The sequence below is a fragment of the Streptomyces sp. NPDC059740 genome, from assembly GCF_042733155.1.
Lineage (GTDB): Bacteria > Actinomycetota > Actinomycetes > Streptomycetales > Streptomycetaceae > Streptomyces.
In genome coordinates this window covers 102,422-157,766 of record NZ_JBHWGP010000006.1, presented here as the reverse complement: position 1 = coordinate 157,766, position 55,345 = coordinate 102,422, and the positions used below count along the sequence as shown (strand labels likewise).

General features: G+C 70.1%; 58 protein-coding genes (2 of these 58 cut by a window edge). 25 read left to right on the top strand and 33 right to left on the bottom strand.

The features are described 5' to 3' along the window. The 16 genes from ACFV3R_RS10485 to ACFV3R_RS10410 form a co-directional block, all read right to left on the bottom strand. Nucleotides 1–831, bottom strand: partial view of an aminoglycoside phosphotransferase family protein gene (locus ACFV3R_RS10485; protein WP_385578754.1) — the 5' portion only. It extends 60 nt beyond the left edge of the window; 831 of the gene's 891 nt are visible here — the first part of the coding sequence; it begins with the start codon at nt 829–831; its stop codon lies beyond the left edge, outside the window. Between the two features lie 347 nt (nt 832–1,178). Continuing rightward, nucleotides 1,179–2,075: an endonuclease/exonuclease/phosphatase family protein gene (locus ACFV3R_RS10480; protein ID WP_385578751.1), complete on the bottom strand. Its 897-nt coding sequence runs from the start codon at nt 2,073–2,075 to the stop codon at nt 1,179–1,181. Between the two features lie 39 nt (nt 2,076–2,114). Then, complete coding sequence (locus tag ACFV3R_RS10475) at nt 2,115–2,336, bottom strand: helix-turn-helix domain-containing protein (protein ID WP_385578748.1); 222 nt, start codon at nt 2,334–2,336, stop codon at nt 2,115–2,117. A gap of 83 nt (nt 2,337–2,419) precedes the next feature. After that, the gene (locus ACFV3R_RS10470) at nt 2,420–3,421 is read right to left on the bottom strand and encodes an endonuclease/exonuclease/phosphatase family protein (RefSeq protein WP_385578745.1); all 1,002 of its coding nucleotides are present in this window, start codon (nt 3,419–3,421) and stop codon (nt 2,420–2,422) included. 644 nt (nt 3,422–4,065) lie between these two features. Further along, nucleotides 4,066–4,941 carry a Scr1 family TA system antitoxin-like transcriptional regulator gene (locus ACFV3R_RS10465; protein ID WP_385578742.1) on the bottom strand — a complete coding sequence of 292 codons (876 nt, stop codon included), beginning with the start codon at nt 4,939–4,941 and terminating at the stop codon, nt 4,066–4,068. Then, nucleotides 4,938–5,129, bottom strand: a complete 192-nt coding sequence (locus ACFV3R_RS10460) for a DUF5999 family protein (protein ID WP_385578739.1) — start codon at nt 5,127–5,129, stop codon at nt 4,938–4,940. The genes ACFV3R_RS10465 and ACFV3R_RS10460 overlap by 4 nt, the downstream gene beginning before the upstream one ends. A 19-nt stretch (nt 5,130–5,148) precedes the next feature. Beyond that, complete coding sequence (locus tag ACFV3R_RS10455) at nt 5,149–5,598, bottom strand: hypothetical protein (RefSeq protein WP_385578736.1); 450 nt, start codon at nt 5,596–5,598, stop codon at nt 5,149–5,151. Nucleotides 5,599–5,616: 18 nt separating this feature from the next. Beyond that, entirely contained in the window at nt 5,617–6,858 is a 1,242-nt protein-coding gene (locus ACFV3R_RS10450; RefSeq protein ID WP_385578733.1) for a cytochrome P450, read from the bottom strand. Next, the gene (locus ACFV3R_RS10445) at nt 6,855–8,084 is read right to left on the bottom strand and encodes a cytochrome P450 (RefSeq protein WP_385578730.1); all 1,230 of its coding nucleotides are present in this window, start codon (nt 8,082–8,084) and stop codon (nt 6,855–6,857) included. Before ACFV3R_RS10445 ends, ACFV3R_RS10450 begins: the two co-directional genes overlap by 4 nt. Next, nucleotides 8,081–8,680 (bottom strand): ATP/GTP-binding protein, encoded by a 600-nt coding sequence (locus tag ACFV3R_RS10440; RefSeq protein WP_385578727.1) that lies wholly within the window; start codon nt 8,678–8,680, stop codon nt 8,081–8,083. The genes ACFV3R_RS10445 and ACFV3R_RS10440 overlap by 4 nt, the downstream gene beginning before the upstream one ends. After that, the gene (locus tag ACFV3R_RS10435) at nt 8,661–9,020 is read right to left on the bottom strand and encodes a DUF742 domain-containing protein (RefSeq protein ID WP_385578724.1); all 360 of its coding nucleotides are present in this window, start codon (nt 9,018–9,020) and stop codon (nt 8,661–8,663) included. Before ACFV3R_RS10435 ends, ACFV3R_RS10440 begins: the two co-directional genes overlap by 20 nt. Further along, the gene (locus ACFV3R_RS10430; RefSeq protein WP_385578721.1) at nt 9,017–9,460 is read right to left on the bottom strand and encodes a roadblock/LC7 domain-containing protein; all 444 of its coding nucleotides are present in this window, start codon (nt 9,458–9,460) and stop codon (nt 9,017–9,019) included. The genes ACFV3R_RS10435 and ACFV3R_RS10430 overlap by 4 nt, the downstream gene beginning before the upstream one ends. Before the next feature lie 2 nt (nt 9,461–9,462). After that, nucleotides 9,463–10,890: a histidine kinase gene (locus tag ACFV3R_RS10425; protein ID WP_385578718.1), complete on the bottom strand. Its 1,428-nt coding sequence runs from the start codon at nt 10,888–10,890 to the stop codon at nt 9,463–9,465. A 163-nt stretch (nt 10,891–11,053) separates the two neighbouring features. After that, the gene (locus tag ACFV3R_RS10420; protein ID WP_385578715.1) at nt 11,054–11,248 is read right to left on the bottom strand and encodes a hypothetical protein; all 195 of its coding nucleotides are present in this window, start codon (nt 11,246–11,248) and stop codon (nt 11,054–11,056) included. Nucleotides 11,249–11,260: 12 nt separating this feature from the next. Then, nucleotides 11,261–11,674 carry a hypothetical protein gene (locus ACFV3R_RS10415; protein ID WP_385578713.1) on the bottom strand — a complete coding sequence of 138 codons (414 nt, stop codon included), beginning with the start codon at nt 11,672–11,674 and terminating at the stop codon, nt 11,261–11,263. A 355-nt stretch (nt 11,675–12,029) separates the two neighbouring features. Beyond that, a complete protein-coding gene (locus ACFV3R_RS10410; RefSeq protein WP_385579145.1) occupies nt 12,030–13,895 on the bottom strand; it encodes a glycoside hydrolase family 15 protein in 1,866 nt (621 codons plus the stop codon). 1,104 nt (nt 13,896–14,999) lie between these two features. On the opposite strand from ACFV3R_RS10410, the gene ACFV3R_RS10405 reads away from it, so the two are divergent. The 13 genes from ACFV3R_RS10405 to ACFV3R_RS10345 all read left to right on the top strand — a co-directional run bounded on the left by ACFV3R_RS10405 (nt 15,000) and on the right by ACFV3R_RS10345 (nt 25,035). Continuing rightward, entirely contained in the window at nt 15,000–15,458 is a 459-nt protein-coding gene (locus ACFV3R_RS10405; RefSeq protein WP_385578710.1) for an ATP-binding protein, read from the top strand. Continuing rightward, nucleotides 15,455–16,528: an aldo/keto reductase gene (locus ACFV3R_RS10400; protein ID WP_385578707.1), complete on the top strand. Its 1,074-nt coding sequence runs from the start codon at nt 15,455–15,457 to the stop codon at nt 16,526–16,528. The genes ACFV3R_RS10405 and ACFV3R_RS10400 overlap by 4 nt, the downstream gene beginning before the upstream one ends. Before the next feature lie 51 nt (nt 16,529–16,579). Further along, a complete protein-coding gene (locus ACFV3R_RS10395) occupies nt 16,580–17,002 on the top strand; it encodes a 6-pyruvoyl tetrahydropterin synthase family protein (RefSeq protein ID WP_385578704.1) in 423 nt (140 codons plus the stop codon). After that, nucleotides 16,999–17,730 carry a 7-carboxy-7-deazaguanine synthase QueE gene (locus tag ACFV3R_RS10390; RefSeq protein ID WP_385578701.1) on the top strand — a complete coding sequence of 244 codons (732 nt, stop codon included), beginning with the start codon at nt 16,999–17,001 and terminating at the stop codon, nt 17,728–17,730. Before ACFV3R_RS10395 ends, ACFV3R_RS10390 begins: the two co-directional genes overlap by 4 nt. A gap of 35 nt (nt 17,731–17,765) precedes the next feature. Beyond that, nucleotides 17,766–18,341 (top strand): phosphoribosyltransferase, encoded by a 576-nt coding sequence (locus tag ACFV3R_RS10385; RefSeq protein WP_385578698.1) that lies wholly within the window; start codon nt 17,766–17,768, stop codon nt 18,339–18,341. After that, complete coding sequence (locus ACFV3R_RS10380) at nt 18,338–19,450, top strand: glycosyltransferase family 4 protein (RefSeq protein ID WP_385578696.1); 1,113 nt, start codon at nt 18,338–18,340, stop codon at nt 19,448–19,450. Before ACFV3R_RS10385 ends, ACFV3R_RS10380 begins: the two co-directional genes overlap by 4 nt. A gap of 80 nt (nt 19,451–19,530) precedes the next feature. After that, complete coding sequence (locus ACFV3R_RS10375; protein ID WP_385578693.1) at nt 19,531–20,232, top strand: PIG-L deacetylase family protein; 702 nt, start codon at nt 19,531–19,533, stop codon at nt 20,230–20,232. After that, nucleotides 20,232–20,966: a WbqC family protein gene (locus tag ACFV3R_RS10370; protein ID WP_385578690.1), complete on the top strand. Its 735-nt coding sequence runs from the start codon at nt 20,232–20,234 to the stop codon at nt 20,964–20,966. Before ACFV3R_RS10375 ends, ACFV3R_RS10370 begins: the two co-directional genes overlap by 1 nt. Next, nucleotides 20,963–21,565: a GTP cyclohydrolase I gene (gene folE / locus ACFV3R_RS10365; protein WP_385578687.1), complete on the top strand. Its 603-nt coding sequence runs from the start codon at nt 20,963–20,965 to the stop codon at nt 21,563–21,565. The genes ACFV3R_RS10370 and folE overlap by 4 nt, the downstream gene beginning before the upstream one ends. After that, complete coding sequence (locus ACFV3R_RS10360; RefSeq protein WP_385578684.1) at nt 21,562–22,260, top strand: thymidylate kinase; 699 nt, start codon at nt 21,562–21,564, stop codon at nt 22,258–22,260. The genes folE and ACFV3R_RS10360 overlap by 4 nt, the downstream gene beginning before the upstream one ends. Further along, complete coding sequence (locus ACFV3R_RS10355) at nt 22,242–23,285, top strand: radical SAM protein (protein WP_385578681.1); 1,044 nt, start codon at nt 22,242–22,244, stop codon at nt 23,283–23,285. Before ACFV3R_RS10360 ends, ACFV3R_RS10355 begins: the two co-directional genes overlap by 19 nt. A gap of 23 nt (nt 23,286–23,308) precedes the next feature. Then, nucleotides 23,309–24,382, top strand: a complete 1,074-nt coding sequence (locus ACFV3R_RS10350; RefSeq protein WP_385578678.1) for a DegT/DnrJ/EryC1/StrS family aminotransferase — start codon at nt 23,309–23,311, stop codon at nt 24,380–24,382. After that, complete coding sequence (locus ACFV3R_RS10345; protein ID WP_385578675.1) at nt 24,370–25,035, top strand: PolC-type DNA polymerase III; 666 nt, start codon at nt 24,370–24,372, stop codon at nt 25,033–25,035. The genes ACFV3R_RS10350 and ACFV3R_RS10345 overlap by 13 nt, the downstream gene beginning before the upstream one ends. Before the next feature lies 1 nt (nt 25,036). On the opposite strand, the gene ACFV3R_RS10340 is transcribed toward ACFV3R_RS10345, so the two are convergent. Next, nucleotides 25,037–25,534, bottom strand: coding sequence for an NUDIX hydrolase (locus ACFV3R_RS10340; RefSeq protein ID WP_385578672.1), 498 nt, complete (start codon nt 25,532–25,534; stop codon nt 25,037–25,039). 163 nt (nt 25,535–25,697) lie between these two features. On the opposite strand from ACFV3R_RS10340, the gene ACFV3R_RS10335 reads away from it, so the two are divergent. Genes ACFV3R_RS10335 through ACFV3R_RS10325 form a run of 3 tightly spaced genes read left to right on the top strand, consistent with a single transcriptional unit; the run spans nt 25,698 to nt 28,862 of the window. Then, nucleotides 25,698–26,690 carry a hypothetical protein gene (locus ACFV3R_RS10335; RefSeq protein WP_385578670.1) on the top strand — a complete coding sequence of 331 codons (993 nt, stop codon included), beginning with the start codon at nt 25,698–25,700 and terminating at the stop codon, nt 26,688–26,690. Further along, a complete protein-coding gene (locus tag ACFV3R_RS10330) occupies nt 26,687–28,282 on the top strand; it encodes a PEP/pyruvate-binding domain-containing protein (RefSeq protein WP_385578667.1) in 1,596 nt (531 codons plus the stop codon). The genes ACFV3R_RS10335 and ACFV3R_RS10330 overlap by 4 nt, the downstream gene beginning before the upstream one ends. After that, nucleotides 28,275–28,862, top strand: a complete 588-nt coding sequence (locus ACFV3R_RS10325; RefSeq protein ID WP_385578664.1) for an HAD family hydrolase — start codon at nt 28,275–28,277, stop codon at nt 28,860–28,862. Before ACFV3R_RS10330 ends, ACFV3R_RS10325 begins: the two co-directional genes overlap by 8 nt. Before the next feature lie 14 nt (nt 28,863–28,876). Here ACFV3R_RS10325 and ACFV3R_RS10320 read toward each other — a convergent pair whose 3' ends face one another. The 7 genes from ACFV3R_RS10320 to ACFV3R_RS10290 are packed head-to-tail and all read right to left on the bottom strand — an operon-like array spanning nt 28,877 to nt 36,002. After that, nucleotides 28,877–29,632, bottom strand: coding sequence for a 2'-5' RNA ligase family protein (locus ACFV3R_RS10320; protein ID WP_385578661.1), 756 nt, complete (start codon nt 29,630–29,632; stop codon nt 28,877–28,879). A 16-nt stretch (nt 29,633–29,648) separates the two neighbouring features. Further along, a complete protein-coding gene (locus ACFV3R_RS10315) occupies nt 29,649–31,007 on the bottom strand; it encodes a hypothetical protein (RefSeq protein WP_385578658.1) in 1,359 nt (452 codons plus the stop codon). After that, the gene (locus tag ACFV3R_RS10310; RefSeq protein WP_385578655.1) at nt 31,004–31,588 is read right to left on the bottom strand and encodes an NUDIX domain-containing protein; all 585 of its coding nucleotides are present in this window, start codon (nt 31,586–31,588) and stop codon (nt 31,004–31,006) included. Before ACFV3R_RS10310 ends, ACFV3R_RS10315 begins: the two co-directional genes overlap by 4 nt. Next, on the bottom strand, nt 31,585–32,916 hold the full coding sequence (locus tag ACFV3R_RS10305; protein WP_385578652.1) for a hypothetical protein: 1,332 nt from the start codon (nt 32,914–32,916) through the stop codon (nt 31,585–31,587). Before ACFV3R_RS10305 ends, ACFV3R_RS10310 begins: the two co-directional genes overlap by 4 nt. A 15-nt stretch (nt 32,917–32,931) precedes the next feature. Continuing rightward, nucleotides 32,932–33,399, bottom strand: coding sequence for a PPC domain-containing DNA-binding protein (locus ACFV3R_RS10300; RefSeq protein ID WP_385578649.1), 468 nt, complete (start codon nt 33,397–33,399; stop codon nt 32,932–32,934). 39 nt (nt 33,400–33,438) lie between these two features. Next, entirely contained in the window at nt 33,439–34,446 is a 1,008-nt protein-coding gene (locus ACFV3R_RS10295) for an asparaginase (RefSeq protein WP_385578646.1), read from the bottom strand. 53 nt (nt 34,447–34,499) lie between these two features. Beyond that, nucleotides 34,500–36,002, bottom strand: coding sequence for a transcriptional regulator, XRE family protein (locus ACFV3R_RS10290; RefSeq protein WP_385578643.1), 1,503 nt, complete (start codon nt 36,000–36,002; stop codon nt 34,500–34,502). Between the two features lie 205 nt (nt 36,003–36,207). Here ACFV3R_RS10290 and ACFV3R_RS10285 point away from each other — a divergent pair, with 205 nt between their 5' ends. The 4 genes from ACFV3R_RS10285 to ACFV3R_RS10270 all read left to right on the top strand — a co-directional run bounded on the left by ACFV3R_RS10285 (nt 36,208) and on the right by ACFV3R_RS10270 (nt 39,120). Beyond that, nucleotides 36,208–37,077: a helix-turn-helix domain-containing protein gene (locus tag ACFV3R_RS10285; protein WP_385578640.1), complete on the top strand. Its 870-nt coding sequence runs from the start codon at nt 36,208–36,210 to the stop codon at nt 37,075–37,077. Beyond that, nucleotides 37,074–37,304 carry a DUF397 domain-containing protein gene (locus tag ACFV3R_RS10280; protein ID WP_030819486.1) on the top strand — a complete coding sequence of 77 codons (231 nt, stop codon included), beginning with the start codon at nt 37,074–37,076 and terminating at the stop codon, nt 37,302–37,304. Before ACFV3R_RS10285 ends, ACFV3R_RS10280 begins: the two co-directional genes overlap by 4 nt. A 60-nt stretch (nt 37,305–37,364) precedes the next feature. Further along, nucleotides 37,365–38,150, top strand: coding sequence for an SAM-dependent methyltransferase (locus tag ACFV3R_RS10275; protein WP_385578635.1), 786 nt, complete (start codon nt 37,365–37,367; stop codon nt 38,148–38,150). Nucleotides 38,151–38,340: 190 nt separating this feature from the next. Continuing rightward, complete coding sequence (locus ACFV3R_RS10270; RefSeq protein ID WP_385578632.1) at nt 38,341–39,120, top strand: hypothetical protein; 780 nt, start codon at nt 38,341–38,343, stop codon at nt 39,118–39,120. 304 nt (nt 39,121–39,424) lie between these two features. Here ACFV3R_RS10270 and ACFV3R_RS10265 read toward each other — a convergent pair whose 3' ends face one another. The 5 genes from ACFV3R_RS10265 to ACFV3R_RS10245 all read right to left on the bottom strand — a co-directional run bounded on the left by ACFV3R_RS10265 (nt 39,425) and on the right by ACFV3R_RS10245 (nt 43,332). Continuing rightward, nucleotides 39,425–40,039: an N-acetyltransferase gene (locus ACFV3R_RS10265; protein WP_385578628.1), complete on the bottom strand. Its 615-nt coding sequence runs from the start codon at nt 40,037–40,039 to the stop codon at nt 39,425–39,427. 266 nt (nt 40,040–40,305) lie between these two features. After that, complete coding sequence (gene trpA, locus ACFV3R_RS10260; protein ID WP_385578625.1) at nt 40,306–41,136, bottom strand: tryptophan synthase subunit alpha; 831 nt, start codon at nt 41,134–41,136, stop codon at nt 40,306–40,308. Nucleotides 41,137–41,233: 97 nt separating this feature from the next. After that, nucleotides 41,234–41,770: a hypothetical protein gene (locus ACFV3R_RS10255; RefSeq protein WP_385578622.1), complete on the bottom strand. Its 537-nt coding sequence runs from the start codon at nt 41,768–41,770 to the stop codon at nt 41,234–41,236. Nucleotides 41,771–42,008: 238 nt separating this feature from the next. Then, entirely contained in the window at nt 42,009–42,338 is a 330-nt protein-coding gene (locus ACFV3R_RS10250) for an SH3 domain-containing protein (protein ID WP_385578619.1), read from the bottom strand. 277 nt (nt 42,339–42,615) lie between these two features. After that, entirely contained in the window at nt 42,616–43,332 is a 717-nt protein-coding gene (locus ACFV3R_RS10245; protein WP_385578616.1) for a prepilin peptidase, read from the bottom strand. A 332-nt stretch (nt 43,333–43,664) separates the two neighbouring features. Here ACFV3R_RS10245 and ACFV3R_RS10240 point away from each other — a divergent pair, with 332 nt between their 5' ends. Further along, nucleotides 43,665–44,168, top strand: a complete 504-nt coding sequence (locus ACFV3R_RS10240) for a hypothetical protein (RefSeq protein WP_385578613.1) — start codon at nt 43,665–43,667, stop codon at nt 44,166–44,168. Nucleotides 44,169–44,239: 71 nt separating this feature from the next. Here the strand turns inward: ACFV3R_RS10240 and ACFV3R_RS10235 are convergent, their stop codons facing one another. Then, a complete protein-coding gene (locus ACFV3R_RS10235; RefSeq protein ID WP_385578610.1) occupies nt 44,240–45,208 on the bottom strand; it encodes an ATP-dependent DNA ligase in 969 nt (322 codons plus the stop codon). A 213-nt stretch (nt 45,209–45,421) separates the two neighbouring features. On the opposite strand from ACFV3R_RS10235, the gene ACFV3R_RS10230 reads away from it, so the two are divergent. The 4 genes from ACFV3R_RS10230 (at nt 45,422) to ACFV3R_RS10215 (ending at nt 52,987) form a co-directional block, all read left to right on the top strand. After that, nucleotides 45,422–46,102, top strand: coding sequence for a hypothetical protein (locus ACFV3R_RS10230; protein WP_385578607.1), 681 nt, complete (start codon nt 45,422–45,424; stop codon nt 46,100–46,102). 6 nt (nt 46,103–46,108) lie between these two features. Continuing rightward, entirely contained in the window at nt 46,109–47,641 is a 1,533-nt protein-coding gene (locus tag ACFV3R_RS10225) for a DNA polymerase Y family protein (protein WP_385578604.1), read from the top strand. After that, the gene (locus tag ACFV3R_RS10220) at nt 47,634–50,774 is read left to right on the top strand and encodes an error-prone DNA polymerase (protein ID WP_385578602.1); all 3,141 of its coding nucleotides are present in this window, start codon (nt 47,634–47,636) and stop codon (nt 50,772–50,774) included. Before ACFV3R_RS10225 ends, ACFV3R_RS10220 begins: the two co-directional genes overlap by 8 nt. 221 nt (nt 50,775–50,995) lie before the next feature. Then, nucleotides 50,996–52,987 (top strand): hypothetical protein, encoded by a 1,992-nt coding sequence (locus ACFV3R_RS10215; protein WP_385578599.1) that lies wholly within the window; start codon nt 50,996–50,998, stop codon nt 52,985–52,987. Between the two features lie 161 nt (nt 52,988–53,148). On the opposite strand, the gene ACFV3R_RS10210 is transcribed toward ACFV3R_RS10215, so the two are convergent. From ACFV3R_RS10210 to ACFV3R_RS10200, 3 genes are all read right to left on the bottom strand, one after another. Then, nucleotides 53,149–53,499 carry a hypothetical protein gene (locus ACFV3R_RS10210; protein WP_385578597.1) on the bottom strand — a complete coding sequence of 117 codons (351 nt, stop codon included), beginning with the start codon at nt 53,497–53,499 and terminating at the stop codon, nt 53,149–53,151. Between the two features lie 121 nt (nt 53,500–53,620). Further along, the gene (locus ACFV3R_RS10205) at nt 53,621–54,922 is read right to left on the bottom strand and encodes a hypothetical protein (protein WP_385578595.1); all 1,302 of its coding nucleotides are present in this window, start codon (nt 54,920–54,922) and stop codon (nt 53,621–53,623) included. Between the two features lie 112 nt (nt 54,923–55,034). Continuing rightward, nucleotides 55,035–55,345: the 3' end of a DUF2637 domain-containing protein gene (locus tag ACFV3R_RS10200; protein WP_385578592.1), read on the bottom strand. It continues 1,333 nt past the right edge of the window; only the last 311 of its 1,644 coding nucleotides appear in the window; its start codon lies off the right edge, out of view — the gene reads right to left on this strand; the stop codon is at nt 55,035–55,037.

Sequence of the window (55,345 nt, the reverse complement as noted above, 5' to 3'; positions counted from 1 at the left end):
GTCGTTGTTGCGGTGCGCCCACTGCAGGTCGTCGAGGGCGGCCAGCACCGAGTAGGCGTCCAGTGCACGGGCCTCGTCAGCGGAGAGATCGCGGCCGTATCCCGCTTGGCACGCGGTCTGGAGATGAGGTTGCGAGGGCCACGTGTCGGCGGCCAGCCACACGAAGTCCTCGACCGCTATGCCGCTGCCAGACTCCTCGAAGTCGAAGAGCCCGAGGGTCCGCACCGCGCCGTCCCACTGCCAGTTCCTGGCCTGGAAGTCACCGTGGCGAAATCCGAGCGGCAGGTAGGGGGCGAGTAGCCGCAGTACCTGTCCGGCCCGCTCGATCCCGCTCCTGTGCCGGTCGGACAGGAGATGAGCGACCTTCGGCACATGGGCGGCCGCCGCCTCCACCTTTTCGTCGACATCCGCGATCGCGCGGGCGCGGGCCGCGGGATGGGGGTGCTCCAGCTCGTGCCAACGCCGCAGCAGGCCGCCGGCGAGCGAATGCACCGTCCGCTCCTGCCCCGTCCGCAGTTTCAGCCCCAGAACCCGGGAGCCCGGCAGCGCCGACGTCATGATCACGCCCAAGCGAGGATCGGTGTCGAGCAGCCGCGGCGCCCGGCCCGCGCCGAGCGCTGCCGCAGCATGCCGGTAGGCATACACCTCACGCTGGTAGCGGAGCGCGTTCCGGCTCACCTTGACGTAGACGGAGTGCGTCCGCAGGTGCACGCGCCACACCCGCGAACTGGACCGGCGCGGCCAGGGAGCGTCGGCAATGAACTCCACACCAGGCACCTTGCGCTTCACCCAGAGGTCCACCTCGGGCGGCATCACCGTGTTCCCGCTCATCGGCCTGCCTCCAGGTGCACGCCTGCCGGAGGAGCCGGGTTGACGGGGCAACACCGGTCGCGTTCGAATACCTGGCTGCGCATCAGGTGATCGGGTCTGCACTGCATCGCACCCCTTCATGTCGAACGAATGAGTGGAACACCGGGGGAAACGACCCCCTCCGGTGTGGCGTCACGGCCATTTCCGGGCGATCTGTCGCACTGGACTTCGATTCGCTTGATCTGGCCGCGACGGGATAAGGGCGGCCTGTGCCGCAGCCGTCGAACAATCACCCTCGCGGGTGGCCGTGTCACCAGATTCGGCGATGGCGTCCGCAGGCCGCCTCGTGCCCTCTCCCCGCCGAGCCGTCAGGGCGCCGCGGCGAAGGGAGCTCTCAGGGCGTCGATCAGCGCGTCGGCGTCCAGGCACACACGCACGATGTGGTGGTCGGACAGATCGAGGGGGACCTCGATCACATCGACCGACACGACGGCCGGCAGCAGCTCCGGCGTGGCGTACACCCGGTCGATCCGCGAGTCCGGTCCGTGCGTGTCACAGGCGTTCACCGTCCGCGCCACCGCGCCCGCATCCCCGGCGAGGGCACGATGGCGGGCAACGTCCTGCAGACCAGCGGTGCGCAGTGCTTCGTCCGGTCGCGTATCCATCCGCCGGGCGCCGTCCGCGCCGACGTAGGACCGGTGCAGGCGGTGTGGCCGGTCCTGGATTGCTTCCAGTTCCGGAAGCGCCGGATCACCGGGAATTCCGGGGACCGGGTAGGAGTTGTTGTCGCCCCCCATGAGCGCGGGCAAGGTGACGGAGGGCCGGTCAGGAATCTGCCACTTCTTGTCGGCCCATGTGCTGAGCCACTCTGTCTCGGCGAGCCGGTGGGCCGTGCTGGCGTAGTTGAGGTGATAGGACACCGCAACGAGGGGGAGTGCTCGGTCGCCAGCAGGCGTGTACCGCAGGGTCAGTGCGGTCGGTGGCAGCACGTACGGAAAGCTGGTGGACCATTCCCGCACGGGCGTGAAGTCGTTGCTGGCGAAGATGGCCGTGCAACTGGAGGCGCCGAGCCAGCCCCGCATCCCGAGGAGGTTCTCGGCCTCGGACATGACCTGCTTGCCGTCCTGCCCCGCATCCCACATCTCCTGGCGAAACACCAGGTCCGGGCTCAGGCTGGCGAGCGTCTGATAGCCGTCACGGCGTCGCGTCGGGTCCTTTTTCCCGTTGTTCTCGAAATTCCAGCTCAGGACAGTGATGGCGTTCATGATCCCCCCATGTTGAGGTCTCGCTTGGCAGGGCAGAATTCAGTTTTCGCGGAGCTTTGTACGGCGGACTCCTCCGCGCTGGCGGAAGGTCACCCCGGCTTCCTCAAGGAGCTTGTGTATGAATCCGTAGGAGCGCCCGGAGGCGGCCATGAGGGTGCGGATACTGTCGTTGTTGTTGTATTGCTCGGCGAGTTCAGCCGCGTATTTCACGCGCGCTTCTCCGACAAGGGGTGTCTTGGGGGCGAGTGGCGTGAGCGGCATGGTGGATTGCCTTTCGGGGACAAAGGGACGGAGGCTGCGGAATTCTGCATGGCAGGCCGGGCCCAGGACAGCTGTCCGGAGACTCAGGTGACGAGCTCTCCTGCGGCCAGGGGCTCGAAGGCCCGGCGCAGTGCCTCGACGAGCGCCGGCCGGGAGAGGACCACTTCCAGCGCGTGGTGGTCGCTGACGCCGGTCATGTCGATCACGTTGACGTCCTCGACAGCCTGCACGGTCCAGGCGTCCATGTAGCCGCGGTCGATGCGTCGGCCGCCGCCCTGGCCGATGGCACGGTGCCCTGCGGTCGCGTTCAGGGCCTCCGGCTTGTCGTTGCGGCGGGCGGCGAAGCGAGCGGGGTCGTGCATGCCGCAGTCCGTCATCAACTCGTCCAGGAACGTACAGCTTTTCCACGTCCCGTCGGGCTGCCTGCGGGCTCGGTGGCGCCGGTGCACGAGGTCGGTGATGTCCGGGGATTCCCAGTCGATCTCGGGTACGACCTCGCCGGTCGGCACCGGGTACTCGTTGGTGTCGCCGAACAGCCAGCAGCCGGCCCGGGTGCGGTCCGGGTCGCGGCCGTGCTGGGCTTTGACCTTGTCGACGAGGGCTGTCAGTTCCTCGTACTCCCGCTCCCGGCCCTGGGGGGAGCAGAACGAGCCGTGGAAGGAGGCGGTGACGATCGGTGTCTCGGGCACGTCCGGCAGGCCGATGACCACGTTGGTGGGCGGAGTGCGCCAGATGAAGCGGTGTTCGTAGTCGGCGTGGATGGTGAACGTGCTCTCCCGGACGAGCAGACCGGTCGGGTTGCGGCCTTGCCCCATCGGCGCACGGAAGCCCCGCATGCCCAGGGTGCGTTGGGCGGCGTCCCACCGCCGGGTCGCGGCGGCGATCTCGTCGGTGCTCGCGCGGGGCCCGGTCTGGGAGTACGTCAGCTCGGTGACCGCCAGCCAGTCCGGCTTCCTGGGCGCGAGGATTTCCTCGTACGCCTGGCGCCACCGTTCCGGTAACACGCCAGGGGAGGGTTCTGGCCCGCCGTCGTGCTCGAGGTTGACCAGCATCAGACGCAGTTCGTCAGCGTGCGATGTCGTCATCGAAGCCCTTTCGCTGCGTGCGGCGCACGGCTGCGGCTCGCCTCGGCCTGGCAGGCCTGCGGGCGAGCGCGGTGCATGGATGCAAGGTGTGCACGGTCATGAGCGGTGTACCTCCCGCGGGTCGGGGAGGTGCCGCGTGGGACCCGAGTCCGGATGACTCGGGTCCCAGGGGAAGAGGACGGTGGCGCTTGTCCTCCAGACCGACCAGTCCGGCCTGGGGGCACAGGCGCGGTGGGATACGAGAACGGCTGTCTCGACGCGCCCGCCCTGGGTGAGTCCCGCCTCCAACCCGTCGACGGCATGCCGTAATTCGGGAGCGCGGTCGCTGTCGCAGACCACTAGGATCCGATCGGCCCAACTCTGGTCCGGTAGCTCGCCGACCGGATGGAACGGGACCCGATGATGGGCGGCCAGGGTTTCCGCCGGGGTCAGCGCGCCCGAGGGACCGGGCACCCCGATCACGCAGGTGATGGGGCCGCCGGTGCTGGTGGCCGCGGCAAGCAAGTCCAGCGCATCGAGGACCTGCTGCACGGTCAGCCGGTACGGAGGAGAGGGAGCCAAGAGCGCCTGAAGACGCTGCGCGGAGTGCCCTGGGGCGGGCCGGGTGCACCCCGGGGGCTCGGTCAGAAACGTCGGCTCTGCCCTCACCGCGCCACCTCCTTCCGCGCAGCCACGGAGGTGCGCACCGCTGCGGCCGCGGCGGCGAAGGCGTCCCGGGCCTCGCGCAGGCGGGTGAGGCTGACCTTGGGGCTGAGGGCGTTGTCCAACGCGGCCTCCAAGAACCGATGCCCCACTGCGCCGTGGCTGTGCCCGGTGGAGTAGGTCGTGCCTTGGACCTCCTGCACGTACAGGCGCTGTCGGGTCAGGAAGAGCTCGCTCAGGGTGCCGAGGGGAAGAACGAGGGGGGAGGCCAGCGGGATGATGAGCACGCGAATGGAGCCGTCCGTGGCGGACGCGAGGACGTGGGTGAGCTGGTCGCGCATCAGGACGGGGCCGCCGATGGCGCGCATCAGGACGGACTCGTCCAGCAGGACGGTCATGGTCTTGCCGCAGTGGGCCGGAAGGCGGCGGGCCGCGGTTTCGGCCCTGCTCGGCGGGTGTCCGCCGTGCTGGAGGGAGCGCCACAGTGTGGCGTAGGCCGGAATCTGGAGAAGGCCGGGGATGAACCAGGCGCTGAAGGTAACGAGCGCGTGGGCGGCACGTTCGCAGGCGCTCAGCCGCGACAGCCAGCCGGGCCCTGCGTCGTAGCTGACCTCCTGCCCCCGGGCTGCGTCGTCGAGAAGCCGCATCAGAACCTGGGCGTGATGGCGTTCGGTGGCGCCGTAGGCCTTCAGCAGCGCCTGGACCATCACCTCGTCCGGACACAGATTCCCGGTCTCGATCTCGCGCACAGTCGCACTGGGCTCGCTGAGAATGTCGGCGGCGCGGCTCAGCGGCAGGCCCTGCTCCTGGCGCAGCGTGCGCAGGTAGGTCCCCACGACCAGTGCCCCGGCCGGCGCGAGATCCCCGACCGTGCTCACGCCGCGGCCCCGGCGGTGCGGAATGGCGCGACGATCCGTCCGTCAGGCAGGAGTTCGCCGGTGTCGTCGAAACGCACAATGCCGTTGCACAACAGGCTCCAGCCCTGTTCCGGATGGGAGGCCACGATGTGGGCTGTGTCGCGTTCGGCGGTGTCGGCCGCCGGGCAGGGCGGCTGGTGCAGGCACATCTGTCGACGTCCTTGTCGTCTATCGGATAGGCAGGCTGGCGGTGCGCCGAGCCCGTCGGTGGGGAGCGGGCGGCGGAGGTGTACGGCCGTCGAGGGCGGCACGGAGGTCGTCCGGGCGGGTGGTGCCGAAGCCGGGCAGGATGACCCAGCGGACATCGCGGCCGGTGGTGATGAAGGCCGGCGGGACCGAGATGACCGTGCCGGGGCGTAGCAGGCGGCTCCCGCGGACCTTCCAGGAGCCGGGCGCCACGGCGCCGGGCTCCAGGAGGAAGAACCAGGTCCGCGTGTCGCTGTTGGCGAGGACCGGGCCGGAGTGGGGGCCGAGGATCGCGTGGGCACTCGCGGCGGTGTCCGCGTCAGCCCGCACAGCGTCGAAGTACTGCCCGCACGGCAATCCGAGGGTTTGGACCCGGGGCACCCACGCTGGCTCCCGGGTTCCGTCGGCCCAGCCCCACTCGTCGTCGAACATCCTCGTGCTCCCTTTCCGTCAGGCCGCTGCGCCGGTGTTCCCGGCTTGGGCGGTGGTGAGGACGACGGGCAGTTCGCGGTAGTCGTTGCCGATGAACGACGGCTGAGGGAGCAGGCCGTTCTCGTCGGCGGCGAGTCGCAGGCGGGGGAAGCGGGCGAAGAGGGCCGGCAGGGCGACGCGGGCTTCGAGCCGGGCGAGGGGAGCGCCGAGGCAGAAGTGGATGCCGTGGCCGAAGGCGAGGTGCTGCCGGTCGGCGCGGTCGATGTCGAAATGGTCGGGCTGGGGGTTGGTCTTCGGGTCGCGTCCGTGCGCGCCGAACCCGATCAGGATGAGGTCGCCCTGGCGGATCGCGACGTCCTCGCCGAGGTCGATGTCGGCGGTGGCGTAGCGCAGCGGCAGGTGCATGATCGGGGGGTGTTTGCGCAGCGTCTCCTCGGTGACGTCGTCCCAGCGCGCGGGGTCGGCGATTGCGGCGGCGAGCTGCTCGGGGTGAGCGAGCAACTCGACGACCGCGTGGTTGATCAGGGAGACGGCGGTCTCCGAACCCGCCCCGATCATGAGGATGAGGGTGCTGACGAGTTCGTCCTCGCTAAGCCGGTCGCCTTCGGTTTCGCGGGTGGCCAGCAGGATGCTGGTCATGTCGTCGCCCGGGGTGGTCCGCTTGGTGGTGATCAGGGTACGCATCGCGGCGAACATGTCGTCGCGGACCTGGGCAGCTGTCGCGTCGGAGGCGCTCGTGTCCAGGACAGCGTCGATGACCCGCAGCATCTCGGGCCGCTGCTCGTCCGGCACGCCGAAGAGGTCACAGATCACCCGGGTGGGGACCGGGTAGGAGAAGACGGCCCGCAGGTTGACGGGCTGGTCCGGCTCCAGGGCCTCCATGGCGTCCAGGAGGCTGGTGACGATCGCCTCCACGGCGGGGCGCATCGCCTCGATCCGGCGGGCGGTGAACGCACGGCCTACGAGGTCCTTCAGGCGCTTGTGGTCGGCGCCGTCGCTGGTGAACATGCTGACGACGTCGACCCAGGCGGCCAGCCACGGTATGGCGAAGGGCCGGTACCCGGGCCAGCTCTTGCGGGCGTCCTTGGAGACGCGCGGGTCCACCAACAGCATCCGCGCGATGTCGCCGCGAGTGACGGACCAGGCGGTCAGGTTGCTGGGCATGGTGACGCGGACCGCCGGGCCCTGAGCGCGCAGCTGGTCGGCCTGCGTGTACAGGTGTCGTCCGGTGGTGTCGAGGGTGATCGGCGAGCTGGTCACGAGGTACCTCCTGCGGATGTGGTGGCGGTGAGGACATCGGCGGGCTGCTTGCGGAAGCTGACGTTCAGCGAGACGGGGCACTGGTGGAACGGGCCCGGCCGGTTGGGGACGCCGGGGTCGGTGAGGTCGAGGTCCCACAGGCGGTCCAGGACCGTTTCGATGGCGGCCTGGGCGATGACGCTGGCCTGGCCGTCGGCCGGGCAGCGGTGTGGGCCGGCCGACCAGGCCAGGTGCGAGCGGTTGTCGTAGCCGAGGCCGGGCGGCAGAGCGGGGTCGGTGCCAGTGGCGGCGTGGCTGATGAGGACCGGTTCGCCTTCGGGGATGGCGACGCCGTGCAGCATGGTGGCGTGACGGGCGAAGTGGGCGCTGAAGTTCGCCATCGGGCTGCGGGTCCACAGCACTTTTTCCAGGGCACGCCTGACGGTGACGGTGCCGCCGGCGAGGTCGCCGGCGTAGGTGTCGTCCTCCAGGAGCAGGCGCAGGCCGGAGGCGATCCACGCCGCGGTGGGGATGGTGCCGGCGCCGACGAAGCAGAAGAGCTGGTGGACCATCTCCTCATCGGTGAGGCGGGCGGGGTGGGCGAGCATCCAGGACGTGAAGTCGGCACCGGGCTGCCGTTTTCGCGTCTGGATGAGCTCGAAGAGGATCCCCGCGAAGTCCTCTGCCGCCTGTGCGGCCGCGGCTCCGGCGCTGATGATGCCCTGGCAGGCGGTGACCATCCGCCCGGCCAGCTGGGTCGGGCACCCGAGGATGTCGGCGAAGATCAGCAGCGGAAGGGTGTCGGCGAAGTCGACCATTAGGTCGGCGTGCCCGCGGGGGGCGATCCGGTCGATGAGCCAGTTGGCGTGGGTCTGGGTGGTCTCGCGCAGGGTGTGGACGTCGACGCGGGCCAGGCACTGCTCCAGGGCGATGCGCAGCCGTTCGTGGCGCTGCCCGTCGGCGTAGAGCAGGCTGGGGCGGAAGGCCATGAGGGCCAGGACCGGGCTGTCCGGCGGGACCCGGCCGTTGTTGAGCGCGGCCCAGCGGCGGCTGTCCTTGCTGTAGGTGGCCGTGTCGTTGAGCAGGGTGATCGCGGCCCGGTGGCTGGTGACGACCAGGGCGTACACGTTCTCCGCGATCTCGGCCCAGCCGACGGGTCCGGCGGCCCGCAGCTCGGCGTAAGCGTCCTGGGGCCGCAGAGCGAAGGCGTCGCCGAACAGGCGAGGCGGGCGCGGGGAAGCAGTCATCGGGCGGGCTCCAGGCGGGGGCGGGTGAGGATGTCGGTGACCAGGGCGATCAGGCCTTCTTTCGCCGAGTGGCGGAAGCGGGCGTCCAGCCACACCAGCGGGCGGTCGTCGGCCATGGTCAGGGAGTCGCGGATCTCGGCGTCGCTGTAGCGGGGGGCGCCTTCCTCTGCGAAGTAGTTGATCGCGACGGTGTACGGCAGTCCGGCGGACTCGAGCAGGTCGATCGCGTCGAAGCTCTCCTCGATGCGGCGGGTGTCGACGAGGACGAGGCCGCCCAGAGCGCCGTCGAGCAGGGAGCGGACCATGCGGTGGAAGCGCGGCTGGCCCGGGGCACCGAAGAGGTAGAGCACGATGTCCTCGGCCAGAGTGACGCGCCCGAAGTCCATCGCGACGGTGGTGGTGGTCTTGTCCTTCATGCCGCCGAGGTCGTCAATGAGTTCCCCGGCCTTGGTCATCTGCTCTTCGGTGCGCATGGGGCGGATTTCCGAGACCGCACTGACCAGGGTGGTCTTGCCCACCGCGAACGGACCGAGGACGACCACCTTGACTGAGCGGGCCCCGGCCGACACATAACGGTCAGAGCTTCTGTAGTCCATCCAAAACCCTTCTCAGGAAGTCCTCATCGTGCTGCTCCGCAGCGGGAACGAACGGTGCACGGGCGACCAGGTGACCGCTGTCGACGAGACCGGAGACGATGACCTTGGTGACCGCCCCGGGAAGTTCGAGGTGGAAGGCGACCTCGCTCACGGCCAGGACGCCGGGAAGGCACAGGTCCATTACCCGGTACGCTTGTGCACCCAGGCCGGCCAGCGGCACATTGGGGTCGGCGATCAGCAGGGTGGCCTCGTCCAGCGTGGTGCGCGAGGGTGTGGCGCGGCCGCCCGTGGCGGTGTAGGAGCGCACCATTCCGCGCCGCTGGCGCCCGTGCGCGGTCATACGGTGCTGCTCCGCTCGCGGGCGCCGAGCACCGGGCGCAAGCCCTGGATCATCTTCAGCGTGGCCGTGATGGCGAGTGAGGCCTCCTTGCTGAGCGCGTCGCCGCGCACGGAGACACCGACTCCGGTGCGCTCGCCCGCCGCGAACAGCAGCACGGTGGCGTCCTTCAGATCGCTGACGACGTGCCGCATGACCAAGGAGCTCTTGTTCTGGTCGGGATAACCACAGAACGCGCCGAGGTCGGCCTGCAGAGACTTGACGCCGGAGAGGGCGGCTGCCGTGCGTTCGGCGTCGTCGCGTGTCAGGTCGTCCGACTTGGCGATCACCAGTCCGTCGCTGGAGAACAGGACTGCGTTCATGACGCCCGGCTCCTCGCACAGGCGGTTCAGGGCCCAGGTCATGTCGGTGGAGTCGGCGGTGTGCTGATCGGCGGTGGTCACGGTCACAGTCCTTCGGGTTCGGTGTCGGTGGCCTCATAGCCCGTGCGGAAGGCCTGATGCAGGCTGTCGAAGCCTGCGGTCAGGGCGTCAGGGTCGGCGGAATCGGTCAGCGCCTCTTGGGTGGGCCCCTGAGGCAGGGGCATCAGGTGTTGTGGCGTGCGTTTGGGCAGGCCCGAGGCTGTGGTTCGCGACGCCGGGCGCGCCGTGGCCTGCGCCGGCGGAGGCGCGGGAGGTCCAGGTGTTGGGGCCGCGAGCGCCGCAATGGGTGCGCTGGACGCGACCGGTGCGTGTTCGGGCTCGGCCGTCCTCGGGGGCTCGCCCATCAGGGCGCTGGGGACCAGGAGCACGGCCTTGACCCCACCGCTCGCCGAGGGGGCACCCACGTCGACGCGGAACTTGTAGTCGTAGGAGAGTCGCCCGACGACAGCGAACCCGAGCTTGCGCTCGTCCTCGAGGCCCGCCGCGTCCAGCAGAACCTTGTGGGACAGCAGCCTTTCGGCGTGGGCGAGTTGGTATGGGTTCATGCCCAGGCCGGTGTCCTCCACGACGATGCGATAGCCGGCCTGGACCCGCTGGACGTAGACCGTCACCTCATCGCTGGAGTAGGTGGTCGCGTTGATCATCAGCTCGGCGAGGGCGACAGCAATGGGCTCGACGACCCGGCCCTCGACGTACTGCTCGCCGACGTCGGGCAGGTAGGTGTAGTTCACCCGGTCGTACGGGCCGATGCGTCCGCGCGCGCTCTCGATGATCTCGCGGAAGGTGGCGTTCGCCCGCTGAGTGCCGGGCCATGAGCCGGCGAGAATCCGCAGGCGCTGGACCATGTGCAGGGCTCGCGTGGCGAAGTGGTCGATCTCGATGAGGCTCTGGTGGTAGGCGCTGGCTTGCGAGTACTTGCCCAGTTCCTCATCGATCTTCATCTGGAGCTTGGTCAGGAAGGTCTGGACTTCGTCCGCGGTTCCGCGGACGCCGGCCCGGGCCGAGCGTCCGATGCCCTCGCGGGTCACGGCCACGGCCTCGCGCACCATCTCCACGACCGCCTGGTGGAACTTGTCGAACTCGGAACCGGACAACATCTCGCTGGCCAGGCCGGGGACCAAGACACCCGGGTGCCGCCGGGCGTCCGCATCGACCACGGCCGGCAAACGCTGTTCCACCAGGTGGTGGAACTCCTCTCGGACTGCCTCGTACCAGCTCCAGTTCGTGGTGAGCTGTTCCTGCAGCGCCTTCCGCTCGGCGGCCGCCTGCTGCCGGACCTCGCCCACCTTCTGGTCCGTCGCCGCCTCGGCCTCGGCAGTGCGCTTCTCCGCAGCCAGGCGGCCCCGGGTTGCCTGACGCTTACCGCGGGTCTGGAGGACGAGCGCGCCGGAAACGGCGGTGAGTCCACCACCCAGCGCTATCTCGGCCACAACGTGCGGGAAGAGGTTCATGACAGTCCTTCAGGTGCGGGGGCATGGCGGGTGTCGAAGCCGCGGTGGCACGGCTGGCGGGCACCGTGCGGGAGGAAGGCCGCCGGGACGGGCCTCACCGAGCGCTGCGGCCACGGGGGGAGGCCTTCACGCTCGGGGGCGCCCACCCGTCCCGACGACCGGTCTAGGGGGAGATGCTGCCGATGACGTCCGCAACGCTCCGGACGGCTTCGCTGATGGTGGGGGCCAGCGTGGAGCCGTGCAGGTAGAAGCCGAGCAGCACGGCGGCCACCGCGTGCGAGGGCCTGAGCCCTGACTTCCTGACGAGCAGCACCACGACGACGCCGAGGACGACCACGAGCGGCGCAGTGAGAAACACGCGGATCCTTCGTCACGCGGCCACCATCCTCAACTGAGCACGGCTGGCGCTGAGTTGCTGGTGGAGGCTACCGGGCGAGGTGGTGGGAAACGATGTCTCGTACGGCAGCAACCAGAACCGACGGGGGCACCGGGACCATCCCGACCCGTACGCTGTGCCGCAGACCCAGGAGTCGCGCAGGCACCGGGAGTGCGCGGCGCCCCAGCGGTGGATGGTGCCGGCCTCCACGGGGATGAACATGGATCCGTGGGCCGGGCAGCAGAGCACCGGGCCCACGGGCTCGCCCTCGGAACGCAGCGCCTCGAGTGCGGGCATCCCCACGCGCAGCGCGGTGACAACGACGTCGACGCCCATAGCAGCTGCCGCTCGCGGTCGAGGGTTTTCCGCGAACTGGACGTGCCAGGGGAGGCGGGTGGCCAGGATCATCGGAACTCCATCAGCGGCAAAGTAGACGGTTCGACAGGCGGAGTGATCGTGAATCCAGCGTGATGCGTTTCGCGTGCCACCGATACGCCAAACTGCCGCCACTTCCTCGCCACTTCGCAGTCGCGGACGGTGATCGACGGACCCAGGAGGCCAGCACAGACGGCGCGAATCGGACGATTTCTCGTCGTGGGCTCTACGGCTGCGCTTGAGAACGACCGCGCTGCCACTTGTTCGCCACTTTCCAGTCTCTTCTTGACGTGGTGGCGGAACTCCGGTAATGCGCTACCTTCTCGCCCGGTCTCACCTCCCCGGCCTTCCGTCACGCTTGGCGTTGGGGGGAGAGGGGAGCGACGGTTCATGACGCCGTCCCGGCGGGCAAGGCGGGGAGCGGGTCGACGCGATCGCAACTGGGGGACACGGGCCCCGTCATCAACAGCACGCGCAGGGCGGCCAAGAGGCTGAAGCCCTGAGGGAAGTTCCCCAACTGGCGTCTGTTGCGCAGGTCGTACTCCTCGGCGAGCAGGCCCACGTCGTTGCGGAGCGAAAGAAGACGGTTGCGGACCGCGGCGGCCTCCTCGTGGCGGCCGATCCTGTCGAGCGACTCGGCCAGCCACCCGGTGCAGATCAGGAAGTGGCCCTCGTCGCCGGCCAGGCCGTCAACGCCGGCGTGCTCGCCTTCGGTCGGGTACCGCAGCACCAGCCCACCGGTGGTGCCCAGCTCGTTCTGAACTGCCTCGATGGTGCCGATGACCCGCTTGTCCTCCGCGGGCAGGAACCCGCTGAGCATGGCGTGCAGGAGGGAGGCGTCGAGCGTGCTCCCCCCGTAGTACTGGGTGAAGGTGTTCCGCGCGGCGTCGTAGCCGTTCTCGCACACCTCACGGTGGATCGTTTCGCGCAGCGCCTTCCACCGCTCCAGGGGACCAGTGGCGAAACCGAGTTCGATGAGCCGGACTACCCGATCTACGGCGACCCACGCCATGATCGCGGAGTGCGTGAACCGGCGGCGCGGGCCACGGATCTCCCAGATGCCCATGTCAGGCTGGTCCCAGATAGTCTCCAGCTCCGCAACGAGCTCCACGATGAAGGCGGCGATGTCGGGCGCCTCGTCCGGGCAGGCGAGCGCGATCTCGTAGAGCGCGTCGGCGACCTCACCGTACACATCGATCTGGAGCTGGCCGGCTGCGTCGTTGCCGATCCGGACCGGCGCCGAGCCCTCGTACCCAGGGAGCCAGGGCAGCACCTTCTCGCGCAGGTCAGGCTCGCCGCCGATCCCGTACATGATCTGCCGACGGCCTGGGGTGCCGGCGCACGCACGCACCAGCCAGTCTTTCCAGGCGAGAGCCTCGGACAGGTACCCGAAGCGCGCGAGGATACTGGCGATGAACGCGTCGTCGCGCAACCACGCATAGCGGTAGTCCCAGTTGCGGACGCCGCCGAGCTCCTCAGGCAGTGACGTGGTCGGCGCGGCCACGATCGCCCCGGTCGGGCTGTAGATGAGAGCCGCCAGGGTCAGCAGGGAGCGGACTGCTGTACCCCGGTCCGGGCCGGTGTAGGTGCAGCGCGCCACCCACGCCTCCCAGTGGTCGAGGGTGTGTTTCAGCAGGGCATCGGAGGACGGATGCGGCGGAGGACTATCGGCGCCCTCCCGCCACGAGAGCACGAACGAGACCTGCTCTCCCTCGACGACGGTGAAGTCGGTGTGAATGTCGCCGGCGTTGACGTGGGCGGGCATGGTGGTGTCGAGCCAGAGCCGCCCATCGCCGTCCCCACCGAGCGCGATGGCGAGACGTCTGTCGTCGACACGTTCGAGCCGGGGGACGGTGCGCCCGTATCCGGGCCGGGGCCGAAGCAGTGAGCGCATCGTGACCTGCCCCTGCATCCCGGTCACGATGCGGACGACCTGCGGCGCTTCGTCGCCCGGGACCATGAAATCGGTGACCTTCACCGTGCCGGACTCGGTGGTCCACTCCGTTCCCAGGACCATCGTGTCACCCACGTACTGGCGGACCGCGACGGGCGTGGAGACGCCATCCGGGAGGTTGGAGGGAGCGATCTGCCAGAAGCCGTGCTCGGAGGTGCCGAGGAGACGGGTGAAGACAGCAGCCGAGTCGAACCGCGGCAGGCACAACCAGTCGATGCTGCCATCCAGGCGGACCAGAGCAGCTCCCCTCTGGTCGCCGAGCAGGCTGTAGTCCTCGATCAGCCCCGCACTGCCGTCCATCCCCGGTGTTCCGGCGGCCACGTACAGGCGGAGACCCCCGGGCTCGCTCCGGTTCACGAGCAGCCCGTCGGCGAGCAGCGGCCGGCACACCCGCGCCATCCGTCGCGCCTCGAGGCCATGCCGATGGGCGAGCAGCCCGATGGGCAGTGGGGTACCGGCTCGATAGAGCCCGGAGCGGATTCCGTCACGGATCTCCCGCACGAACTTCCTGTCCTTCGGATGTGCCTCGGTCGGGCGCAGGCGCCGAGTCGGCCCCCGGCGCGGGATGGCGATCTCGCCGTCTGCGTCCAGCTCGCGCAGCACAACTCGAGTGGCCTTCGCTGACTGGCCTATGCGGCGTGCCAATTCCTCAACAGGTGGCAGTGCCTTGCCGTACGGGTGCTGCCCGACGAAGCCCCGTAGTGCGGCGCATGCCTCGTTGAGGCCCTTCTGCGCGGTAGCGGGCTTCACGCGGCCACCGCCTGGGTGCGAGCGGTGCCTTCGAAAGCGGCCCGTCGCAACGCGGTGGGGTCCTTCGCCAGTAAGGCCGCCGTCTGTGCGACGGCAGCTACCGCCGAGCGGCGGCGCAGAGCATGGAACACGGTCACTCCGAGGGGGACGTGGGTCGCGACGGTGGGGCCGGTGGTCACCGCGGTCGCCAGACAACGACGGACAGGCGCGTCTTCCGCACGGCTGTTCCAGCACCCGGGTGGGCGCCCTGGCCCTCGTCGCCACCCGGCCGGGAAGCGAGCACGCGCACCGAACGGTGAGCTGCGCGCCGGCGGTGAATCGCAAGCCCCCGCCAGCGCGTGGCCTCCCCGCCCCCAGGTAAGCGCGGGGAGGCCATGCGCTGGTCCACCTCCACGATGACGGTGATCTCTTCGCATCGGTACGCCAAACCGTCGCCACTTCTTCGCCACTTGAGCGGGGGCGACCCTCAGACAGGACGCGCTTTTGTCGCATTTTGTTGTTGTTTCCCTGGAGTGGAATTCCGTGCCGGGGGACGTGAAGTGGCGAAGAAGTGGCGACGGTTTGGCGTACCGATGCCGCTCGTCTTCCGCCACCGTTGAGGCAGGCCGCGATCGTGGCCACGCCCCAGGGCGTCTCGAACACGAGGAGACGAGGGTGCCCTCAACAACCGCCGAGCTGATCCGTGACCGGAGCCTCGGAGAGCTGGTGAGCCACAGCAACGTCGAACTCGCTGGCCTCGACGTCCCGCAGCGCGTGGCCCGCGCGGCAGTCCACGACGCGCTGGACGGCGATGCCGATGACGCCTGGCTGAACGACCTGGACATCGTCGCCAGCGAGGTCGTCACCAATGCCCTGAAGCACACGCCTGGAGCGATCCGGATGCGCCTGGAGATCTACGAGCGGGGCGTGGCCATGGGCGTGATCGACCGCGGCGCCAACCTCGACGCGCTCACCGTGGCTCCGGCCAACCAAGACCCGGAGGCGATCATCGAGGCCACCAGCGGCCGCGGTCTGCTCATCGTCAGCTGCCTCGCCCGGTGCCTGAAAGTGGAGCCGACCGCCGACGGAAAGATGGTCACTGCCATCCTCGACCGTCCGGCAGGTGCGCGGTGACGGGCGAAGACACCCTCACACCTCGGCACCTCGGCCGGGGCCTGTGGGCTCATCCGCTGGGCGTCAACACCGGATCCATAGGCATGACGGATGAGCGGGAACTGGGCAACCCCTCCAACGACGGACGGCTGCTCGACGGCCTACGCCGTGCGGTGGAGTTCGGCGCAAACCTCCTGGACACGGCCGACTCCTACGGCGCAGGCCGTGCGGAACGGATACTCCAACGGGTCCTGCGCGAGTACCGCAATGAACGTCTGATCGTGAGCAGCAAGGTTGGACGCATCCGCGGATCCGCACCGCACGCCTACGCCGACCGCAACATCCACCGGCAGTTCCAGCAGACCCGCGACAACCTGTACGTCGACGAGGTCGACATCTACACACTCGACTCCTGGGACTTCGGCCCCCAGGACCGCTACCTGGGCGGCGCCATCGACCAGGTCCGCACACTGCAGCAACTGGGAGACATCAAGGCGATCGGCATGCGCGGCCCGTACATCCACTACGGAGCGACGCCAGCCGAGCGCAACGCCTGCGCGGAGCGCTTTCTCTACCTCTTCCGGCTCATCAAGCCAGACGTCATCTGGACCCGGTTCAACGCCCTCACGCCGGTGATCTCCCTGGAAGGCGAAGATCTGTTCGGCTTCACCGCCCGCCACAACGTGGGCGTCATCCTCGCCGCGCCACTGGCCCATGGACTGCTCACCGGCAAGACGCTTCCCAGCGCGATGCCCCGCCTCGGCCCCCTCGACGCAGCGACGAGCACCCGCGCCCTGGCCCCGCAGGCACTTGATGCCATCGCCACCGGCCTCCACACACTGCGCGACCACTTCGGCGACGCGCCCGGCGTCTTGACCCGGCTCGCACTGCGGTCATGTCTGCAGAAGGCCGACCACGGTGCAGCAGTCGTCGGCTTCACCCGCGAGGAGCAGATCACCGAAAACTTCCGCTGCCTTGGCCCACCCCTCGCCTCCACCGAGCTCGCCCTCGTCGACGAGGTCTACGCCCAGATCCGCACAGGTATTGAGGAATCGACCGAGGGACAAGGCGCGAGCCGGGCCAGGGTCTGACCTCAGCCGCGCGTACCAGCACGCCAGCGCCCACCCCGCATGGAGACACGGATGACGACGACCATGGAACAGGCCCCGGACGGGACCTTCACCATCAGCAAGCGATTCGCCTTCGACGCTGCGCACCAGCTCACCAGCCTCGGGCCGGACCATGTGTGCGCCCGCCTGCACGGGCACGGCTACCGCGTCGAAGCGGTCCTGTCCTGCACCGAGGACGAACTCGTACCACCGGGCTTCGTCGTCGACTTCAAGGACCTCGAGCCGCTCGCGCGGTACATCAAGGACACGCTCGACCACCGCAACCTGAACGAGGTGCTCGACTTCGAGCCGACCTCGGAACTGCTCGCCCGCCATCTCGCCCACTGGTTCCTCACCCACTTCACCCCCGCCGTCGCGGATCGGCTGATCCAGATGCGCGTCAGCGAGACCGAGAAGACCTGGGCCGTCTACACCCCGCACCGGAGGACTGCGTGACTGCCAACCTGCTGCTGGACACGGACCACGACTTCGAGCTGATCATCGCCTACATCTTCGGCGACACCCAGCCCACCTTCCAGGGCGAAGGCCCGAGCGCCGGCACACCGGCCCTGTTCATCCGCCTGTCGCGCTGCAACCTCACCTGCGGCTACTGCGACACCAAGGAGACCTGGGACTGGGCCAACTACGACATCAAGAAGGAGTCACACAGGCGCACCGTCGACGACCTCGCCGCCTGGGCCCTCGCTCAGGACGTCGAACTGGTCGTGATCACCGGCGGTGAACCGCTGCTGCAGCAGAAGAAGCTCGTCCCCCTCGTCCAGCGCCTCCTCGCCGGCGGCAAGCGCATCGAGTTCGAGACGAACGGGACCATCGCCCCTCTCCCGGAACTCCTCATCGATGGCGTGCAGTTCAACGTCTCGCCCAAGCTCGCCAACTCCGACGTCGCCGAGCACAAGCGCATCGTCCCGGAGGCACTGCGCGCCTTCGCCGCGAGCGGTCAGGCGATCTTCAAGTTCGTCACCCGCACCGTCGACGAGCTCGAGGAGATCGCCTCCTACGCCGAGCAGTTCGGACTCGCCCCGATCTATGTGATGCCGGAGGGCACCACCGCGGAGGGTCTGGTGGCCACGACCCGTCTGCTGGCCGACCACGTCCCCGCCCGCGGCTGGCACTTCACCCAGCGGATGCACATCTTCGCCTTCGGTGACAAGCGCGCCCGCTGACCCGACTGCCTTCCTTCCCCCTTCGGAGGACTCACGTGACCCAGCCTCTCGCCCATACCAGGACGGCGCCCGTGCAGCGCGTCTTCGAGCACAAACGCATCTGGAACCTGGACCAGAAGGCCTTCCAGAAGGCCGCCGCTCTGATCGCCGCCCACGAGCCCCGCCCCGACGCCGTGATCGGCATCGCCCGCGGCGGCGTCCCGCTCGCCCGGGAACTGGCGGCGCACTTCGGCGTCGAGCCCATCGAGATCACGGCCCGGCACAACACCACCGACGACCTCTACCTGGAGGCCACCGGCCGCGTGCAACTGCCCACCACGACCGCCGATTCCCTCGGCCGGCTGGCGTCCGGGCAGCGGCTCCTGGTCGCCGACGACATCTGCGGCACCGGCGCCACGCTCAAGACCGTCCTGCCCTTCCTCACCGAGCGCCTCGCCCCCGCCCAACTGCGCAGCGCCGTGCTGTGCCGCAGCCGGGCGGCCGACTTCACCCCCGACACCTGGGCGTGGGACACCCTCGACTGGGTCGTCTTCCCCTGGAACGAGCCGACCGACCAGCACACCGAAGACCTCGCCGCGCCCGCTGCCGTACGGACGAAGGAGTCGCTGTGAGCACGATCGCGTTCTGCCTGCTCACCTACCGGCCCGACCACCCCTCGGGCATCGAGCGAAGCATCGCCGCCCTCGTCGAAGGCGTACGCCGGCTCGGCCACACCCCCCTCATCCTGGCGGCCGGCCCCGCCTCGCCCAGCGACGCCGCCGAGCCGGGCATGGCCCGCCTGGACTCGGTCCGCCTGCCCCGTCCCGCCCTCAACGACGACGTCCTGCGGGCCCTCGCCGACCCGCAGCCGGTCATCGAGGAAGTGCGCGGCATCCTCGCCCGCCACCAGGTGGACGCGGTGTGCTGGGCGGACACCCTGTGGGGCCTGGGCTACCTGAACCCGGTGCCGGACGGCGTCCGCTCCGCCCTCATGGTTCACAAGATCCGCCGCAGCAGCGAGGACCGCTGGCAGCAAGCCCTGGCCGCCGTCGACGTGGTGTGCCCGGCCAGCGACTACCTCGCCGCCGAAGGCGCGCAGGCCGGACTGGACACCAGCCGCTGGGTGACCGTCCCCAACGCGCTGCTCACCGACCCCGCACCCGTCCCCGCGGACCAGCGCGAAGCGTTGCGAGCCGCCGGCCCCATTCGCATCGCCTCCCGCGTGGAGCCCGCCAAGGGCCTGGCCGAGCTCCTCAAGGCCATGCCCGCCGACTGGGAGCGGCCGATCGAACTCGTCCTGGCTGAAGCGGACTTCGAGTTCTTCCCCGGCATGCAGCGCGACGTCATCGCCGCCTGCAGGGAACAGCAGGCCGCCCGGTCCGAGCTGATCCGCATCCTGCCCGCGCTCAGCTGGCGCGAGGTCCCGCAGTTCCTCGCCGGAGCCGCCGCGACCGTCATCTCCTCCACCGAACCCGAAACCTTCTGCCACACCGCCGCCGAAGCCCTCTCCGTCGGCACACCCGTGATCACCTTCGACTTCGGCAACGTACCGGGAATGGCAGGTCCCGCCGGCCGCGCCGTCCCCATCGAGCACGGCGCGGACGCCCTGTGGAAGGCCCTGCGCGCCCTGCTGAGCAGCCCCGACGACTACCGGGCCGCCAGCCAGGCCGCCCCCGACCGTGTCGCCGCCTTCAACCCGGCCGCAGCCGCCCGAACGCTGCTGGCCGCACTGCAGATCTGAAGCGATCAATCTCCGCCTTGCCGCACGGGCGCGCCGTGCGGTCCCGTCGCTCCCTTCCCACGGACAAGAGGAGGGCCTTCATGTTCGGCCTGAAACCCGGTGACCGCGCCCTCGTGGTCAGCACCCATCTCGACGACGAGACCCTCGGCCTCGGCGGCACCATCGCCAAGCTGACCGAGCACGGCGTCGACGTCGACGTCCTCGCCGTCGCCTGCACCACCGCACCCATGTACGGCGGCAGCTCCGACGCCGGCACCCGCCGCGGCGAGTTCGACGCCGCCTGCTCAGTCCTCGGCGTACACCAGCACCACGTGGCCTGGGTCGACACCGACCGCGCCGCCTACCCCGGAACGTACCTGCCCGAGCTGGTCGGCCTCATCGAGTCCGGGCCCGGCCCGTGTCTGCACACCAGTCGGCCGCACGTCCTGTTCATCCCCACCGCCGACGCCCACCATCAGGACCACCAGGCCGTCCACACCGCCGCGCTCGCCGCGGCCCGGCCCGGCGCCGCGGACACACGGTGGATTCCGCCTCTCGTCCTCGGCTACGACGGACCCGAGGACCGGTCCTGGCGCGCTGCCGACGAACCGCGGACCGTCGTGGTGGACACCAGCACCGCCTGGCCGACCAAGGAGAAGGCGCTGCTCTGCTACACCAGCCAGCTCCGCGAGGCCCCGCACCCGCGCAGCACCGCCAAGATCCGCGCGTTCGACGAAGCGGCCGGCGCCACGATCGGCACGGAGACCGCCGAGCGGTTCCTTCCCTACCGGATGGCCTTCTGATGACCGCCCGCACCGACGTGCTGGTCGCCCACCAGCCCGCGTACCTTCCGTGGCCCGGCTACTTTTCCCGCCTGCTCGACGTCGACCGGCTCATCCTGCTCGACCACGTGCAGTACAGCGAGCGCGGCTGGCAGAACCGCAACTTCGTCCGCAGTCCCCGCGGTGAGCAGGTGCGCCTGACAGCGCCGGTCACGGGGCGGTTCGGGCAGCCGATCCGCAGCGCCCGCCTCGCCGACGACCGCTGGCGCGCCCGTCACTGGCGCACCCTCACCGAGTGCTACCAGCACGCCCGCTACTGGCCACAGTGGGAAGGGCCGCTGCGCGCGGTCTACGGCCGCTCGTGGACGCACCTGGCCGACCTGAACCAGGAGCTGATCCGGCTCCTTCTCGACGCGTTCGGGCTGCAGATCGAACTGGTCCGCTCCTCCGCCCTCACCCCCACGGGGACGAAGACGGACATGCTCATCGACCTGTGCACGAACACCGGCAGCCACGTGCTGCGGGTGGGCACCGGCGCCGCCGAATACCTCGACGCCGACCTTCTCGCGCAGGCCGGGATCGAAGTCGAGGTCGCCACCTACAGCAGCCCCCCGTACGACCAGGGCCGCGGACCCTTCACCCCCGGCCTCTCCGCCCTGGACCTGTTGCTGCACCAAGGGCCCCAGGCCCGCGCGGTCCTCGCCGACAGTGCCCACCTGCGGCCGTGGGCCCCGGAGATGGCGGTGCTCGGATGACCACCGCCGACACCCGCCTCCCCACCACCGACGGCATCGACATCGGCGAGGTCGAGGCGCTCTACCGCAAGCTCCTGGTCGCGCTCGGCCAGGACGTCGACAGCGAAGGCCTGCGCGACACCCCCGCCCGAGTCGCCCGCTTCTGGCGGGACTTCCTCCAGCACGACCCCGGCACCACCGACACCGCGTTCACGCACCAGGAATCCGGCGGCCAGTACGTTGTCGTCAGCGGCATCCGGGCCTGGAGCCTGTGCCAGCACCACCTCCTCCCGTTCCGGCTGGACATCAACATCGGCTACGTGCCGGCCGGGCGGGTCCTGGGCCTGTCGAAACTGCCGCGGATCGTCCAGACCTACGCCCACCGGCTGCAGCTCCAGGAGGCGCTGACCGCGCAGGTCGCTCACGAAGTCGCCGCGCTTTCGGGCAGCGGCGACGTCGGAGTGTGGTCGGTCGGCGAGCACCTGTGCATGGCCATGCGCGGCGTCCGCGACCAGGCCGCCCGCACGACGACGGCCTGTCTGCTCGGCCGGCTCGAGAGCGACGACCGACTCGCCGAACGGCTGCGCACCGCCGCTTTCCTCCCTCTGGGGGCGCGATGAGCAGGCAGATCGCGCTGGTGAACGTCGAGGGCACCAACGGGGTCGGCAAGACTCGACTCAGCCGCCAGGCTGCAGAACGCCTCGGCGCCCGTTGCGTCCCGCTGGTCGAACTGCCCGACGCCCCGTCCACGGGACTGCCCGGCCAGGTGATCGCCGCACTGCACCAGGACGGCGACCTCTTCCTGCGCACCGGCCACCCGCGCACCGAGACCCTGCTCCTCATGGGATTGCAGGTCCACCGCTTCGAGAGCCTGGGCCCGGTTGCACCGGGACAGGTCGTCCTGGAGGACCGCGGCCCGCACTCCGTGGCCGTCTACCAGGCCGCCGTGCTCGCCGAGACGGAGGAGCACTCCGACGAACAGGCCTTGACCACCGCCTGGCACATTTTGTCGACGATCGAATCCTGGCGTCCGCAACCCACCGCGACGGTCTTGCTGTTCGACGACCCTCGCCGCTGCCTCCAGCGATTCGAGCAGCGCATTGGCCGCACCGCCACCGCCAGCGAGCGTTCCCTGATGGCCCGGGCCGACCGGCTCTACCGGCTCCTCGCCCACACCCAGCAGGGCCGGTACTACGTCCTCGACCGCCAACAAGTCGACGAGCCGCACGCCGTCGCCTTCATCACCGATGTGTGCCAGCGCGCCGCGGCCGCCGCCGCACCGAAAGGAGCCGTCCCGTGCCCGACCGGAACGTGACCGTACTGTGGGCGCTGCGCTCATGGTGCGCCTCCCACGAGTGCCCGCCGTGTTACTTCAACTGGCCCGAAAACGCCACGCTCCAAGCGCTGCCGGGGTCCGGGGTACTGGACCATCAGTCGCCGCACGACGTCCCCACCCAGCAGCTGTTCGCGTTCGCCCGCACTCTGGGCGACTCTCCCGTCCGCCGCGTCTTCCTCGCCGGCGGCGAACCGCTGCTGTGGGCCCCGGTCCTGAAGCTGATCGAGATCCTCAAGACCCAGAACATCGAGGTCGTGGTGTGCACCAGCGGCCCCGCCCTGAACAATCCGGGCATGGCCGAGCGACTGGTCGATCTCGGCGTGGACGCCTTCTCTGTCTCGCTGGACTCCACCGACGCCGAGTACAACGACCGATGGCGCCCGCCGCGCAGGCCCGGCTTCGGCTGGGACGGCGTCGTCAACGGCATCCGTACCCTCCTGACCGCACGCGGAGACCGGCCGCAGCCCCGCGTCGGCATCTACAGCATGATCACCAAGCTCAACGTGGACGCCATCACCACGGTGCCCCGCCTGGCCGCCGAGCTGGGCTGCGACTACTTCGTCGCGCAGCCCGTCTCGCTGCCCGCCTACCACAATCTCCACGACGAGCTCGTGCTCACCGAGACGGACATCCCGCGCCTGCGCCGGGAGTTCGGGCAGCTCTACGCCTCCGGGCTGCCGCTGACCCTGCCTTCCGTCGACTACCCCGTTCAGTTCGTCTCGGCCGTCCAGGAGTCGACCGGTCTGGTCCGCGACTGCTTCGGCGGCAACGAGTTGTTCTTCGTCGAACCCGACGGCTCGGTGTGGGACTGCCCCTCGGCGCTGCGCATCGCCCAGACCCCGCCCCAGCGGCGCCGCAACATCCGGGAGACCACCGCGGCGGACGCGTTCCGCCCGGCGGGCTGCGCGGACTGCGCGCTGTTCAGCGTGGACTGCGTCAACATGTGGCCGCTCACGGGCTTCGACCGGGTCCTGGCCCCCGCGCCTGCCGGGGGCACATCGTGAACACCGGAGTCGATCCTGCGCTGATGCAGGCTCTGGAACAGGTTCTGGCCCGCATGCCCGACCCGGCCGGGCGCCGCGAGGCCGAAGCGCTGGAGAGCGAACTGGCGTCCGCCTTCGGCGCGCGGCACGCCGTTGTCGTGGCCTCGGGGACCTCGGCGCTGCACACCGCGGTCGTGGCCTGCGGCATCGGCCCCGGCGACGAAGTCCTCATGCCCGCCGCCGCCGTGATCATGACGGTTGAGGCCGTGGCCGCGACGGGCGCCACGCCCGTCTTCGTCGACTCCGCCCCCAGTGGAGGCGGCATCGACCTCGAAGACCTGGCCGCCAAGACCACCCGCGCCACGCGGGCGATCCTGCCCGTCCACCTCGCCGGCCGTACCGACGGCATCCACGAACTGGCCGCGTACGCCCAGGCGACCGGATTGCGCCTGATCGAGGACGCGTGCCAGGCGCAGGGAAGCCGCACCCGCGGCCGCCAGGCCGGCACGATCGGCCACATCGGCTGCTTCTCCCTCAAGGACGGCAAGATCATCTCCAGTGGGGAGGGCGGATACCTCCTCACCGACGATTCGGAACTCGCCGCGCGCGCCGCCGCCTTCCGCACCCACTGGCACACCCCGGCCCCCGGTGCCCCGGCCGGCAGCCGACTGGGGCTCGGTCTCCGGCTCGCCGAGCCGCTGGCCGCCATCGCCCGCCACCAGCTCGCCTCGTTCGATGACGCGCTCGCCCGCCGCCGACACCAATGCAGGATGCTGCACGAGCTCGTCGACGACACGCCCGGCCTCGTCCCGAACCGTCCCCCGGACGAGCAGGAACCCAACGGCTACAGCGCGCTGTGGCACCTCACCCTCGACCGCCCGCGGGCGTTCAGCGTGCGCCTTGCCGAACAGGGGGTGACCAACAGCGTCGGCACCTTCGGTCTGCGCACCGCCCCCGAGCATCCGGCGTGCCGCGAGCTTGGCCAGAATCCGTGTCCGAACGCGGCCCGTGCGGTAGACCGGCTCCTGGCCGTGCCCTTCACCGCCCGCATGGGCGAGGAAGACCTCCACCAGATCGCGGCCACGATCCGCCGGGAGGCCGCACAGTGGACATCCTGACCAGCCTGCGCTGCACCTTCGTCGTGATCGACTTCGAGGCCTTGACCCCTGCGGGCCGGCCCGCCGAGCCCACCGAGGTCGCCGCGATGGCGCTCGTCGTCCGGGACGGCAAGCTGGTGGAGGACGGCCGCTTCGAGTCGCTGATCCAGCCGCCGGCCGACGTGCCGGTGACCTCCCGCGACATGAGCCACGGGATCACCGAGGCGGCGCTGAGGTCCGCCCCGCCTGCGGCCGCAGTGCTCGGCGAGCTGGACCGGTTGCTGTCGACACCCCCCTACCGGCTGGTGGCGCAGCACGCCTCGACTGAGGCCGGGCTCATCGCCCGACAGGGGGAGCACTGCCCCACTCTGGCCACCACACCGCTCGTGGACACCGTGAGGATGGCCCGCAAGACCGTCCGCGGCATGTCCTCGTACGGGCTGGACGAGCTGCTGCGCTACTACAGCATCCCCAAGCCCGTGCAGCGGCACCGGGCCATGCCGGACGTGGAGGTGACCGCCGAGGTCTTCCGGCTGCTGCTGGAGGAGGGAGCGGCCGCAGGCCACTGGTCGACGCTTCTGGAACTCGACGCGGCCGCCGGCCTTCAACCGCGTCCCAAACCGGCCGCGGAAGCCACCGTCCAGGACACGCTGTTCGGGCCCGACGGCGGATAGCTCACATGCGGCTAGCCCCGACAACGTCACCGATCCGTCCGAAGAGCTCCTTGGCCTGCAGCCGGGAGTCCTCGGCGATGCTCGGCGCCTCGGCCATTTCCTGCTCAGTGAACCAGCGGACCTCATGGACCGGCTGCCGCGACGGCGTGATGTTGTCCACCACGGCCACGAAGACGTGGTCGACGTGCCGGTGCGGCGCGCGCGTGTGGTTGTCGGCGCCGGCCCGCATCTCGCACACGTACCACGGCGCGATGACCTGCGTGTGCGGGAAACCGGCGGGCAGCGGCAGTGAGGGCCCCGGCAGCAGCCGGGCGGTCAGGCCGGTCTCCTCGTCCACCTCACGCACCGCCGCCTCGGCGGCACTCTCGTCACTCTCCACATGCCCGCCGGCGGGAAGCCACTCCTCCAGGCGCGGATGCCACACGAGCGCGCAGCGCCACACCCCTTTCCGGCCACGGTTGAAGACGAACACGCTCGCGGTGGACTCCTTGACGACCATCAGCGCACATCCCTCGGCTCGACAGGCACTTCCCGGCCCAAAGGGGCACGGCCGCCCCAGGCCCGCATCGAGCCTCCCACAGCACCCAGGGCCACCACCGCAGATTCGCGCCACATCACCCACGCCTTCGCCGAGCCGACCCCCAGACCCCGGGAGGACCCCCATGGAACCCGTCTGGAACGGGATGCTGACCTGCGACTACGAGCGCAGCCGCCCAGCGAGCACGCTGCTGGAATGGGACCTTTACACCACGTCGCTCATGGCCTGGCCCAGGGTGCTCATGGAGGAACCGACCCCGTACGGGCGGCTGCGGCGGCCGGGCATCGTTGACATCGACGAACCCGTACACCTTCGGCTCGTCGCCGCCTTGGAGAAGTTCCTGTCCGACCCCGATCGCGTCCGGGACCTGGCCGATCGCACGGCCCTCCACCGGGAGCAGACCGCCCGCGCACTGGACCAGGCCGAACAAGCCCTGAGCGACCGGGACATGAAGGCAGCGGGCGAAGCCATCGCGCGGGGAACGGCGGCGTTTTTGAAGGTCATGTCCGCCCACATCGTCAACTGGCTGCTGCCCGAGCACCAGTGGGAGGACCTCCTGAGCCAGGTACTGTCCAGCCGGGTCCGCGGCCGAGACTGCACGCTCGCCCTGGCCACCCCGAACCGCACCGGCCACCTGCTGCAGGCGCACCGTCTCCTCCTGGAAGCCGCCGCCAGCGTCCGCGACGGACGCCCGCTTGCCCTGGCCGCGGCCGACGTCAGCGCCCGGGCCGGAACCCTGTACGGTGCGGGCTCACCGGCGGCTGCCGCGATGCCGCTGGAGGACCCCGACCGCGCCGCCGACCTGCTGCGAACGCTGTCTGCCAGCACGGACCCCGAATCCGAGCTTGTATCCCTCACCGGCTCCCTGGACCGTTCCGCCTCCGTACGCGAGGCATGGGAGACCGCGGCGCTGCTGGCCGCCGGCGGCCGGCCCGGCCTGCTCGCCGCGGTGCGCGCTCTAAGCGCCGCACTCGCCTGGGCCGCCGACAGTGAGGAACGGCGCAAGGAGTTGCGTCACCGCTACCTGTCGCTGGTGCGCCGCTGGTGCACCGCCAGCGAGCACGATGCTACCCGCGTCACCACACCCGACCTGCTCGCCCTGGGAGAAGGCCGATGACCCCCACCCCCCTGCTCGCCCTCGACCAGGCCCACGATGCGGCGCGCGTCGGCGGCAAGGCCGCCGCCCTGGCCCGGCTGCTCCGCCAAGGCCTGCCGGTTCCCGAGGGCCTGGTGGTCCCGGTCGGTACACCGGATAGCGCGGTGCCGATCCTCGTCGACCGCATCCTGGCCTGGGCCGAGCAACGTGCCCCGTACGGCCTGATCGCCCGGTCCTCCGCCGTCGCCGAGGACGGCGCCGCCGCCTCGTTCGCCGGGATGTACGCCTCATGCTTCACCCCCGCCCACCGCGGCCCGCTGCACGCCGCGATAACCGAGGTCCGCTCCTCCGCGCTGCAGCCAACGGCGCAGGCCTACGCGCGGGCCCACGGCATCACCGCGGCTCCCGGGATGGCCGTGGTCATCCAGCCCACGCTGCGCCCCACTGCCGCAGGCGTACTGGCAGCCGAGGTGCTCGCCGGCCGGTGCGTCCGCTGGCGGATCGAGGCCGTACGCGGCCTGGCCGAACCACTCGTCAGCGGCACCCAGACCGGCGAGGTCCACTCCGGCCTGCGTCACACCGCCCACCCTGTCCAGCACGCCGAGCAGCGGATCATCCTCATGCCGGGTACCCCCGAGGAGCTGCGGCTGCCACCGGGGGAGTGGACGAGGATCACCGGCGTCAACCAGGACGAGACACTCGCGAAGATCAAGACGTCACAGAAAGGCGTCCTGCACCTCCACACGCCGACGCCGTGGGCGGCTGATCCCGTGCTGAGCGAGGAACACCGCCTGGCTCTCCTGGACAGCGCCGTTGTCGCGGCAGCCGCGCTGAGCCTCGAACGTATCGACCTGGAGTGGGCCTTCACCGCTGACGGTACCCTGCACCTGGTACAAGCGCGCCCGCTCACCCGCCCCCTCCACGAAGCCAGCGCAACCGGTCGGCACTGTGAGGGCGGCTGGACCGGCATCCCTGCCGTCGCGGGCACCGCAGCGGGCCCGGCTGTTCGCATCGGCGAGGGCACAGCCCTGACCGGTGCCGTGCTGATCTGCGGCGCGCTCGGTCCCGAGGCGGCCGGCGCCCTGATGGAGCAGCCCGCCGCAGTCGTCTCCACCACGGGGGGACCGCTCTCCCATACCGCGATCATCGCCCGCGAGCTCGGCATTCCCTGCGTCACCAACGTCAAGGCCGCGACCGCGATCCCGTCGGCGCGCCTGATCGAGGTCAACGGCACTGAAGGCACCGTGCGGCCCGTCGCGGGCATTCCGGAGCAACGGACCGAGCGCGCCCGCCTGGACGGAGCGGCCGTCGTGGTCCAGCGCCTGCCGGTCACCGCCGCGCACGACGGGCGTGCCGCTACCCTCCTGCTGTACTCACCGGCAGAGCATCACCCTGTGCGCCCCACCCTCACAGCGTCGGCCGAGCACGGGACGGTGGGGGTGCTGATCGTGGACGAGGACGTCGCCACTCCGGAGCTGCCGGGCTTCCAGGTGATTCGTTTGAAGTCCCTCGGACGCCTGCTGTGGCCGGTGGACGGCGGAGACGTGCCGGAGACTCTTGTGACCGTCGACCCGAACGGCCGGGTCCTCCACAGCCGAGGCCTCCATGACTGATCTTCTGGGCGACACCGCCGGCCTCATCGTGGACTGGGACGGCACGGTCGTCGACAACGGTCGGCGGCGTCTCGACGCGCTGCGTCAGGCGCTCGTGCCGTACGGACTCAAGGTCGAGGAGGACTGGTACACGGTGCATGCCGGGCTGCCAGTACGCGACCTCCTGCGGGTCCTCGCCGGCGAGCGCGAGCTCCCGGTTGAGGATGTGGTGCGCGCCAGCCGGCAGCGCCTGCTGAGCGGGCCTCCGCCTGAGGTGATCACGGCGACCCTGGAACTGCTCGAGCAGGCCCGCGCACGCCGGATCCCCCGGGCCGTCGCGTCCAGTGCAGCCGCGGTCCTGGTGCACACCGGAATCGAGCGCCTGGGACTGAACGGGCTCCTTCCGATCGTGGTCACCGCCGAGTCCGTGGGGCGCGGCAAACCCGCTCCCGACGTCTACCTGGAAGCGGCGCGACGGCTGAGCGTGGCGCCCTCGCGCTGCCTGGCGGTGGACGACGCCCCCGACGGCATCGCCGCAGCCCGAGCCGCGGGCATGCGGCTGCTCACCGTGAGCGGCACCACTCTGGTTCCGGTCACATAAGCCAACGCGAAGGTTCAAAGCGCACCTGGTGCGGCTCCCTCGCCAGCAGAGGCCAATCCCGTTGGGCGCAGCGGAAGCGTGCGGATGGTCTCCCACCGGTAGGTCCTTCCCTGGCGGCGGAGCTTCACCAGGTCCACTGACGAGACATCGAGAGCTACCGGGGGGAGCGAGCGCAGTTGCGACACCACGCCGACGACCGGCGCCGCCGGGCGCTCGGCGTTGTTGTAGGCCACGCCCAGATGCGGCCGGAAGGTGCTGGTCGGCTTGCCGCCGGGCACGCCGGCTTGAGCACCGAGCGCGCTGAGCGCAGCGTGGAGGCCGACGAGCGGTCTCCACGGGGTGAGGCTGAACCGGACGGCACCGCGGCTGCCGGCAAGGGGATGAGCCAGAATGCGGAACTCACCTACGGACAAGTGCTCCGCCATGGAGATCAGGTGCTCGAGCTGGAGATCTGACACTCCTTCCGTGGCACCGATCCGGAGCAGGGTGACGTGCAGGCCGTCGGCGGGCACCAGGTCCATGCTGAGATGCTCGAGCGCGCCCTGGCAGTGCTCCGTGCGTCGCACCAGGGCGGTGGCGTCGGCGAAGGTGAGCATCCAGTAGTAGGCCTGCTGCCGTTCCGACCATCCCGGGCGATCCCAGTGGTTCTTCATACGGTCGACAGCTTGGAAGGCCCGCCAGTCGTGCTCGACAATCACGCGGGAGTCTTCGAGGTCGGCGGGGGGTGCGCAGGGGAAGGCACTGGTGTCGACGGCCAGCTCGGGCGCCACGGATCTCCTAGATATGTCAGGGCGCGATCTGAGCGCGCGAGCCGACCACGATCATTCCGGCCTGCGGCTGTGACCGCCACGTCCGCAGCTCCTCGGCATAGTCCCCCACATCGGGTTCGTCATGCCACCGCTCAGCGCACTGGTAGAGCTCGTTCGCGCGTTCCCACACAGACCTGATGGGCGCGGTGGTGCCGGACCTGAGGGCTCGCCGGCCCAACGCCATGGCCTGCTCGACCTCGGGAGACGGCTGCTGCAGCAGGGCCGTTGCCGTATCGAGCCCTACCAGGGCCCGGCTCCAGTCGGACTCGGAGTGTGCGATCAGCTCGTCGATCTGCTCCGCGTGCGTCAGGACCTCGGCTGTGTCGCCGAGCGAGAGGCGTGTGGTGATGGCGTTGGCCAAGGTGCGGGCCATGGAGTACGGCTCGAAGCTGATGCATGAAGTGAGGCCGCCGGGCAGGGCGGCTTGGCGGTCGGAGAGCTCCAGGGCCTGGCCGATCGCCTGCTCGGCGCCACGCCGATCGTCGAGTCGGGCGAGCGCGCGGGAGCGCCCGTTGACGAGCAGCCGGATCGCCTGCGGGTCGTCCGGGGCGAGAGCGATTCCGGCCAGGGCTGCGTCGTCGGCTTCCGCGTACCGCTTCTGGTAGTACAGCCCCAGAGAGCGGGTCCCGCTCGCCCACATCTCCATGGAGACGTCGCCGACCTCGCGTGCCAGGGACTCCGCCTCCGAGCAGTACGCGTTCACCAGGTCATAGGTCGCACCAGCGTTGACGGCCATGTACCCCAGAAGCCCGGCGGCTTGGGAAGCGAGGCGGAAGAGTTCCGTACGGACCCGCGGGGGCTGCTGGCCGGCCAGGACGCCGTGCAGCATTTCGCGCACGACTCGGGCTTCGCCCGCCAGCTGCTGTGGCCCCTGCGCTTCGTAGCGGTCGATGATGCCCGAGATGGACCGTCTCACCATGACCAGGACCGGGTCGTCCGCGTTGGAACTGGTCAGCTTGTGGGTCTGGGCGACGACGGCCAGCGGGTCGTCGAAGCCGAGGCTTGCCGCCGATGCACTGGCTAGATCAGCGCTGGCCCGCCGCGAGGCCAGCGCCCCGGGTTCCACGGGCTCGAAGAGCCGCTCGGGGGCCATGTTGAACATGTGGCGGAGTACGAGGTAGGCGTCCCGCCGGGGTGTGCTCTTGATCGAGCCGCGGCGGCCCATATACCGGTCGAAACTGCTGCGGGACACTTCGACGCGGGCGAGCCGGGGATCGTTCTCCTTCTCGGCGGCGCGCGCAGCGGCTTTGGCGAAGTGGATACAGAACTTCTCGTACGAATCCCACTGGTTCTCCTGGACCAGGAGCGCGAACCGCGTGGTGGTCGTGCTGGTCACCGGGCTCCCCCCTCGGGTTCGGTGCGGACGGTCGGCTGCTGCTCTTGTGCCGGAGTACGGCCGGGGGCCCAGAGCGGCTGCCCGTTCTGGAGGTATCGGGGGATGCTCTCCCCCAAGGCAGCCAGGGCCTGCTCCGCTCGGCGCCGCTGACGGTCCCGAAGCAGGGAAAGCGCCTGGTCTTCGGGGAAGAAGGCGCACTCCGCAAGCTCCTCGTCGTGCGGTCGCAGCGCGGCGCACGCGTCCCAGGACAGTTGCCCGGCATCGAAGACGAACGCCATGAGGTCGTCCCACGGCCCGTGGGGAGGCACCCAGTCGATGCACAGGAGTGCGTACAGCGTGACGTCGAGCCCGAGCTCCTCGCGGAGTTCCCGCCGCACGGCATCGGTGGGGGCCTCGTTGGACTCCGCCATCCCGCCAGGAAGATCCCACCCCGGCTTGTAAGTGGGTTTGACCAGGAGAAGCCGACCGTCGGGGTCGCGCAGCAGCGCGTCGGCAGTCACCCGCTTGCGAGCCTGCTTGGCGTTGCCCTCGGCCAGGTAGGCATCCCACGCCGGCGTTCCGGGAGGAGGGGGTTTCGTCATGGATGCCTGCCCATTCCGGGACGAGCGTCGAAGCTGGCCAGCAGGGCCGAACGGCGACGGTTGACCTGTACCAACTGCTCCAGCACGTCCCGCACCTGCGGGACGTCTCGGAAGGGAGTGAGAGTTCGACTAAGGGCGTGCAGGTGTTCGGTGACCCGTGACGAGCCGAGCGGCTCACAGGCGGCCACAAGCTGCACCCCGGTGGCACAAGCCGCTTCGAGGTCCCCACGTTGGACGAGAAGCTCGGCGAGCGCGGACTGGCTGAAAGCCCGACTGCGGGCACGGTTCTCTCCACGCAACGCCACGGCGCGCTCGGCTTCGACGGTCGCCACACTGAGCATGCCCAAGTCGCGGAGGGCGAGCACCGACTCGCTGGCGAGTGCAGCCTGATCGAAGGGGGCAATCCAATGCGGCGGCGGCACAGCGGAGGCGTCTTCCAGAATTGCGCGGGCTGTTTCCAGAGCGCGTTGGGCGGCCACATCGTATCCGAGCCTGGCGTGAGCGCGACCCTCCATGGCGTGAAGGCGGGCGGTGAGCACCGGGATGGGTTCGGTGGTCGCCATGCGTTCATGTCCGCGGCGGGCTAGGGCCAGTGCCTGCCCGGCATCGCCGAGTTGCAGGGCCAAGTGGCTCGTGCTCGCCAGGACGTTCGCTCCCACAGATGTTTCAGGAGTCGCGTGCGCGAGACCGAAGGCGACCCTGAAGTGTTCGGAGGCCTCTGTATCGCGTCCCAGGTCATGGGCCATCCAGCCCGCCATTTCCGTGAGGACTGCTGCGGCCAGAAACACGTCTGCTTCGGGGGACCGCCCCTTGGGCCCCTTGGGACCGAACAGATCAACCGCGATGGAGGTCTGAAGATACTGCTGGAGCGACGAATAGACATGTCCAGCGCCGAGTTGACGGTCCGCGTGCCTGAACGACTCCAGCGCCCCCAGGTAGGGGAACGGGCCGGCGCTCTCGGGCGGTGCAGCTCCGGGCAGCGTGAGCAGGGGCGCGAAGTCAGGGGTGGGTGTTCCTGGCCCGGCCTCGGCTGTCGCGGCATCGGTGGTGCTGGGAGGCTCACCGGTTGGTGGTCCGAACAGCGCCACGGCCGGCTCCCCGAGCAGATGCTCCAGCACACGGCAGGTGGGAGGCCAGGGCATCCTCTTGAGGTCCCCGGCCATCCACCGGTCGAAACTACGAGACGAGACCGTGACCGCCGCCAACCGCGGGTCGCCGTCGATACGGGCGACGTCGCGGGCGGCACGCTGGAAGTGGATGCTGAACGAGGCGAACACCGTCCAGTGGTTCTCCTCGACCAACTGCCGGAACCGGGTCGCGCGCCGCATCGCCTTCTCCCTGGCTCAGTTCGAGTCGCCGAAGGTGAGAAGGGGAACGTCATACAGATCCGGGCTCTGCGGCCGGGTCACCGTAGGGGCGGTCCACTCCTCGATGACGAGCTCGCTGATGAACTGCACGGTGCCGCCCAGGAGGTGACTCGTTCGACCATCGGCAGAGGCCCCTTTCAGGCCGGCGGTCACGTGGATGTGAGGTGCGACCTTGCTGTTCACGGTGTCCCACGCGAGCGTGCCGGCTCCGAGCACTTCGAGGGTCTCGACCTTGATCTCGTCCCACAGCGGGCGCTCCGGGTGCTCGAGTGGGTCGCACGAGCCCACCAGCCGGACACTGCTGAAGCCGCCGATGAACGTCGGGATGTGGCCAGCCCGGATCCCGGTGTCGTGGCAGAAGGCGTCCAGCGCAGGGAAGAAGTCTTCGCCATCATCGAGAGCGACGACGAACCGCCGCCCGGTGGTGACTTCAGTGGCGCGCATGTGGCTCCTCGATCTCAGAATTGGATCTTGTGGGGGTAATCAGCGTCGGCGGAGTTCGAAGGCGTCCCTGATCTCCGGTAGCTCTGCTCCGGAACGCAGAAGGGCCAGCAGGAGGAGCCGGGCTTTGCGCGGCTCCAGGCCGCCGCCGTTGATGAGGCCTCGCTTGAGCAGGTCTGTCTCGGAGCCGGGGCCGAAATCGTAGGTGTTGGCCAGGACGCTGCCCGCGCCGGTGCGGGAAGCAAGGATGACCGGTATGCGGGTTGCCAGGGCGCCCAGCGGTTCAGCCCATGTCTTGGGGGTGTGCCCGGCTCCGAAGGCTGCGATGACCAGGCCGTCCGCGAGGCCGGCGGCGGCCTCCAGAAGGGCCACGGAGGCGCCCAGGGTCGCCTCGATTACCTCCACGGACGCCGGACGGTCCTGCGGCAGTGCCACCGGCGTCTGCCGCGGCACGGCGAAGTGAAAGCGGGGCCGGCCTTCCATCACGTACCCGACGGGACCGGCGCCGGGCGAAGCGAAGGCCGACGTGCTGGTGCTGTGGACCTTCTGCACGTGGCGGGCGGCGTGCAGTTCGTCGGCGAAGGCGACGAGTACGCCGAGGCCGCGCGCGGAAGGGCTGGCCGCGGTGTGCACAGCAGCTACGAGATTGGCCGGGCCATCGGCGCCGGCCATCTCCGCGGTGCGCATGGCGCCTGTGATCACGACCGGGGCTTCCCCGGTGTACAGGAGGTCGAGGAGGAAGGCGGTCTCCTCCAGGGTGTCGGTGCCCTGGGTGATGACGAAGCCGGCCGTGCCGGATCGCGCCCGCTGATTCAGCAGTTCGGCCATGGCGACGATGTCGTCGATCTCCAGCCAGGCGCCGGGGATCTGCCGGAAGTCCTGCAGCTCCAGCGTCGCAGCATCTGCCAGCTCCGGCACGGAGGCAACGAGATCGGCAGCCGCCAGACGGGGGGTCGCCCCGCTTCCGCCGCTCGGCGCCGACATGGCGATCGTGCCGCCGAGTGAAAGCACCAGGACGGTGGGGCACTGGGACCGCGGGGTGGAGATCACGGCGGCTGCCTTTCGGAGAAGTGGATCACGCAGTACGGGTCAGCGTCGGGCCCTCACCGGTCCGGGGCAAGGGCGCCGAGGAACTGGAAGACGTCGTCGAGCGCGCTCACGCTGAGGTGCCGACTGCGTGGACGCACGATGCTCGCTGTGCCGCACTCGCTCAACTCGCGGCACCGGCGAATCAGCCATGGCCACGGGATATCCAGAAAGCCGGCCAGTGTCCGCAACCGGGCTTCCGGGTCAGGGCCCGCCGCCACGCTGTGCGCGCGCGCCTCCCTGAAGGCCTCGTGATACGCCCGCAGCGCGGGGCGATGGGTGACGGTATCGGCGGCCCAGATCGCCTCGGTTCGGACCCAGTTGGCGACGGCCGCGCGCTGACTGGGGACCAATGCGAAGCCGTCGACCTCGGAGTACTCCGGGTCAGCGAGAACGTCGACCTTGATTCCGTGCAGTTCCATCAGCGCGATGGCCAGAAGCAGCAGGATGCGTTCGTACCGGCTGCTGCTAGTCACCTCGCCCTCCGGAACGCAGAAGACCCGGACCATGGGCGTCGCAGCGTCGGTGTACTCGGCCGCCAGAGTCTTGAGGTAGTCGGCTTTGTGACGGAACCACAGCCACGGGGCGGCCTGCTCACCGGTCTGTTCCCGAGTCCAGAAGACAGGGGATGCCGTCACCCCATCGAGTCGCCGCACGATGTGCCGGGCGCAGAACGCAGATCCTAGCCACTGCGCTCCGGCCGTCGTGAGATCGGGCAGCGCCACCCGGCTCGGCGCGGAACGCGGCAGCGAGAGGTAGGTGTCCAGCGCCTCCTGTTCCTCGGCGAGGGCGAGGTCGTCCGCCAGGAGCCCGTCATCGAGCTGAACCAGGGACCACAGCAGTCCGTACGTCAGATCGTCCAGCAGGTGCGCGGCCGGCAGGGCAAGCACCTCGCCGTCGGAAGACACCGTCAGCGCGCGGCGGGCGTTCGCCGCGTCGATCACGTAGAGCTGGGTGTCGTCGCCCTGCTCAGCGACGCCTACGAGCATCCCGCGGCGGGCCGGTCGTAAGAACTGATGCAGCGCTGGGTCGGAGGCTTCGATATAGGCGGAGCTGCCCCGGACTGTGGCAGCCCGGATGCCGATCGCAGCGGTTGTGCCGTCGAGCACCTGCCGACCAGCAAGTTCCCACGAGTCGGCGACTTCATCTGAACTGGACAGGAACACCCTGCTGGTGGGCCAGCGCTCGGTGATCGTGGCGGCGGCGCGTATATCTCCCCGGCTGTGCGGCAAGGAACGCACCTGCATGACGGATGGCGCGGGACTGAACAAGTCGGAGCAGGGGACTCCGAACAGGCGCTCCAGAATCAAAGCCGCATCTGGCCAGGGCTGCCCGAACCAGTAGCCCTTCGCCCACCGGTCAAAGGTGGAACGTGAGACCGAGACGGCCGCCAGGCGCGGCGAGTCGGTCTCGTTGGCCAGCTCCCGTGCGGTCCGCTCGAAGTGGGTGCAGAAGACCACCCATCGGTCCCATCGGCGTTCTTCAAGGAGAACGCGGAACAACGTGGGGCGGGCGGACATCTCGGACCTTCCTGGGGCGAAGGCGGGGGAGCGTGCATCCGTGCTACGTGAGCTGGGTCACCACGCAACTATGCTCGCTACTCTGTGGCGTTGGCAAGCCTCACTCTGCAACCTGCATAGTTCGGGCTGCAGTCTGTTCGCCTCGTGGGTGCCGTGGCACACTTCAGCGAACGACAGCTGCCGGCCGAAGGGGAGAGGAACCGGCGTGAGTGAACCGAAGTCCGCCCCGACCGTGCTGGCCATCGTCCTGGGCCGGCGCCTGGCCGCCGTGCGCGAGGCGGCCGGCTTCACCGCTGCTCAGGCCGCCAAGCCCCTGCGGATCGCGCCGACGACGGTCACCAGGATGGAGAAGGCCGAGACTTCTCTGAAGTACGCCACCGTCAAGACGCTTCTCGAGATCTACGGCGTCCCCCAGGCCGAGATCCAGGAATTCCTCGCCCTCCTCGACCAGGCGAGTACGCCCGGCTGGTGGCAGAGTTTCCGAGACGTACTCCCGGGCTGGTTCGGGGTGCACGTATCGCTGGAGGGGGCTGCGACCAGCCTCCGCGGCTACGAGCCTGGAGTCCTCCCTGGTCTGCTGCAGACACCCGGATACGCCCGCGCCGTCATGGAGCGAGGACTCCCTCGCATGGCGCCTGACGTTCTTGAACGAAGCGTCGACCTGCGCATCAAGCGCCAGGAGATCCTCACGCGCGAGAAGCCGGCCCCACCCCAGCTGTGGGTTGTAACGGACGAGACGAGCCTACGGCGCCCCGTCGGCGATGCGGCCGTCATGCGCGAGCAGATCGAGCACCTCTTGGATGTGACCGACCTCCCGAACGTCACACTGCAGGTGTGCCCCTTCGCAGCAGGGCTCCACCCAGGCGCCTTCGGGCCTTTCACCATCTTCCGATTCGAAATCCCCGAACTTCCCGACATCGTCTGCACCGACAGCCTGAGCCGCGCCGGATACAGCGAGGACAAGGAAGAAGTCGCCCTGTTCCGTGAAGCGCTGGGCGAGATGAGTGTGTACGCATTCTCAAAGCAAGAAACCAAGAAATTCCTTGGTGATATTCGCAAGGAGCTCTACCTATGAGTCACGTCCTCCGCGCCGCCACAGAGCTTGGAGCGGCAGAGTGGGTGAAGCCTTGGAGCGGTAGCAACGCCGGAAACTGCGTGGAGGCGAAGCCCCTCGACGATGGCCGCGTGGCGCTGCGCCAGTCGACCGACCCTGACGGCCCCGCGCTGATCTACACGCGGGGAGAAATCGCGGCCTTCATCATCGGGGCAAAGGCCGGGGACGCGGATTTCCTCCTCTCCTAAGCCCCACGTAGCTCGCAATATCGCGTCAAAAATCCGACACGAAGGGCAAACAGAATAGCGATGACGTTAAAGCCCATCGATACCAGCCGACCCCACCCGGCCCGCATGTACGACTACTACCTCGGCGGCAAGGACAGTTACCCGGTCGACGAGGAGGCTGCCCAGAGGGTTATATCGTTCCTGCCGGCCATCAGGATCGCTGCCCGCACCAACAGGGGCTTCATGAATCGGGCTGCCCGGCTCCTGGCTGACCGCGGTGTGCATCAGTTCCTCGACATCGGAACCGGCATCCCGACCGAACCCAACCTTCACCAGGTCGTCCAAGCGGTCAACCCGCAATCACGCGTGGTCTACGTCGACAACGACCCCGTCGTTCTGCGCCATGCGGAGGCGCTCCTACGGAGTACGCCCGAGGGGGCGACGAAGTACATCGAGGCGGACGTCCGCGAGCCCGAGAAGATCATCGAAGGCGCCCAGGAGATCCTCAACTTCGAGGAGCCCGTCGCCCTCTCGCTCGTGGCCCTCCTGCACTTCGTCTCCGACGAGTACGGGCCCTACGATCTTGTCAACGAGCTCTTGGCCCCGCTCCCCTCAGGTAGCTTCCTCATGCTCTCGCACGTGACGGGAGACTTTGACCCTGCTGGGTGGGACAAGGCCGTCGAGATCTACCGGAAGAGCGGCATACCCGCGCAGGTGCGGTCGCGGGACGAATTCGCGCGGTTCTTCACGGGACTTGACCTGATTGATCCGGGCGTTCAGGTCGTCACCAACTGGCATCCGGAGCCTGATCAGGAGTTCGCCGACGAACAGGTGCCTCTCTACGTCGGCGTCGCGCAGAAACCGTAGGCGCCCGGCCGGCATTGCTGGTTCGCCGTCGTACCCCGCAGTGCGTCAGGATGGATCACTTCACCCCTTCAAGAGCCTGTCCAGGAGCAGTCCGGGCAGAGCACAGTGATGACCTGCGGAGAAGCCCTATGGAAAATAGCGGGGGGTATGTCTGATGGGCGACCGAGGCATGGAGGACGCGCGTGCCAGCATGCTGGTCGCCGTCGACGAGCGGGACCTTCGCTTCGTTCCCCGCGTCCAGGGTTCGTTTTCCGTGTACTGGCGGGACGTTCACGCACGTGCGGCCCAAGGCCTGTCGGCGGGGGAGCCGGTCTTGCTGGCCCCGCTTGTCGACTTCGCCTACGTCAAGGGGTGTGAGGAAGCCGGACTGGATCCCCGTTCGGAGAAGGTTTTCCGCGCCTACGCGAGCCGGAGAGTCCCGGGGAACGAGCTGTGGTCCTTCGCGGGAGAGACGGCTGAGGAGATGCTCCTGCAGATGAAGCGGGAACAGCAGGCATGGGCCACGGCCGTTCGCTGCCGAAGCGTGTTCGACGCGGTGAACGCGCAGCATCCCGGTGCGGAGGCCTGGGCGAGAAGCTACTCGGCGGGTGTCCTGACGGCGCTGACCGAGGAGGCGGTGCGGGGTGTCGAGTCGCACGGCGGTGCCGGCGGCCGGATCGCCTTGGTCGCCAAGGCCGGTGACATGGAGCTCGGTAGTTACGCGATGCCGGTCGGTGTCATCGGCGGGGAAGCCCGTGTACCGGATCGGGACCGGGAGCGATTCGTCGCGCTGCTGGGTGCCTCGCTCATCGCCGCGTCGAGCGGCGTTCTGACGCTGGTGCCCGGTGACGACGGCCCGGTGCAGGTATGGACCGTAGGGAGGCAGGGGTTGGTGCCGAGCGAGCACGGCGAACTCATCCTCGAGCCGAATGACGGCAGCGGGGGGTCGGCGACGTACGTGCCGGGCTTTCCGCTGCCACAGCCGGTCTAGGGCGAGCGCTGCGCTATGGGCTATCGGGCGACAGCGGCACAGGGGCGCCGTGGCTGCAGCAGCATCCGGAGGAGCTCGTCCTGCTGCAACGCGCGCGCCTTGTTGTAGACGTGCTGGGCTCCGTCTTCCAGGACCGCGGTGGTCTGCGGCCCTGCTGATCGGGTTGGCTCGATTTCGCGCGGCGTCGTACGGGACTCGTGGGTCATGGTCTTGGATTCCCTCCGCCAGCTGGTGAGGGTTCAGCATTTCATCTGGCTGGGCCCGCACGGAGGATCGCAAGGTTGAGGCGGTTCAGCTGGCGGCTTCACACATAGGCGAATTCCCGGCGGGCGAGGTTCACGAACGGCTGCGTGATCTCCATGTCGGTCGATACCTGGTCGATTCTTCCGTAACCGAGCCACTTCGTCAGTTCCGCGATTCTCTGCGCTCTTCGTTCTAAGGCGTACGAGGAGCAGCCGCCGGGTGCCGAGACTGTGCGGACGAGCGTGAACTGCTGCCGCTCGTAGTACGAGGCCAGGGCGGGAGAGGTGCAGTCCCGGCGGACGTAGCTGATGTTCTTGCGTGCGGCGTGGTCGACGGCCCAGTGGGCGATGAGGGTGCCGAGTTTACGGTGGCGCTGTGCCGGGTCGGTCACGGTGGCGTTGAGGTAGAAAGCGGAGTCCATGGCTTCGCGCCCCGTCCAGACCCAGGGAGCGGCCGTGGTGAGGATCGTGGTGCAGCCGAGGATGCGGTCACTGTTCTCGGTGAGGACCCACATGTCACCGAAGCGGCCTGAGCAGTTGGCGGCCAGCGCTTGCACATGCCTGCCCCAGCTGTGCCAGTTCGGCAGCTTCTTCTTCGCCATCCAGTCCGAGCGCGCCTGGATCATCACCTCGAGGGCGTACTTGTCCTCGGGTGTGGCTGGTCGCATCGCGAGCATGCGGTGTCTGCTCCTGTAGGTGCTCGTCCGCAGGTGGGAAGAGTCGGTAGTGCCGGGCAGGACCTTAGAGGTCTACACCGTCGTAGTCGTAGCTTTCCCCGTGCTGCGTACCGAATTTGTGATGTCGCCGACCCGGTAGGTGACGGAATGCGCTGAAAGTGATCACCGCAGGCACGCGGTCGGTTGCCGGTTAGCCGAGGGCACGAGCGCGCCTCCGTCCTGCGGCGCGAAGGCGGGGCCTGTAGCCGTGCTGGTGGCGTGCTCCGTCAGGCGGCGGAGGGCAGGGTGAGGCGGAGTCCGTGGGCCAGGCGCTGGGCGAGCAGGCCGACCTCGGTGGTGCCGGCGGATCCGGGGTGCGCGTCGAGGGCGCGGATGAACGCGGAGCCGACGATGACAGCGTCGGCGAAGGAGGCGACGGCCGCCGCTTGTGCCGGGGTGGAGACGCCGATGCCGACGCCGATGGGCAGAGGGGTCAGGGCGCGCAGGCGTTCGACGAAGGCGTGGAGCCCCGGGTGGAGAGGGCCCTGGGTCCCCGTAACTCCAGCCGTTGCGGGGGCGTAGATCATGCCGCTGGCTGCGCCGCAGACACGGGCCAGACGCTGGTCGGTGCTGTTGGGGGCGGCGACGAACACGCTGTCCAGGCCGTGGTCCCGGGCGGCGTGCAGCCAGTCGGTGGCCTCCTCGACGGGGAGGTCGGGGATGATGACGCCTGCTCCGCCGGCGGAGGCCAGGCGGCGGGCGAACCGTGCTGCGCCGTAGCGGTAGACGGGCTGCCAGTAGGTCATGACCAGGAGCGCGGCGGTGGATGAGGTGGCCAGTTCCCGGACCGTGGTGAAGACGTCTTCGATCCGGAAGCCGGCGCGCAGGGCCTGGGCGTTCGCGCGCTGGATGGCGGGGCCGTCCATCAGGGGGTCCGAGAAAGGCAGTCCCACCTCGATCACGTCCGCGGCGGTGGCCAGGAGGTGGAAGGCGTCCAGGCTCTGGTCGCGTGTGGGGTAGCCGGCCGGGAGATAGGCGGCCAGAGCGGCGCGGGACTGGGAGCGTGCCGTGGCGAAGACGTCCTCGAGCCGGGAAGAGCGGGTCAGGGGGACGGGCATGGCGCGGTCCTTCGTCGGTGGGCCCGGGCGGGGTGGGACGGCTGCTTGGCCCGGGCCGGTGCACGGCCCAGGCCAAGTCGCGACGGACGGGGAGGTCTCAGACGGTCGGCGAGGCCGAGAAGGTCGTGGTCCTGTAGCCCTTGCCGTCCTTGTCCCAGTCCAGCTGGAGGAATCCGTCGGCGAGGTAGCGGCCCGAGCCGGCCGAGTACTTGAGGACGCCGGTCGTGTAGCTGCCGTTGCCCTTGTAGTCGCCGTGCTCAAGACGGGACTTGATGCCGGTGTAGTTGGCCCACTTCACGACCTTGTCGGGACCGGACACGCTCTTCTTGGTCTGCAGATGGAAGCGGGCGGCATCGAATTCGCTGGGGCCGTCGACGAACCAGGCCGGCCCGTCCCAGCTGATCTTGGCGTAGGTGTAGATGGTGCCGCTGGACCGCTTGGCGCAGAGCTGCACCGTGAAGTCGAAGTTGTCGGCGTAGACGCCGTTGTACGCCGGGTTGTCGACGGAGTGCTTGCTGGTGGTGCAGTGGTAGCTCGCGGCGGCGGCGGCCGGGCCAGCGGTGGCCACCATGGCGCCGCCGAGGACCGCGGTGGCGGCCACGGTTCCGGTGATCATGCGGGAAGTCGTGTTCACGGCTCGTCCTTCGTCAGGATTCTCCGCAGGAGATCTCCCGCGGGTCGGGCTTCGTGTCGGCGGCCCGCTGGCGACGGGCAGAAGCAAGGGGGCGCCGCGCACGGCGGCCCGGTGTCAAAGTGGCCGGGCCGCCGTGGCGTCGTCCCGCGCCGTACGGGGTGACGGACGGGACGGGCGAGGGAAGGTGTCCGGCGCGTCGATGGCGCCCAGAGCCTTCGGCCTGCTGGCGGGGCGGATGTCAGTCGAGCTGCATGGGGATGCTGATGTAGTCGCGGGAGACCCAGCCGTTCTCGCCCTTGTGGACGCCGGACAGCGCCTTGACGTAGCCCCAGTTGCCCTTGTAGCAGGCGTAGTAGATCCGCGTGTTCTTCGACAGCTGGCCCTTGGCGGTGCCGCCCGGGCCGGTGCGGAACTTCACCGTCGCGTCGACGTAGGTGTTGAGCTTCGCCGAGTGCGTGCAGGTCTTGGAGGTGGCGGCGCTCGCGGTCGAGGCCGTGGCGACAGCGCCGCCGAGTACCAGCGCGCCAGCGGTGGCCACAGTTGCGACGCGGCGAGTGAGGGTGTTCATATGCGCTCTTCCTGATGTCGTCGTCGGCCCTCTTCGCTCGCCGGGCCTTTTCACCGTCGTCCGTGTAGTCGCGGAACGGTCGCCAGGCGAGAAAGGAACGCACGGCATTCACTGCCGTCGTTCAGAACTCGATCTTCAATCCCGGAAAGGAGGCTGCGCCAGGCCCAGCTTCTTCCGCGAGATGACCTTCCGGCATTTCGCGATCAGAACTTCGAATTTCCGGAAGAGGGATCTCAGGAAAAGGAATTACAGGAAAAGCGGTTTCCGGTATGGAGTGTCAGCTGACCGTGACGGTCACGGCGAGCGCCCCGATGACCATGAACGGGCCGAAGGCGAGCTGGGTACGGCGGCCGCGCCCGGAGGCGAGCAGCAGCACCGCGCCGAGCAGGCCCAGGAGGAAGCCGGCGACGGTGCCCCACAACACGCTCTTCCAGCTGGTCCAGCCGAGGAGCGCGCCGATGGCCGGGGCGAGCTTCACGTCTCCCAGCCCCATCCCGGCAACGAGTGACAGGAGGAGGAAGGAGGCCGTGACGACGGCAGCGGCCGCTGCCGCGCGGCCGAGGCTGCCGGGTTCGCCCGCCACGGTGGCCGCGGTGAGCAGCACGAGCGTTCCTGCGCAGGCGGGCACGGTGAGGACATCAGGAAGACGCTGGACCGCAAGGTCGATCATCGCCAGCGCGACGCCGCACGCGGCGAGCCAGTACTGCGCGGCGGCGAGCCAGCCGGCCGCGCCGCCCGCCGCGACCGCAGCGAACGCCGCGCCCATGGTCACCTCCGCCGAGAGCGCGGCCGGCCCCAGGCGTCCGTCGCACTGCGGGCAGCGCCCCGACACCGGCAACGGCCGGGGCCGGTCGAGGAGGGCGTGCCCGCAGTGCGGACACCGGCTGCGAAAGGAGGCGGGCGAGGGCACCGACCGGGCGAAGACCACCGGGCGCGCCGCGGCGCCGACCAGGACTCCGACGACGGCGGACAGGGCGACGCTGAGGGCGGACATGTGAGGGCGACTCCTTGCGCACGGCCGGCGGGCATCGTTCGTAGCCGGTCGGCCTCGACCTTAACCCGGCCAGGGTGGCCGGAAAGGGCGCAGGCGTCGCCCATGCGGACGGGCCCGCTCCTGCGGCGGGCAGGTGCCCCGCAGCGCCGGCCACGGGCGCGCGAGGCCCGTCGATCCGTTCTCGCCACCTTGTCCACCGCGGCCATGACGCGCTCCGGTCCGGTCGGTCAGCTGCATCGCGGGACGGTGTCTGCGACAGTGCGGGGCGCGGCCCCGGCCGGGCTCACTGCGGCAAGCCGTGTCCGTCCCGGCATGAGGGCATGATGGTGGCCATGGTCGAGAGCTCAGGTGTACACCTGCCGCTGTCCGCGGACTCCATACGGCGCCGGTTCTTCGTTGCGACGTGCGGATCCGTGGCGGGCAGTGTGCTGCTGGCCGTGGCCGTGACACCCGTGGTCATGTGGCTCGGGGACTTCCACTGGGCCGACGTCCGAGGATCGGACTGGCCGATGGTCGTGCCACCGGCAGCGGCCGTGGGGTGGCTGGTGTGGGAGGCCGTCAAGGAGATCCGCTGGCAGCGGCGGGCGCTGTCGGCGAAGGCACGCGAGCTCGCTGCGGCGGCACGGTCCGAAGACGGCGCCGAACTGCGCATGCATGCCGAGCAGTTCATCCTGACGCTGCTGAACGCGTCCACGTTCTTCAACACGCGGATCCTCCCGCGCCGTGCCGCCCGAGGGTTCGCGCGTCGCGTCCGCGACGAGGCCGAGACCGGAGAGATCGACGCCACCACCTTGCGCGTGATCGACGGCCTGGCTTCAGCCGACTCGACGTACTGACGCGACGTACCCGCGCTGCGTGTAGAGCGAGCGCAGAGCCCGCGCGCTACTCGGTTCGGTGCGGGCTCGGCTCACTCATGAACATCGCCGGGAGCCATGTCGCCGCGGAGCCGGAGGTAGCGGACCGGATGCCGGTACCGTCCCAGATCAACGGCGGTGTCGGCTGCGACTTCGGCGACGTGTTCGGGAACGACGGGCTGGAACACCAGCGGCTCCTTGGTTCCCCATCCGGCAGAGAAGTGCCGATCATGCCAGGGGTGCTGTGGTCCAGCGGGACGCAGGACGGCGCCGAGCTCGGCCGCTGCGGCACGTGACAGCGGGGTCGAGCGGGCGACCAGCTGCAAGCGCCCCGACGCGTCGAGGCGGCCGAGCAGGAGACTCGTGGGGGCGCGCACGGTGCCGGTGACGGCTCCGACGATCGCCTCCGTCGTCGTACGGGCCCTCAGCTTCGACCACCCGCGCACGTCGGGCCTGTACAGGGACTCGGGGTCCTTGATCATGATTCCCTCGATCCCGGCCGTTCCCCAGGCGGGGTCCAGCCAGGCAAGGGCGACATCCCGGTCCTCGGTCTGCGGGCACAACGCCCACGGTGCCGACAGCCGGCGGGCGGCGAACAGGTCCTCGAGCGCATCCCTGCGCCGGCGCAGGGGCTCCTGCATCAAGACGTTGCCCGCCACCTCCAGGAGGTCGAAGACGACCAGGTGCGCCGGCTGCGCCCGGCCGGCGCGTTCCGCTGCCGCCCCCCGGCGGCGGGCCCGCTGCTGAAGCGCCGCGAAGTCGAGTCGGCCAGCGCTGTGCACCACCAGCTCGGCGTCGAGGACCGCCTCGATTCCGAGGTCGGCCGCGGCGCGAGCGATCTCCGGGAACGCGGGCGCCAGGTCGGCGCCGCGCCGCGACTGCACGTACGGGGATGGCCCGGTGAACACGATGGTGCGGTAGCCGTCCACCTTCTGTTCGAACAGAGCCTTCCGTGCGCCGGGCGGGGGGAGCGCGGCAACGGAGCGGGCCAGCATCGGAGCCAGAGGAGGGGACAAGCGCACCAGGCGATTCTCGCCCAAGGCCGGTATGCGGGCAGAGCAGCCGCGGGCCATGGCGGACCGGGTGCGGCACTCGCCACCCGAAGCCCAGCGGCACTGCGCTGAGGCGGGTCACTTCGATCAGGTGTCACCCCTACGACTCTCGGTAGCGCGCGAAGGAGTGGCTTCTCGGACACCCGACTTGTTTTAATCGCACTCGTATTCGAATATCGGGGTATGGGTGCACCGGTGAGGAACGACGGACGCGAGAGCGGCACCGGTGAAGCCACGAGGTCTCCGCTGGCTGCCGTGCTGCCACAGGGCCGCCTGCGGGCCGGCACGGTGGCCAGTGTCGGCGGGGACATGCCGTTGCTCCTGGCGCTCGCCGCCCAGACGGCTCGTGGAGCTGCCGGGTGGGCGGCTGTAGGGCTGCCGCAGATGGGTGTTCTGGCCGCCGAGTCGGCCGGCCTGGAACTGGCGCGCGGCATGCGGATCGACGACCCCGGGGACCGGTGGGCGCAGGTGCTGGCCATCGCGCTCGAAGCGGTCCCGGTCGTCCTGGCCGGACCGCTGGGCCCGGTGAACGGCCAGGCAGCCCGAAGGCTGGGCGCCGTACTACGGCGCAGCGGGTCGGTCCTCCTCGCCGCGGACCAGTGGGACGGCGCCGAAGTCCGCCTGCGGGTGGTGACCGCCTCGTGGGACGGCGTCGGCCAGGGCCACGGTCTGCTGCGCGGGCGGCGGGTGACGGTCGCGGCCACCGGACGGGGGGCGGCGACCGCCCCCCGGTACGCCGAGATGTGGCTGCCCGGACCGGACGGCCGGGTCGCTCCCGTACGGGACCTGCACGGGAGCGGCCTGGACACCTCGGCGGCGGACACGGTGCGCCGACGGCGCGCGGCCCTGCACATGGTGGGATGACCTGCGGTGGAAGGCAGAACCGCCCGGACCGTCGTGGCCTGGGTGCCCGACTTCCCGGTCATCGCCGGTGGAGGCACCGACGGCGAGCCGGTCGCCGTCGTGGATCGCGATGTGGTGGTGGCCTGCTCGGCCGCCGCGCGGGCCGACGGGGTACGGCGCCGGATGCGACTGCGCAGCGCACAGGCCTGCTCGGCGCACCTTCGCGTCGTCGAGCGGGACCTTGCCGTCGAGATGCGCGCCTTCGAGCGGGTGGTCGGTCACCTGGAGGCCACCGTGATGCCCCGCCTGGAGGTGATCCGCCCCGGGCTGCTCGCCGCGCCCGCCCGGGGCCCGGCCCGCTACTGGGGCGGCGAGCCGAACCTCCTCGGTCGCCTGGCCGACGCGATCGCGGAGCTGGATCTCCCGGCGCGCGCGGGCATTGCCGACGGGGTCTTCACCGCGGCGCTCGCGGCCCGCCGAGGGCAGATCGTCCCGGTGGGCGGTGACGCGGCATGGCTGGCGCCGTTCCCGGTCGGCGTGCTGGGCGTCGCCAGGCTGGCGGAGCTGCTGAACCGGCTCGGCATCCGCACGGTCGGCGACTTCGCGCGGCTGCCGGCGGACCGGGTGTCGGCCCGCTTCGGCGCCGAAGGCCTTGCCGCCCACCGTACGGCCCGCGGCGAGCAACCACGGCCTCTCGCCGTCCGCATGAGCAGCGACGAGCACACTGTGACGCACCGATTCGAGCCGGCCGAGACCCGGCTGGAAGCGACCGCCTTCGCCGTCAAGGCGCTCGCGGACCGACTCCATGACCGCCTGGCGGCGGCCGGTGCGGTGGCGGCCCGGCTGGAGGCGTCCGTCGATCTCGCCGACGGCCGCCGCCTTGCCCGTGTCTTCCGTCACGAGGGCCGGCTGTCCTCGCTCGCGGTCACCGAGCGCGTCCGTGGTGTCTTGCAGGCCTGGACCGAGACCGGCGTCATGGGCGACGGTCCGGAACGCGGCATCGCCGCGCTGACGCTGCGCCCGGAGCAACTGACCCAGGACGCCGGCCGGCAGAGCGCGCTGTTCGACGACCGGCACACCCCCGAGGAGATCGAGCGGGCCGCGGCCCGCGTGCAGGCGCTCCTCGGCCACCGGGCGGTGGTGCGGATGGAGACCGGCGGCGGGCGCGCTCCGGCGGACCGCGTCCGCCTCGTGCCCTTCGGCGACGTCGCCGATGCCCACCGGGAGGCCGACGGGCCGTGGCCGGGGCGGCTTCCGGCGCCGTTCCCGGCAACCACGTTCCCCGAGCAGGTGCCCGCCGAGCTCACGGACACCGGCGGCCGGACGGTGGCCGTCGCCGGGCGCCTGGCCCTGTCGGCCGCCCCCGCCCTGGTCACGGTGCGCGGATACGGCCGGGCGCAGGTCACGGGGTGGGCCGGGCCGTGGCCGGTGCTGGAGCGGTGGTGGGACCGAGAGGGCGGCCGGCGAATCGCGCGGATGCAGGTCACAACGGCCGACGGCCGCGCGTGGCTGCTGGTGATCGAGCAGGGCCGCTGGTGGGCGGAGGCCCACTATGGGTAACCTCCTCCGCTTCCCCACCCCCGTATCACCGCCTTCCGCAACGCCGGCCTGGGCGGAGCTCCACGTCCACTCGGCCTTCAGCTTCCTGCAGGGCTGCGCGCAGCCGCACGAACTCGTCGACGAGGCCGCCCGGCTGGGGATCTCCGTGCTCGCCCTCACTGACCGGGACGGCCTGTATGCCGCCCGGCGCCTGGCGGAAGCCGCGAAATCGGCCGGGATCGGCACCGCCTTCGGCGCCGAACTCACCCTCAACGACCCGGATCTGGGATCGCCGGTCGTCCTCGCCCGCAGCCTGGCCGGCTTCCGCCGGCTGTCGGCGGTGATCAGCGCCGCGCAGCTGGCCGGACACAAGGGCGCACCCCGCTACGACCTCGCGGCGCTCACCGCGGCGGCGGCCGCCGGCGAGTGGGTGGTGCTGCCGGGATGCCCCGCCCCAGGCGGCGACCGCCGGGACGTGGCCGTGGTCTCCCGGCGCCTGGAGCGCCTGGTCGAGGTGTTCCGGGTTGGTGTGCACGCCGAGCTGGTCGACCATCACCTTCCCGAGGACTCGGTGGCCAACGACGTCATGGCCGTGGCGGCCCACCGCCTGGGCCTGCCCGTGATCGCGACCGGCGCCGTCCACTACGCCGCCCCGCGCCAGGCCCGCCTCGCCCAGGCCGTCACCGCCCTGCGCCGCCGCGAGACCCTGGAGCGCGCCGCCGGCCACCTGATGCCGGCCCCGACCGCGCATCTGCGCAGCCACACGGAGATGGCCGCCTGGCTCGCCCGCTACCCCGGCGTGCTGGAGACGACCCTGGAGCTGGGCCGCTCCCTGATGGTCGACCTCGACGAGCTGCGGCCCGACCTGCCCGGCTTCCCCACACCGGCCGGGTACGACGAAGACGCGTGGCTGCGCCACCTGGCCGAGCGGGCCTGCGCCGCCCGCTACGGCGAGCGCGACACCCCGGGCGCCGCCCGAGCGTGGCGGCAGCTCGACCACGAACTCGCGGTCATCGCCCAGCTGGGCATGGCCGGCTACTTCCTGATCGTCCACGACATCTGCCAGTTCGCCATCGGCCGCGGCATCTGGTGCCAGGGCCGCGGTTCGGCCGCCAGCTCGCTCGTGTGTTTCGTCCTGCGGATCACCTCCGTCGACGTCCTACGCCACGGGGGCCTGCTGTTCGAACGGTTCCTGTCCACGGAACGCGGCAGCCCGCCCGACATCGACATCGACTTCGAAGCCGGCCGACGCGAAGAGGTCATTCAGTACGTCTTCGACCGCTACGGCCGGCACCACAGTGCCCAGGTCGCCAACATCATCAGCTACCAGCCCAAGCTCGCCGTGACCGACGCCGCCCGGGTCCTGGGCTACCCGGCGGCCCGGATCAGGGAGATGACCCGCCACCTCCACCAAGCCCCTCCCGGGCCCGACGCTGACGTGCCCGCAGACGTCCGCGACCTCGCGGCCCAGCTGCACACGCTGCCGCGTCACCTGGGCGTGCACTCCGGCGGCATGGTCCTCACCCGCGAGCCGATCGGCGAGTTCATGCCCGTGGAGTGGGCCACGGCCCAGGGCCGCTCGGTCCTCGGTGGCGACAAGGACGATGTGGCCGCGGCCGGCATGATCAAGATCGACCTGCTCGGCCTGGGCATCCTGTCCGCCCTGCACACCGCCGCCGACCTCATCGACGAACACTACGGCGTCCGCCTGGACTTGGCGTCCATCCCAGCGGACGACCCGGACGTCTACCGCATGATCGCCCGCGGCCAGACCCTGGCGGTCTTCCAGGCCGAGTCCCGGGCCCAGGTCTCGACCCTGCCCCTGCTGCAGCCGCGGACCTTCGACGACCTCGCGATCGCCGCGAGCATCATCCGTCCGGGCCCGATCCAGGCCGGCAGCAAGAACCCGCTGCTGCGCCGACGCCGAGGCGAAGAACCCGTCACCTACCCCCACCCGCTGGCCCGCCGCGCGCTGGAGACCACGCTCGGCGTGTGCCTATGGCAGGAGCAGGCCATGATGCTCGCGGTCGACTGCGCCGGCTTCAGCCCCGGCGACGCCGACCGGCTGCGCAAGGCCATGGCCGCCAAGCACTCGGTGGAGAAGGTCGCTCAGCTCCGCGGCCGCCTGATGGACGGCATGGCCCGCAACAACATCCCCAGGCCCGCCGCAGAACAGATCACCGCGATGATCGAGGCCTTCAGCGACTACGGCTTCCCGCAGTCCCACGCGCAGAGCATGGCGCACCTCATCTACGCGAGCGCCTGGATCAAGCTGTACTACCCGGCAGCCCTGCTCGCGGCAACCCTCGCCCACCAGCCGATGGGCTTCTACGACTCCCAGTCGCTGATCCAGGAGGCCAAGCGGCTCGGCATCACCGTACGCGGCGTCGACATCCAGCACTCCCAGGCGCACTCCACCCTGGAGCCCGACCCGGGCTCCACCGGCACCCGAGCGATCCGGCGCGGACTGACCAGCGTCACCGGCCTGAGCCCCGAGACGGCCCACACCATCGTCGCCGCGCGCGCCGAGCGGCCCTTCGACAGCCTCGAAGACGTCGCCCGCCGCACCCGGCTGCCTGCCCGCCTGATGGAACGGCTCGCCGCGGCCGGCGCCTTCGGCGCCTTCGGCGAGCACCGCCGCAGCGCCCTGTGGACGGCAGGTGCCTTCCCCCGCGACGTCCAGCCCTACCTTCCCGGTCTCGGGGCGCTCGCGCCCGCGCCCGACCTGCCGGTGATGACGCCGGCCGAGCAGACCGCCGCGGACCTGGCCACCACCGGGGCCAGCGCGGACATCCACCCCGTCCAGCACGTCCGCGCCCGCCTCGCCTGCTTCGGGGCCGTCCCCGCAGCCGCGGTCCGGGACATGGCCGATCAGGAGCGGGTACGGATCGGCGGCCTGGCGAAATATCTGCAGCGGCCGCCCACGGCCCGGGGGGTGGCCTTCGGCGTCCTGGAGGACGAGAGCGGCATGACGAACCTGGTCTTCTCCCCACCCGTGTGGGAACGCTGCCGGCGCACCCTGAACGATGCCATGGCGGTCGTCCTGGACGGACACGTCGAGCGGGCGTACAACGTGGTCAACGTCGTGGTCCACGATGTGCGGCCACTCGCGGTGCCCTCCCCGGCAGCCCGGCGCCGCCGCCATCGACGATGAGCCCGCTCCAGCGCCCGAACAGGACTGTGCCGGCTGATGCGTTCGCCAGTGCGCTACCTTGGCGGCGGCAGGTACTGCTGCCACCGTCCGCATCGAGTGGCCCGGACCCACGGGTGCGATCCGGCGGGAAGAGGCGAACGCCACGTCAGCCGCACGACTTGACCCTGCGTCTGTCGGCGCGCCGGTCCGGGTAGTCGCGCCGCAGGACGGACAACATCATCATGTCCACGGAACGCCACGCCGTACGGCTGCGCCGCCAGTACACCGGCGAGGGCCATCAGGCGGCGCTCGCCTTCTACCGCCGCCACGGCATGCACTTCGGGCTCGTCCCGGACACCCACGATCCGCAGCAGCAGGCCTTCGAGGCCGCGGTGCTGCACACCCTGGCCCGGCCGCACCCCGCCCTCGGCCCGCTGCACACGCCGGACCTCCCGCTCGGCCTGGCCGCGGCGTCCCCGGGCGTGGAAAGCCTCGTCCTGTGGCCACACCCCGACCACCTCACCAACTTCCTGCTCCACCTGCTGCCCACCCGGGCCGACGACGGCATCGCGGGACTTCCCGCACTGCGCGCGGCCACCGGCCCCTATCAGGACCTGGTCGTGCATCTGGTGGGCCGGGCCGCGCGCATCACCGTCCGCGCCACCGGAGCCGATGTCGAGCGGGCCCGCGCCGCGGCACGGGCGGCCGGCCGTGAACCGCTGTGGGACCAGGCCGCGCCAGCCCTGGGGGAGCGGCACGCCTGGAGCACCCTCGTGGGCGCCTTCGCCCCGGGCGAGGCCCAGATGTGGAGCCGGGCCCTGCGCCGCCCGGGCCTCGCCAACCCCACGACGTCGGCGGAATGGGCAGGCAGGGCGCCGAGCGCCGGTGAACTTGAAGGCCCCAAGCCCCACCAGCTGCTGCCCCGTCCGGTCGGCCCCCTGGCCGACAAGATCCGCGGCACCGTAGCGGTGACCCCGGCCGGCGGCCGCGTCGGCGGATGCACCACCGTCGCCCTCCACCTCGCCGGCGCCTTGGCCCGGAGCGGCACCCGGGTCGTCATCCTGGCGGATGGAAAAGACGCGGCGTCTGAGCTCACGCCCGACCGGCGCTCCGGCAGCGCACTCTGGTACGACCTCGTGCCCGGCCTTCCCGCCCTGCGCGGAGCCGTCCTCCCGGACGACCGGGAGGAGGCCCGCGCGCTCGTGGAGCGTGCCCGCGCGCACGCCGACGTGGTGATCGTCGACACCAGCAACGGCTCCTACCCGCACCTGTACCTGGCGCAGACGGCCGACCTGGTCCTGGCGGTCACGCGCTACGACCAGCGGCACTGGATCGCGGACACCGAGACCATCGACCGCCGGCCCGAGCACGTCCGGATGTGGGCCTGGCTCGACCAGCAGCACCTTCAGCGCCCCCCCACCCGGGAGGTGAGCCCGCAGGAGCTGATGCTGACCTTTCTCGACGTGCTGTTCGCCGACTGGGTCGGCGCCAGGGAGTGGGAGGACGCCGGCGTCTACTGGGAACCCGACTGGGGCCTCATGGACGAACTGCTGGACCTGGATGTCCGAGACATCCAGGAACTGCCCGCCGAGAACGAAGAGGCCGCCCTCGACCGCTGGCGGGCCGAATTCATCACCGCGCTCGACGCCGAAGGGACACGCCGCTATCCGCAGTTGTGGCAGCAGACCGCGGCCGCGTGGAGCGAGCACAACCGGCGCCGCAACCGGGCTGGGCTGCAGGCAGGGGATCCCGAACCGGCCGTGGTCAATGCGTTGCGACAGGAAGTGCTCGCCACGGTCGAGACCGAGGCGATCGCACGGTGGGGCGCCGACCTGTGGCAGGAGCACCGATTGCAGTGGGCGATCAGGGCAGCCGACGACGAACCCCTGTTGGCTCCCTACGAGGACCTGATCGAACACCTCGCCGTTTTGCGGCCGGTCGGCGACATCGCCGACCGCCTCCTGAAGGCCGCCCATGATCTGCCCACCACCCGGCTGCTGGTCACGGTCAACCGAGTACACGGCGACATCGACCCGCAGCAGCTTGCCGGAGTCGACAGTGCCCTGCGCGAGCACGGCGCCCGGGGAGTCACGTTCGTGCCCAGACTGCCCGAACTCCGCGAGCTGCCCTGGCAGATGGCAGGACTGGCCGCCACCGACGGAGCGCAGGCGGCCGCCGGGGCGCGCCTGGCCGTCACCGTCGCCGACCTCCTGTCCACTGCCGGCCACAGCTGACGGCAGCTTCGCCCTGGTCCGGCCCACCGGAGCCTCGGGCCAGGGCGAGCAGCCTGGGGGCCTCTATGTCCGTCGCCGAGCCTGAGTGGTCATGCGGTGGCTGTTTCGGAGGCGCGTGTTCGCGGTGTTGTTCCGTGTTTACGGTTCCTGCTTCCTGGTCCTCAGAACATCAGGGACTCGGTTGTGCGTTCTGTGACCAGAACCCAGTAGTGCCAGTCCTTCGCTCGCTGTTCGAGTGTTTCGGCCTTGGATGTGTGTTTCCTCAAGCGGCATTCCTTGACCCAACCGGCCGACCACACCATGGACACGAAGGAGTCGCCGTCGCGGAAGGTTGCGACCTCGCTGCCGTCATTCTCCTGATCCCAGAGGTTGCTGTGAACAAGAGGCGGACGGCTTGGGGAAGCGAGTAGCTTCTCCCACTCGCCATAGGGCATGAGTTTGCGCCCTTCCCGGTGATATCGTCGTGCCGTCTTTCTTGCGTGCCGCTGAGCGAGCCGCACAGTGAGCTTCATTGCGCTTTCCTGTTTCCTAATTAACGTAAGAGTTCTGCGCCTCATTCAGGCGGTCGCCAGGGCCTCTTTTCGATTTCAAATTTCCTTGCGGGAAGGCGTGATCCTTCCTTGGCCGTGCCGGTCAGCACCCGTATGTGTCCAGCACTGTTCGGGTGGACCGGTCAACGGGACGCAGCGGCTGCATACTGCCTTCCTCAGCGGGGCCCAGGCGCAGTGTCGTGCCGCCGCCGATCGGAACGACGATGAGAACACGGTCTTCGACGCGCGACTGGATGGTGTCGTCGCGGTAGGGACTGGCGGCCAGGCATCCGTTGGCGTACTCGCGTTCGTACCGGTCGTAGGGGCCTGCGAAGAAGTGGTCGGCGACGGGCTGCTGCCAGTGCCCCACGAGGAAGGCGGTGAGGGCGGCGACGACCCCGGGCGCCGCGGCGAGGGCGCCGGGCGCCTGGAGCAGCTTCGGTCCGAACCGGACAGCGGTCGCGAGACCGAGGCCAGCGATGGCACCGGCTGCCAGAAACAGCAGCGTGCCGTGGGAGAGCAGCAGGTGGGCGCTCATGCCGAAGGTGAGCGGCAGGGCGGCGCATGCCATCACCAGCCAGGCCAGCCCGGCCAGGGTCGCGGTCTGGAACAGATTGAGCTTGGCGGGCCAGCCGGGGCGGAGCGGGACCAGCGCTCGTTCGCGCCCAACCCACCGTCCGGCGCCGCGAACCCGACCCGGCTGCGGCAGGACGCCCCCCGCGCGGTGTTCGACAAGCAGGGCCACGACCGCATCGCCGAAGGCGCGGGCGCGCCGATGAACGGCGAACCGGTCGCTCGCCAGCTGGTTGAACTCTTCCTCTCGGCCGGGCTGGATGCGCGTCCCCCGGCCCCGGGGGAAAGCGCGGTTGAGCGGGTGGCCGGGATCGGGGAAACCGGGCAGCGTGGGAGCGGACCGACCGGAACTGCCGACGGCCTCTTCGATCAGCACGCCGCCCGGGTCGGGGATGTAGGACTCGTACATCCGGTCGCGCTGCTGGTGCCCGCGGAGGCTGGCTTGCAGTGCCTCCGCCTGTTCGATCACCGCCTCGAGGAGCGGCTCGGACGCCGCGCTGCGCATCTGCTCCAGCGCGGCTCGGCCGGGGACAGCCCTCCACACGCCACCCAGCCGGTTGACGGCCTGGTCCTTCCACACGTCACGGAACCACGGCCACACCCGGGCGGCCGGAAGCCGGCGCGGCGGTCTGCGGCCGGTGAGATGCGCACGCAGCAGTGCCAGAGAGCTGCGCACGTAGTCGGCCTCGGCCGCGTACTGCACCGCGACTGCGGTGGGGCGCACGTCGCGGGGGCTGTCGCTGTCGATGTCATCGACTCGCCGGGCGGCGGCGCCGGCCGCCTCGCCCTGGGCCCGCAGTTCGGCGATCGCCCGCTGCCAGCCGACGTCCATCCCCAACCCCCTCGTCCGTCCGTGTCGTCGCCCCGAGGCTACCGGCACGGTCCGACACCAGGCTCAGCCTCGTCATCAGCCCGTTTAGCAGGAGACCAGGCCCGACAACGGGTCACGCCGCCTGAGCCCGTTCGACGACAGGCTGGCGCTCGTCACCCGGTCCTTCGGAGTCGGCCGGGGGGTTTTGCTGGTCGAGGCTGGACCAGTCCAGATCCACGTAGGCGGCCCCCTTACGTTCCAGGATCGGCCCGTAGTGCCTCACCAGCCTCCGGTACTCGTTTCCGCCCGAGCGTGGATTCGTATATCCCGCCCACCTGGCCAGATCGGACTTCTCCAGCGGCAGGCCCGCGACCTGGTGAGCGACATATATCCGCTCGGCACGCTGGCGCGGGCCCTCGTCCTTGGGGAGCGTGGACAGGTCGA

Excerpts from the sequence above, each read along its gene's own strand:
- ACFV3R_RS10480 (WP_385578751.1), bottom strand. The coding sequence starts at position 2,075 with ATGAACGCCATCACTGTCCTGAGCTGGAATTTCGAGAACAACGGGAAA.
- ACFV3R_RS10475 (WP_385578748.1), bottom strand. The coding sequence starts at position 2,336 with ATGCCGCTCACGCCACTCGCCCCCAAGACACCCCTTGTCGGAGAAGCG.
- ACFV3R_RS10470 (WP_385578745.1), bottom strand. The coding sequence starts at position 3,421 with ATGACGACATCGCACGCTGACGAACTGCGTCTGATGCTGGTCAACCTC.
- ACFV3R_RS10460 (WP_385578739.1), bottom strand. The coding sequence starts at position 5,129 with ATGTGCCTGCACCAGCCGCCCTGCCCGGCGGCCGACACCGCCGAACGC.
- ACFV3R_RS10455 (WP_385578736.1), bottom strand. The coding sequence starts at position 5,598 with ATGTTCGACGACGAGTGGGGCTGGGCCGACGGAACCCGGGAGCCAGCG.
- ACFV3R_RS10445 (WP_385578730.1), bottom strand. The coding sequence starts at position 8,084 with ATGACTGCTTCCCCGCGCCCGCCTCGCCTGTTCGGCGACGCCTTCGCT.
- ACFV3R_RS10440 (WP_385578727.1), bottom strand. The coding sequence starts at position 8,680 with ATGGACTACAGAAGCTCTGACCGTTATGTGTCGGCCGGGGCCCGCTCA.
- ACFV3R_RS10435 (WP_385578724.1), bottom strand. The coding sequence starts at position 9,020 with ATGACCGCGCACGGGCGCCAGCGGCGCGGAATGGTGCGCTCCTACACC.
- ACFV3R_RS10425 (WP_385578718.1), bottom strand. The coding sequence starts at position 10,890 with ATGAACCTCTTCCCGCACGTTGTGGCCGAGATAGCGCTGGGTGGTGGA.
- ACFV3R_RS10415 (WP_385578713.1), bottom strand. The coding sequence starts at position 11,674 with ATGATCCTGGCCACCCGCCTCCCCTGGCACGTCCAGTTCGCGGAAAAC.
- ACFV3R_RS10410 (WP_385579145.1), bottom strand. The coding sequence starts at position 13,895 with ATGGACGGCAGTGCGGGGCTGATCGAGGACTACAGCCTGCTCGGCGAC.
- ACFV3R_RS10395 (WP_385578704.1), top strand. The coding sequence starts at position 16,580 with ATGACGACGACCATGGAACAGGCCCCGGACGGGACCTTCACCATCAGC.
- ACFV3R_RS10375 (WP_385578693.1), top strand. The coding sequence starts at position 19,531 with ATGTTCGGCCTGAAACCCGGTGACCGCGCCCTCGTGGTCAGCACCCAT.
- ACFV3R_RS10370 (WP_385578690.1), top strand. The coding sequence starts at position 20,232 with ATGACCGCCCGCACCGACGTGCTGGTCGCCCACCAGCCCGCGTACCTT.
- folE (WP_385578687.1), top strand. The coding sequence starts at position 20,963 with ATGACCACCGCCGACACCCGCCTCCCCACCACCGACGGCATCGACATC.
- ACFV3R_RS10360 (WP_385578684.1), top strand. The coding sequence starts at position 21,562 with ATGAGCAGGCAGATCGCGCTGGTGAACGTCGAGGGCACCAACGGGGTC.
- ACFV3R_RS10350 (WP_385578678.1), top strand. The coding sequence starts at position 23,309 with ATGCAGGCTCTGGAACAGGTTCTGGCCCGCATGCCCGACCCGGCCGGG.
- ACFV3R_RS10340 (WP_385578672.1), bottom strand. The coding sequence starts at position 25,534 with ATGGTCGTCAAGGAGTCCACCGCGAGCGTGTTCGTCTTCAACCGTGGC.
- ACFV3R_RS10335 (WP_385578670.1), top strand. The coding sequence starts at position 25,698 with ATGGAACCCGTCTGGAACGGGATGCTGACCTGCGACTACGAGCGCAGC.
- ACFV3R_RS10330 (WP_385578667.1), top strand. The coding sequence starts at position 26,687 with ATGACCCCCACCCCCCTGCTCGCCCTCGACCAGGCCCACGATGCGGCG.
- ACFV3R_RS10325 (WP_385578664.1), top strand. The coding sequence starts at position 28,275 with ATGACTGATCTTCTGGGCGACACCGCCGGCCTCATCGTGGACTGGGAC.
- ACFV3R_RS10310 (WP_385578655.1), bottom strand. The coding sequence starts at position 31,588 with ATGACGAAACCCCCTCCTCCCGGAACGCCGGCGTGGGATGCCTACCTG.
- ACFV3R_RS10305 (WP_385578652.1), bottom strand. The coding sequence starts at position 32,916 with ATGCGGCGCGCGACCCGGTTCCGGCAGTTGGTCGAGGAGAACCACTGG.
- ACFV3R_RS10300 (WP_385578649.1), bottom strand. The coding sequence starts at position 33,399 with ATGCGCGCCACTGAAGTCACCACCGGGCGGCGGTTCGTCGTCGCTCTC.
- ACFV3R_RS10290 (WP_385578643.1), bottom strand. The coding sequence starts at position 36,002 with ATGTCCGCCCGCCCCACGTTGTTCCGCGTTCTCCTTGAAGAACGCCGA.
- ACFV3R_RS10280 (WP_030819486.1), top strand. The coding sequence starts at position 37,074 with ATGAGTCACGTCCTCCGCGCCGCCACAGAGCTTGGAGCGGCAGAGTGG.
- ACFV3R_RS10275 (WP_385578635.1), top strand. The coding sequence starts at position 37,365 with ATGACGTTAAAGCCCATCGATACCAGCCGACCCCACCCGGCCCGCATG.
- ACFV3R_RS10270 (WP_385578632.1), top strand. The coding sequence starts at position 38,341 with ATGCTGGTCGCCGTCGACGAGCGGGACCTTCGCTTCGTTCCCCGCGTC.
- ACFV3R_RS10265 (WP_385578628.1), bottom strand. The coding sequence starts at position 40,039 with ATGCTCGCGATGCGACCAGCCACACCCGAGGACAAGTACGCCCTCGAG.
- trpA (WP_385578625.1), bottom strand. The coding sequence starts at position 41,136 with ATGCCCGTCCCCCTGACCCGCTCTTCCCGGCTCGAGGACGTCTTCGCC.
- ACFV3R_RS10250 (WP_385578619.1), bottom strand. The coding sequence starts at position 42,338 with ATGAACACCCTCACTCGCCGCGTCGCAACTGTGGCCACCGCTGGCGCG.
- ACFV3R_RS10245 (WP_385578616.1), bottom strand. The coding sequence starts at position 43,332 with ATGTCCGCCCTCAGCGTCGCCCTGTCCGCCGTCGTCGGAGTCCTGGTC.
- ACFV3R_RS10240 (WP_385578613.1), top strand. The coding sequence starts at position 43,665 with ATGGTCGAGAGCTCAGGTGTACACCTGCCGCTGTCCGCGGACTCCATA.
- ACFV3R_RS10230 (WP_385578607.1), top strand. The coding sequence starts at position 45,422 with ATGGGTGCACCGGTGAGGAACGACGGACGCGAGAGCGGCACCGGTGAA.
- ACFV3R_RS10220 (WP_385578602.1), top strand. The coding sequence starts at position 47,634 with ATGGGTAACCTCCTCCGCTTCCCCACCCCCGTATCACCGCCTTCCGCA.
- ACFV3R_RS10215 (WP_385578599.1), top strand. The coding sequence starts at position 50,996 with ATGTCCACGGAACGCCACGCCGTACGGCTGCGCCGCCAGTACACCGGC.
- ACFV3R_RS10210 (WP_385578597.1), bottom strand. The coding sequence starts at position 53,499 with ATGAAGCTCACTGTGCGGCTCGCTCAGCGGCACGCAAGAAAGACGGCA.
- ACFV3R_RS10205 (WP_385578595.1), bottom strand. The coding sequence starts at position 54,922 with ATGGACGTCGGCTGGCAGCGGGCGATCGCCGAACTGCGGGCCCAGGGC.